The sequence below is a fragment of the Ruegeria sp. BB5 genome, assembly GCF_056539405.1.
In genome coordinates, this window is sequence record NZ_JBQFUX010000003.1 from 229,870 (window position 1) to 287,540 (window position 57,671).

Here is a 57,671-nt window from a genome sequence, read left to right on the forward strand (position 1 = left end):
GTCTGATACACCGCTGGCCAAAGCGGCAATCACGTTCTGACTGGTCATGTGTACCAACGCATTGTCGTCCTTGCGCACGGCCACCCCGTTGTCGTGAGAGGCCAAATAGGGCAGCAGATCGGCCACATTGGTTGAGGCCGGAACCTCTTTGATTCCGCTCGGCGGGACGTTGTCCGAAGCCACATCGCCCGCCGTCAGGATCAGCTCCCACGGGACGTCATTGGTGAATTCACGCACATAATCGTCGACGGGGTTCAGGATCAGATCGACTGGGCGCCCGATCTGAACCACTGCGCCATCCTTCATGATTGCCATTCGATCGGCAATGCGCAGTGCTTCAAGAAAATCATGGGTTATGAAGACGATAGATTTGTGCAGCTCTTGCTGTAGCCGCAGGAACTCGTCCTGCATCTGGCGTCGGATCAATGGGTCCAGCGCGCTGAAGGGTTCGTCCAGAAACCAGACCTCTGGTTCTACAGCCAGCGACCGTGCAATGCCGACACGCTGTTGCTGCCCGCCCGACAATTGGCTGGGAAAGCTGCTTTCGCGCCCTTCTAGGCCGACCAATGAGATCACGCGCTCGGCGCGCTCCAGACGCTCTTTGTCGTCCAACCCTTGCAACTTCAGGGGAAAGGCCACGTTTTCCAGAACGTTCAGGTGCGGCATCAGGCCAAAGCTTTGGAACACCATCCCCATCTTGTGACGGCGAATGTCTATCAGTTCCTTCGCCGAGACCTTCAGCAGATCCTCACCATCCAGCAATATTTCCCCGGCGGTGGGTTCGACCAGACGGGACAGGCAGCGCACGATGGTGGACTTACCCGAACCTGAAAGCCCCATGATTACAAAAATCTCGCCCGGCATGACATCAAAGCTGACATCGGTCGAGGCGACAATGCCGCCGTCATCGCGAATGTGTTGAGCCAGGGCCTTGGCCTCGCTTGAGTCCTGACCTGCCACACCGATGTTGCGCAGATGTTGATCCGCCCCTTTACCGTAAAGTTTCCAAACATGTTTGCAGGACAGTTTCGGGGTGCTGGTTGGGGAAGATGCAGTCATTTTAGCAGCCTTACAAAGGGTGGAGCGCATATGTCGCGCTCCACCATGGTCAGAGACGGGTTACTGTTTTGCCGCTGCAACCCAAGGCTGCCACACGTCTTCGTTTGCGCCCATCCACTCGGCCACGACTTCTTTGACTTCGCGCCCGTTCTGATCCACTTCCAGGATCAGTACGTTCTGTACGTCGTTGGTCAGGTTCATCTGCTCAACCATCTTCATCGCATCCGGATAGGTCGACGCGAAATCTTTCGAGACGATCTTATCGACAGTCGCCTGCTGGAAGCCGCACGCCTCGCCGCGTTTCTGGCTGGCCTCGTCGCAGGTGCCATGCGGCGTGTCCCATTCGACCCAGTTCACATCGGTCTCGGCAAAGACCCAGTGCGGCTGCCACATCATCATCAGGATAGGCTGCTCGGCGGCCACGGCGCTTTTCAGTTCGGCCAGCATCGCCCCTTCGGAGCCGCCCGGCACCGGCTTGAACGGCAGATCGATCAGCTCAACCAGATCGGCTGACCGGGTTCCCCAGTCTGCCGGGTAGGTGATCAGACGACCATCCGGGAAGGTATCCGCGGCGGCAAAAGCCTGCGCGCAGTCATACAGCGCCTCATAGGCCGGTAGCCCCGGGCACTTTTCGGCCATGTACGGCGGATAAATCCAGCCTTCCTGCGGCTCAAGCCCCAGGCCGCCGACAACAATGATATCCCCGGCCTCAACGGCCTTGGGGTAGATGTCGCCGACATTGTTGGTCCAAAGTTCCGGCTGATAATGCAGGCTGCCCTCGGCAATGGCGGCCAGCTGCGGCACGGCACCGGCGGTCACGTACTCGACCTCGTGGCCCAGCTGTTCGAACAGCGCCCCTGCAAAATGGGCCGAGATATGCTGACCGGTCCATTCGTTGACAGCAATCTTGATGGGATCGGCCAGAGCAGCGCCTTGGCTTAAAAGCAGTGCGGCTGAAGCCAGCAAAGCAGGCTTCAGAGAGTTTGAAATAGTCATAGTGTGACCTCCGTTGGTGGACTGGCCATTTTGGCCTTTATTGTTTGCTGTATCGAAAAACAGTACAGTTGCAGGTATTTGGCCCAACAGACTGCTTTCTATCAACAGTGTTTTTATTAGCTCTTTCGAATGCGATCTTCACTTGCACCAAGTTGAGCATGAACGCGATCCTAACATGAGAAAACAGACCATCAAGGATTTGCACCGTAAGTAATTGATGCGCAACACGGGTTCGGTTCTTTTGCGCATCACTACACGATAAAGATCTGTACTCTGCTGATGATTGACCAGCCCGACCCAGATACCAATAAGACACGTTTCGGTATTTGTTTTGACCACCAAACCCGATCCACAAGTAAAAATTCTTGAATTGTTAAGAAGTCGAAGGTTATTTGACTGCTGTACGTTCGTTTTTTGTTTTTTACGAGTTTTCCATGCCGACAACATTTACCGTCTTTTCCCTTGGCAACCAGCAAATCTGGGACACGGCTGAAGGCAACCAAACCCTTTCAACCGGCGCAGTAAATTCGTCCCTTGGCACCTATGGGTCTGCGGGAAATCCTCTGTTTGACAGCAGACAGACTTTCGCCGAGGCAGGGTCTGGTTTCAGCGGCGGGGATTCTACGGCCTATGATCTGGACAACAACGTCTCGAACGATCAGTTCAGCATCGACGGTGGGTCGCCGCAGTCGTTTGATGCAGCAATGCAATTCGATGCTGTCATTACATATACCGATGGCTCGACCGTAAGTATTACAGCTGTTGTTTTTCAAGATACCAACGGCAACACCTATTGGGCACCGGAATTTCAGGATAACGCGGATCAGGACGCGATCGACGCAAGCGCGATCGAGTCGATTCAATTGGTCTCGCCGATCTATGCGAACGGCTTCAATACCGGATACTCGCTGTTCGGGGAAAGGGCCGATTCCGATCCGTTGTGTTTTGTGCGGGGGGCGTTGATTGCCTGCCCGGACGGGCCCAGGCCCATCGAGTCCCTGAAAGCGGGAGATCAGGTGCTGACCATGGATAGCGGCGCACAACCAATTCGTTGGATCGGTCGACGCACGATGGCGGCTATTGGAAAATTCGCGCCCATCCGAATCCGCGCGGGTGTTTTGGGCGCTGAGGACACATTCGAGGTCAGCCCGCAACATCGCCTTCTGTTACAAGGCGCCGATATCGAGTTGCAGTTTGCCAGCCCACAGGTTTTGGCAGCAGCAAAGTATCTGGTTGACGGTGACGGAATATCTTTGCGCATCGGTGGCGAAGTCGAATATTTCCATCTGCTTTTTGATGATCACCAGATTGTCTGGGCCAATGGCGTCGCGTCAGAAAGCCTTCTTCTTGGCAAAGCGGGGACAGCCGCGCTGGATGAAGAGGATGTTTCGGAAATCCAGACGTTGTTTCCAGAACTTGATTTGCCATCAGGGCGGGGTCTTGAGGCTGCGCGCCCGGTTTTGAGAGCTTATGAGGCGTCGTTGATGGCCGCAGGACGTTCAACGGAAAATCCAGGTGCCCTTAGAAAGATTGCTTGAGGCGGCGGAATAATTTCCTGTTTTAGAATGGCACGGATCGGGGAATTTAAGCCTCTGCGTCTTGCGGTTCAGGATTAAAACCCCCGAAATATCTCTGAATTTCAGGCGTGTGGAGAAGTAGAAGCGCGAACGTGCGATATCTCGCAGATGCCTGGCTATGCGCAACAAGGTAATTCATCGCCTTTTTGGAAGTCGCGGTTTTGGTCGAGTGACCATTATTAGAGAGCTTTCCGCAAGAAACGGGTCGCGGTGTTGGGGGCGCGCGGATTAGTTTTTTGGGAGAAGCGTTAACGAGGAACCGGCAACAAATGACTCCGCAGCCCATGCCATCGATGGATTTGAAGGCCACTGCCATGCTGCTGTTGCTTGCGGCCGTTTGGGGCGGTTCGTTTTTCTTCGGCGAGGTTGCCCTGACCGAAGTGCCGCCACTGACAATTACGCTGCACAGGGTGATCTGGGCGGTTCCTATTCTTGCCCTGATCGTCATAATCAAAGGATTGAGCGTGCCACGCACGCCTCGGATATGGGGCGCTTATCTTGTTATGGGCGCGCTCAACAATGCCATCCCATTCTCGCTGATCTTCTGGGGGCAAACGCAGATCGACAGTGGACTTGCGTCAATTTTAAACGCAACGACGGCAATGTTCGCAGCAGTTGTGGCTGGTTTGCTTCTCAAGGATGAGCCGTTGACGCCAAAGAAGATAGCAGGTGCTGCGCTAGGTATATTGGGTGTGGCCTTTATCATGGGACCAAGTGCGTTGACTGAGTTCAATCCCAGCAACCTGGCACAGTTGGCTATCCTTGGGGCCACACTTTCCTATGCTTTTGCCGGCGTTTGGGGCAGAACTGCCCTTTCAGGCCAACCGCCGCTTGTGAATGCGCTCGGTATGCTGATTGGCAGCACCGTGCTTATGATCCCAATTGTTCTTTTGATGGATGGCGCCCCCAATTTTGATTTGTCTTTAGGCGTTTGGTCTGCGCTTCTTGGGATGGCCGCGTTGTCAACGGCATTGGCCTATGTTCTTTACTTTGCAATTCTTGCGCGTGCGGGTGCGGCCAATCTTCTTTTGGTGACGCTGCTGATCCCACCGTTTGCTATCGGTCTTGGCGTGACATTCCTTGGTGAGAGGATGGAGCCGAGTGCGTGGATTGGGTTCGCCATCATTGCTTTGGGCTTTGCCGTGACCGACGGTCGACTTTTTTCACGCATCGCTAAAGGCAAGCCCAGACAAGCGGAATGAGACGCATCTTTGAATTTCACGGCATAATGGCAGGCGCGAGAAACACGAAGTTCGAATATGGATAACTTTTACATGGAATGAGGGAAGTTTCAGTACAACAGGACACTAAGCAACATGGAAACCGCCCAGCGGCGCTTAGCCGGAATAGGCGTGATCGTGTTTGCGGAGTCGATTGTGCAACAATTTGGCCACCCCAATCACGATGAGAGCTGCCAGAATGAACAGCCAGCCAAACAGAATATAGGCCCCCAATGCCATCAGGATAGAAGAACCGGAATATAAGGCAAAACCGCCAGCACATAGGCCAACAAGGATGGCTATTCCGAAAATTCCCATCATTTCTTTCGGCCCTCCGGCTGTGACCTTGGTCGTGTCCCCTCCAAACTGGCAAGAGTGATGCCTTGGAGCGAGCGCCCACGATGATTCCGCGCCTAAATCATGGCAAAACTGTGAACCACCTTGGGTTAAAATTTGATTATTGTTACCTGACGGGGCAACGCCCCACTACTCGTTCGACACTGCGTATTTTTTGAGGCCTAAAGAAGCCTGACCCAAGTATTCCTTAAATTCCGACCTGCGGCAATGCTTTCTGAAAAAGACTTGGAAAAATGTGCGAAGGTTTGCTTGCCAACATGTAGATCTGTTGCGGGATTGGACCAGTCGCACTGCGCATGGTTAGCCCGGGCCTCAGGCTTGTTTCACCTGTGACAGGACAAAAACACCAGCGATGACCAGCCCGATGCCAACGATTTTTTGCAGGTTCAGCGTCTCGGAAAACAAGAAATAGCCGACGACAAGAATGCCGACCATCGCCAATCCGGTGACGGCCGGGTAGGCGATACTCAGCTCAAGGCCGCGGATGGCGACAATAAAGCTGCTCAGCAACAGCAAGCCACTGATCAAACCAGCCCAGGCCCAGGGCGAAACCACAAGGGCGCGAATATCGAAAGGTCCTGAAAGCTGTTGCACAGCCAGTTTGAACGAGACGTTTGTGCAAATGTTCGCGCAGACCGCAAATAGTAAGGCAGACCAGTATAACGACATAGTATTCTCCTTCGTTTTCGCGGCCATCATCAAAGGGTCAGGTATTTCGCAGCTAGGGTCACCAAAACAAACGCGCCGCCGACCATAAGACTGATCCTGTCGCGCAGGGCAAACAGGACCGGATCGTCCGCGACCCGCCCGCGCCGGGCACCGACCCAGATGCGGTTGCCCCAGTACAGCAGTAGCAGACACAGCAGCCACAGGATTTCGGGTGTCCGGTAAATTTCTTTTACCTCGGGGCTGTTGATATAAAGCGCCAGAATGACAACGGCTGCGGTGATATTGGCCACGCCCAGGCTGAACATGGTTTCGCTGTCGGCATAGGAATAATCCCGGCCATGGACATTGCCGTCATCTTCAGGTGCTGCGGCCACTTCGATGTAGCGTTTCAGATAGCCGAGGCTGACAAAGACGAACATCGAGAACGCCAGAAACCAGGACGACAGCACGATGCCGGTGGCCGCAGACCCGGCAATGACGCGCAGCGTGTAAAGCGATGCCAACACCATCACATCCGCCGTCGCGATCTGCTTGAGCCAGAAGGAATAAGCCATGGTGATGATCAGATAGGTGATCAGCACAACTGCAAAGACAGGCGGCAGGAAGGCCAATGTTAGGACAAAGGCGATTAAGGGCAGGGCGATTGCGCCGACCACGCCTGCATGCAAAGACAGATCACCGGATGGCAGCGGGCGGTGCCGTTTGCTTGTGTGCTGGCGATCAGCTGCCAGATCGACCAGATCGTTCAGGAAATACACCCCGGACGCACAAAGGCTGAAACAGATGAAGGCTAGAAGGGATGCAAGAACCGACGAAAAAGGCAGATGCTGCTGTGAGGTGAAGATAGGCGCAAAGATCAGGGCGTTTTTTGCATATTGATGGGGCCGCATGGATTTGAGAAAGGCCTGCCACAGCGGCGGGCGCGATGTGATGACTTTCTCGGCTGTGCCCGCCGACTGCGCTGTTGCCACGTCAGATTTCGGTGCATTGACAAATATGCCCGACGCAGAGGCGGCCCAGATCGGGCTGTCGGCTGTGCTGTCTCCGGCATATGCAAAGGTCTCGTCCCCGGCAGCATCGCGTATTGCGGCCAGCTTGTTGGCGCCTTTCAGATTGTGGTCGGTATCTGTTGCCAGAACCGAGTCGAATATTTCCAGATGCGCGGCCACCTTGTCGGCATAGATGCGGTGCGAGGCCGTGGCGAGAACCAACTGCCTGCCATCCGCTTTCTGCTGTTTCAGGTACTCAAGCAGCGAGGTTTCGTACGGAAGCGCCTCGGCCTTGAGGCCGACCTCGTGCGCGATCCGCTCTTTGGCGTAGGGAATACCTTTGAACAGCCATAGGATGACGGGAAAGATGTTAAGCGGGTTATTCTTCAGAAATTGAAGGATAGCCTCAACAAAAAGATCAGTTCTGATCAGGGTCCCGTCCAGATCAACAAAAATTTTCTTGGGCTTGTCACTCATTACCAGAATTCTACTTTTAATTTCTACCTCATTGAAAGAATGTAATTTAATTTACCTTTCTACTGTTCTGAAAATGCCGAATGCGATGTCGGCGATCGACAGTTTCAAAGCTTGACGAGTCTTCCCCCCGTGACCGCAATCCCTGCTTTTTCAAAAACGTTGCGTGTGTCGAAGACAAGAGCCGCCTTTTGGGCAACCAGATCGTAGTCCGGGGCGCTGTGGTCGGTGATAACGGCTGCTGCCGCATAGCGTTTCAGGTTTTCGGCTGTCAGCGGTTGGGATGTCCGACCTGCAAGCTGTGGGAATTCCCCGCCTTCGGGCAGGCAGGGGAAATAGGGATCATGATAATCCACCTCGGCCCCCAGCTTTTCCAGCTCGTCCAGCAGAACCAAAGCCGGGCTGCGGCGGGTATCTTCGACATCGCGCTTATAGGCGATACCCATCAGCAAAATCTTCTGTCCGGTCAGGGGTTGACCGGTTTCCGCCAGCGCAGAACCGTTGCGCGCCGTCAGTTCCGCGGCGATCCGCGCGGCCAATATCTGCGGGACGGCGTCATTGCTGCTGCGTGCCAGGTTGATGATCGGCGTATCCGATCCCGCATCTGCGGCGCGCCAGGCCAAATAGGCCGGGGACACTGGTATGCAGGCGCCTCCTATGCCGGGGCCGGGATAGAAGGGCATAAAACCAAAGGGCTTGGTGGCCGCAGCCTCGATCACTTCCCAGACGTCCACATCCATCGCTTCAAGTGCGGTTTTCAGTTCGTTGACCAGGGCGATGTTTACGGTGCGAAAGCTGTTCTCGACCAGTTTCACCGCCTCGGCAGTAGCGGCCGAACTGACCGGCACGGCGCTGGTGACGATGGCGCGATAGAAATCCTCGACCAGTTGCCGTGACAGCGGATCATCGGCCCCGACCACTTTGGGAATGCTGTGTGTGTCGAACTTATCATTGCCGGGGTCTTCACGCTCGGGCGAGAAAGCCAGAAAAAAATCACTGCCCGCGCGCAAACCGCCTGCTTCGAGGATGGGCTGGACCAGGGTTGTCGTGGCTCCGGGCCAGACGCTGCTTTCCAGCACCACCATCTGACCGGGGCGCAAGTGTTGCGCGATGGTTTGGGCTGCGGCAGCGACATAGCACATATCCGGGTTCTGCGCATCGGTCAGCGGGGTCGGCACGCAGATCAAAACGATATCTGCGTCGGCCAGTGCCGCAGGGTCCTGCGTGGCGCGGAAGCGCCCGCTGTCCACCGCTTGCGCGATCCGATCCGAAGCCAGGTACGATATGACCTGATCGCCCTGATTGATCCGCGCCACCCGGTCTGGGTTCAGGTCAACGCCGGTTGTGTCGAACCCCTCATCATAGGCGGTCAGCGCCAGTGGCAGGCCGACATAGCCCAATCCAACCACAGCAACCCGCGCGTCGCGCGTGGCGATAAGCTGCCCGAGGGACTGATGGTGCGAGGTTTCGTAGTTCATAATTTACCCTGATCTTACAAAGTCAGACTGAAATCAATTCACGGTATGGCTGTCGGAAATTCTAACCTCTTCCACGGATAGGAGGAAGGGGGTGCGAATCCAACAAATTTGTCAGCCTGGTTCCAGACTGCCGTACCGCGTTTCCAATAAAGGTTCAATTCTTGGGTGGACACAGAATTGTTGCTGGAATTTTGAAAAAGGCGCGCTTGGGAAAAATTTCTTTACTTCGGGCTTAACGCCCTCCGAAGCGATGCCTCGGCCAGTTCCGCACCTTTGTCCCAGCTAAAGTTTGAAGCTTGCGCCAGGGCTTTTTGCGACAGGCCATTTCGTAGTCCGGGTTCTGTCAGTAAGCGGATGGTTTGATCCGCAAGGGCCTGGCTGGATAGGGGGTCGAAATAAAGCCCGCCATCACCCACCACCTCGGGCAGACTGCCGCGATCCGAGGACAGAACGGGCGTGCCGCATGACATCGCCTCGAGCGCGGGCAGACCGAACCCCTCCCAAAGCGAGGGAAAGACCAGCGCATTGGCCGAATTGAGCAAAGCGGCAAGTTCGGGGTCATCAATCTCACCGGTGAAAATGATGCGCTCGGAGCGGGTGGCATCAGCGGCAGCACTGGCCTTGAGGTCCTCGACATTGTCCCAGAACCGCGCCCCTGTAGTGCGCCCGACAATAGCTAGGCGTGTGTCCGGTGCTTTCTGAAGAATCTGAGGCATGGCTTCAATTAGGCGCAGCACGTTTTTATGTCGGTTGAACCCGCCCAGATAGACCAAAAGCGGTGCATCAGGGGGGATGCCATAGGCCTCTCGGGCTTTCACCAAAACCCGATTGTCTTGAATAGGCTGAAAGACGTCCTCGGCCCCTTCGGTGATCGTGTCAATTCGCGCGCGGGGAATGCGCAGAATACGTGTCAGGTCGTTTGCCGAGGCGTCCGAGATCGTCATCACCCGTGTCGCTTGCATTTTGGCCAACCAGCATTTGGCCTGCCAAAGTCGGAAATTCAGACGCTTTGGAAAGATCAGTTCGGGAAAGCGTTCAGGGATCGTGTCGTGATAGCAGACTACTGTGGGGCGCCGGGCCGGCAGCGGAAAATAGGAATAAACCGCCGGGTAAAAGAACACGTCGCAGTCGATGCGTCGGGCCGCCTTGGCCATTGTCAGCAAATCGGCCCCGCCCCGGGCTTTGGCTCCCGATGAGGCCTCGGACATCGAAAATTCAGAGCCTGCAATGCGGGTTTCGACACCTTCCGGCACGGGTCGTGTCGGTTCCTGATCAAACAGGAGCGTATATCGAAAGCCGGTATCGCGGGCGGCCAGAGCAGCGACCAGATTCCGGGTGAACCGGCCAAAGCCTCGTTCGTTATCCCAGGGTGTTGCGTCAATGGCGATGTGGGTCAAAGGTCTTGGTCCCTGATAACATGCAGTAACTGGTTGCAATTAAACTATTTTCCATACCTGTTGCGCAGATAATCCTGCGTGGCCTCCAACCCAGAGTCGAGGTCGTATTCCGGTGCATAACCTAGTCTGGCCCGCGCATGGTCGATCTGGCAATGCCCCTTGGTCGAGAACAGTTCCAACATATAACGGTCCGGGTAAACCTCGCCCTGTTGCGGCAACCGTTGTTTCACCATTTGCACTATCCCCTCAAACCTCTCGCGACCGATCCAGCCTCGGGCAGCGGCGCTGATCCGGGCAGCCAGCGGCGGTGTGTCCGGGATTGTGCCGGGTTCCTCGGGTGGCAACCGTTCTGCGAGATCGGCCAGCGGAACATAATGAATGCTGCCCCGACCGATGATGTTGGCATAGCCGGTCAGCAGAGAGGACCATGAAAAAGGACGCGCGCCTGAAATGATGAACCGTTCTTGCCCAAGCCCCACCAGCACTGCGGCGCGCAGCATGGCCTGAACCAGATCGTCGACGAACACTGCGTTGCACAGCCCCTCGGGTTCGGGCAGCACCACACTGCCTGCGGCCATCCAGTCGGCCAACCGGTCCGTCCAGAGCATGCTGCCCGGGCCATAAACCAACGTGGGTTGCAGGATCGCAATCGGACAATTTCCCTGTATCAGAGCCTGTTCCATCGCCATTTTGGCCTGCCGGTACGGTGTGCCTCCGGCTTGGGATAACGGGCTATCCTCAGTCAGATCCTCCTGCGGCCAGCCGTCATAGACGACGATCGAGCTGATATGGATGATCCGCCCGACCCCGGCGGCGTCAGCGGCCTGTCTGAGGGTGTCGAAGGTATCAAGGTTTTCGGCTGCAGGTGCGCGCATGTCATAGGCCAGATGAAACAGTACGTCCTGATCGCGTAGCGCGTTTTCCATGGCGGCCCTGTCGCCAAGCGCACCGGTTACGACATGTGCCCCCATCGCCTCAAGCGCGCGCACGCCATGGCGGCTGCGCAGCAGAACGGTGACCTTGGCACCGGTGTCCAGGAGGGCCGGCACAAGCCGTTTGCCGACAAAACCGGTCGCCCCGGTCACGAAGACCGATTTGCCATTCAGGCGGTCCAATCCGGTAATGCTCACACTTCAAATCCTCTGTGATCTCGTTTTGTCGGCAAATGTCATCCTTCAGAAACCTAGCGTGGAGGCAGCGTCTGTGCTACTCCGCTCATAGGTGAATTGTTGTTAAAGATGCCGGGTGTAGCGCTGTTGCGCACCCGTGGTTGTTAATGAGGAATTGAATGAAGATCGGTGTGATCGGTGCGGCCGGAAAGATCGGCCAAATGCGGGTTCAGAACATTCTTGAGTCTCCTGACGCTGAATTGGCGGCGGTTCTGGATCTTGAATTTCATCGCGCTGTGGCTGTGGCGGATGGCGCGCCTGCCTTTACCGATCTTGACCGGTTTTTTGCCACACAGATGGATGCGGTGGTGATCTCGACCCCGGCGCATATACGTGAACCGCTCTGCCTGCGGGCCTTTGCCGAAGGCCTGAATGTGCTGACCGAAAAGCCGCTGTCTCCGACCGTGGAAGGGGCAAGGCGGATCGTCGATGCGGCGAAAAAGGCGGGCAAGGCTTTGGGGGCCGGGTTCAACATGCGCTATTACCCGTCCTTCGCTCATGTGAAAGAGGTCGCATCCTCGGGCGAGATCGGAGAGATCGACCATGTCCGCGTATATGGCGGCCATGACGGGCTGGGCCATTTCACTCATGATTGGGAATATCAGGCTGAATTTTCCGGCGGCGGTGCGTTGTGGGATGTGGGTATTCACATGACCGACATGGCGCGTTTCATTCTGGGCGAGATTACCAGCGTTTATGGAGTGGCCACCAACACGGTCTGGAACGTGCCGGGGTCCGAGGACAACGCTGTGGCAATCTTCAAGAACCCCGATGGTATTCCGGCGATCTATCAGGCCTGCTGGAACGATTGGAAAGGCTATCAAAGCGTGATCGAGGTTTATGGCTCGCGCGGTATGGTGCGCGGGGCCTATGCGCCGATGCAGAACCTTGTCATCACCATGGACAAGCCCGGCGGTGCGCCCAAACGGGTGCGTAAGTTTTATCCGGAAATCATGGTGCGCGAGAAACTGAAATCCTGGAAAACGACCGCGATCCTGTCCTTTGGCGACGAACTGGCCGACTTCATTCGCCTGACCCGTGGTGAAACCGGTCTGAACTGCGCCGACGGTCATGCGGGCCTGCGTGCGGTCGAAATCGCCGCCGCCGTGCCGGAAAGCACACGCAGCGGTCAGCCGGTTGAACTGGACAATCTGGGGGACATGACAATCCAATGAGCAGTGATCCGACCCTTTCCATCGTTCTGACCATCGTGCAAGGCGGCAGCTATGTGCGGGATTTCCTTGAAGCAGTACGCAGTTTCGATGATCCGCCACCGCTGGATGTGATTATTCCCTATGACGCCAGTGTCGCGGATGTGGCGCAATATGCCGATGACTATCCAGAAGTGCGGTTTCTGGACCTTGGCGTGATCGACCCGATCCGCCCGATCACCTCCGAGGCGGGCAAGCACGAGCTTTATGATCGCCGTCGTTCGGCCGGGCTGGCCGCGGCCACAGGAGATATTATTGGCATTCTCGAAGACCGAGGTCTGCCGCAATCCGACTGGGCGCGCACCATTGTGCGGTTGTACGAGGAAACCGGAAAGAACGTGATTGGTGGCGCAATCGAGTGCATGGAGCCGGTCAGCCCGCTGAACTGGGCCTTTTACGTCACCGATTTTGGCCGCTACGGGCGACCGTTTGAAACCGGTCCGGCGGATTGGGTGTCAGACGTGAACTTGACTTATAGCCGCAAAGCCTTGGATGAGACCCAGCACCTGTGGAAAGATCGCTATCACGAGCCAATCGTGCATTGGCACCTGATCGAACAGGGTGAGGAGCTGTGGCTCTCGAACGAGGTGGTCGTGCATCACCACCGGCCCAGGGCGACATTTCGGGAATTGCTGCCCGAGCGGTTCGATTGGGGTCGCCTGTTCGGTGAAATCCGGGTGCGCAATCAAAGTAACGCAAAGCGCCTGATGCTGATCCTGGCGGGGCCACTGATTCCGCCACTGCTTTGGGTGCGTCACTATAAGCTGCAGGCCAGCAAGGGGCGGGGGATGCGGTACCTCAAGACGCTGCCGTATGTCATGCTGCTGTCTACCGCTTGGACGCTGGGCGAAGTCTGGGGCTACATCACCAAACGTCCCTGATCTGCGGTCCTTTTTAGCGACCTGCCAGAGTGTAATAGGTCTTTTCGAATTGCTGGTGCACCCAATCCGGATTGAACCGGTCTTCGAGGCTGCGTTTCAAAGCATTTTCCGCAAGGGTTCGGCGGCGGTCTTCGTCTGACAAGACATCGGCCACGGCAGCGCAGATCGCATCGATATCGGCGATGGGCACGACCGCGCCAACACTGTCATCAATCAGTTCGACCACGCCGGAACAGGCGGTGGCCACCGCCGGGGTTCCGGTCTGGAACGCCTCGGCAATGGTGAAGGGCAGCGCCTCCCACCGCGAGGTCAACAGGAACAGATCCGCCGCGCGCAGGTGTCGGATTGGCTTGTCCGTGCGACCAACAAAACGCAAGTGCTTGCCGAGGCCCTTTTCCTGCGCCAGCGCGTGCAGCTGTGCCTCATCCGGCCCGTCACCTGCAACGATGAAACGATAGCCAGGATGGGTTTCTTTCATCCGCGCGACGCAGTCGATCAGAATGTCGATCCCCTTTTGCGGCAGCAGACGGGCCAGTGTGACGATCACCCGGTCACCATCCCCAAGCAACTCAGCGCGCAGGTTGGCAATGTCCTCTGCACTGTCCTGAGGCGGGGGTGTGACGCCCAGACCGATGACTTTCAGCTTGTCCTGCGGCACATTGCCGATGGTGGCCAGATCCTCGGCGGACCGATGACTGGGCGTGATCACCAGATCGCATTTCGCGGCAATCCGGCCGAATGCGGCGATCCGCTCGGGCTCGGACCCGTGATAGGTAACGGCGACGGGGATGCGCCGCCCGGTGCGGGCCAGAATTGCAACCAGCGCAGGGGCGGATTCATGGCAGTGGATCAGATCGACCGGATTGTTCGCCAGCCAGCGCCGCAACCGCCAAGCCGCGACTGCCGTATGGTGCAACCGGTTGGCGATGTTGCCGCCATCGCCAGCGACATAGCGGGTGGGCAGGTCGAGGAAATCCGGCTGCTGATCAGGCCCGCCCCAGATATCGGCGGTGCCAGCCAGCGTGACGCGATGATCGTGTGTCTGCAGCCACTCACTCAGCCCTAGGATATGCCGGGTGATGCCGCCCATACCGAACTGGGTGCCCATTTCGACAACATGAAGGGGGTCTGAAGAGGAATAGGTCTGCATCTGAAGCGGGATCGAGCCAATTTTCTGAACTATTCCCCGATCATAGCATGCGCACAGCATTTGCACATGCTGTGGTCATAGCCCGTGACAGCCTGCGTATGTTTGCAGCATGTCCGCAACACCGGTGGCTATCTGAGTGTCCAAATGGCTTGTTCCTTTCGATTGTCGCAGGGATCGTGTTTCATACCTGAAAGTTATTGGTTGTTTGGTACAATTCACATGCAGTCGCTGCGCATTCTGATGTTCACCACATTTTACCCGCCCTATTCCTTTGGCGGTGACGCCATAGGGATTCAGCGCATGGCCCGGGCGCTTGTGGCGCGCGGTCACGATGTGACGGTGGTGCATGACGAAGACAGCTATTTGATCCTGGGCGGAAAGCCGCAGGCCGAGGGCGACCCCGATGGGGTGCGGCGGATCGGGCTGCGCAGCCGCAATGGCATGATGTCGAACCTGCTGACCCAGCAGCTGGGTCGACCTGTTGTACACGCAGCCCGCATCCTCGAGATACTGACCGAACGGAAACCGGATATCATCTGGCACAACAATACATCCCTGATCGGAGGACCCGGTCTGTTGCCGATGGGTGAGGGGCTAAAGGTTTATGAGGCGCACGAGCATTGGCTGGTCTGCCCCACCCATGTTCTGTGGCGGTACGGGCGGGAGCTGTGCGACGCGCGCCAATGCCTACGCTGCGTGCTGAATCACAAACGTCCGCCGCAGCTGTGGCGCTATACCGGCGCGCTGGACCGGGCGCTGGATCATATGGATCTGATCATTGCAAAAAGCGAATTCAGCCGCGCCAAACATCGCGAATTCGGTCTGCGGCAAGACATGCAGGTGCTGCCCTATTTCCTGCCCGATCTCGATCAGAGCGCCCTGCCAGAACCAGCGGCCCATGAGCGCCCCTATTTCCTGTTCGTCGGACGTCTGGAAAAGATTAAAGGGTTGCAAGATGTGTTTCCGGCCATTGACCGCTATTCGGATGCCGATCTGCTGATCTTGGGCGACGGTGACTATGCGGATGAGTTAAAGAGCCAAGCCGCAGGCAATGACCGGATTAAATTCCTGGGCCGCAAAACCCTTGAGGAGCTTAACGCCTATTACCGCGGTGCGATCGGGTTAATCGTTCCGTCGGTTTGCTATGAGACGTTCGGCATCATCCTGATTGAAAGCTTCCGTCTGGGCACGCCGGTTATTGCCCGTCGGTTGGGCCCATTCCCCGAGATCGTGGAGCGGGCCGGAGGTGGGTCGCTGTTTGAAACCGAGGATGATTTGATCGCGGCGATGCGTGAATTGCAGCACCAGCCGGACCAGCGCGGGGTGCAGGGAACTGCGGCGCGCAAGGCCTTTCTGGACATTTGGCATGAGACCTCTGTGCTTGAAGCCTATGGTGCGGCGCTGGCGCGTGCGGCGCATGGAAAAGGTGATCGGGCGCTTTCTGCGGCTCTGGAAGCCGGTGCGTTAGAGAACGGAGCGCGTGCAGCATCACTTGCATGAATTGAGCGCTAGGGGGTCAGCGTGCCAATTCGATGGGCATTAGCCATGACCGAGAAGGTGATGGTTGTGGCCGGGATGCTGGGCAGGCTTGAGGCGTCAACAAGATGTACCCGTGACAACCCTTTAGGTCGCCCGAAGATGTCGGATTGCCCCGCACTGGGCGCTTTGGCCATGGGAACCGAGCCACCGACGTGAAAGCTTGACCCAACATCACCTGAACGTCGGGCAAAAGTCAGCGGTATAAGCCCCGCCAGCTTCATGACCTGTGCCAGTCGAGAAGTAGCCCGCGCCATAACCGTTTCGGTTTCGTCATTGGGGTTCACAGTCGAGACAAGTCGTCCGTCGGTGGCCAGCGTCAGGTTGATCCTGGAAGAATAGGCCGAATGCAGGAACGCTTGCGCTACGATCAACCGCCGCGCGAGTATCCGCCATATAGGGGCAGACCCGGGCAGTTTTGAACCATAACTGTTGATCAGGTCATGGGCGTAGAACTCGTTCCATGTGTAGACCTGAGTGTGGACCAGATGGGGCGAGACCTCGGGGGCGTTCAGCTCTATGAAAACCTGCGGCAGGGTGTGATAGGGCCTTTGGTCCGGACGGTGCGGAGTACGCCAGCGATGCAGGCTGGGCAGAAAGAAATGCTGGCTGTCCTGTAACTGCAAACTGGTGGTTGGCTTTGGCGATGACGCCAGAAGCAGACGCGCCGTCTCCAAAACCCCGGCGGCGATAAAGACGCGGGTCGCCTTCAGGCTTTCGCCATTATCAAGCGTCACCGTGACGTGGTCGGCATGTTCTTCGAACCGATGGACCAGACCGGTGCGGTATTGAAACGCAGAGTGTTGGCACAAGTCATCGAGTGTTTTTTGGGCGGCATAAATGTAACCCCAAGGGCATCCATGCAGACACTGGCCGCAATACTGGCAGCCGGGATCAACGGCCAATCGGGACATCCCGATATGGGCCCCCAATTCTGACAGGCCGCTTTCCTTTTGCTCCAGCAGCTGCAACATCTGCTGCGCCTGTGGGGACGGGTTCAGCGGCACCCGATCCCGCATCGCAAACACGGGAAACAGAGCCTGCAAATCGTCCTGTCGACCGCTTATTGGAAGGAATTGAGCAACAGCCCGGTAATGCGGAGCCAGATCGTCAATTCCAATCGGCCAGTCCGCGATGTCCTCGGCGCGGTTGGGCAGAACCGCCGAACCCCAGAGATTGGACAGCCCGCCCACCGCATGTGAGGCCCGCAACCCGATCCGTTCGGGCGACACCAGCGTGTCGGCCCCCGGCACCATGGCGAAATCCGACCCGAACCGGCGCACCTGCCCGGGCGGTGTGTCGAATTGCGGGGCCTGCCATTTTTTTTGGTCATCAACAGACCAGGTGTCGGGATCCAAAGCCGCAAGCTTGTCACGGCGGTCTTGCGCCGGGGCCTCCAGCCTGCCGCCCGTGTCCAGCATCAGAACCTGCCGCCCCCGGTTCAGCAAAGCCATGGCCACAGACACGCCGGACGGCCCGGAGCCGATCACCAGATCAGTCACAGATGGGAACCTGACGGCTCATGCGGAAACCGGGGACTGCATTTCGGTTATGATATCTTCGATAGTCTGCTGCAGCGTGCGCATCGGGCGGAATCCAGTGACGCGCTCCAGCTTTGACACATCGGGCAGCCGGCGCTGCATATCCTCGAACCCTTCGGGATATACCGCGTCATAGGGAACATAGCGGATTTCCGAGTTGGACCCGGTGAGTTCAATGACCTTTTCAGCCAAAGCGCGGATTGTGACTTCTTCGTTCGAGCCGATATTGAACACCTCGCCTTTTGCCTGTGGTGCGTTCATCAGCAACCCCAATGCCTTGACGACATCGGCCACATGACCGAAGCAACGCGACTGCTCGCCGCTGCCATGCACCATCAGGGGCGCACCCTCCAGCGCGGCTTTCACGAAATTCGGCAACACCATGCCATAGCGGCCCGTCTGTCGCGGCCCGGTGGTGTTAAAAAACCGCAGAACCGTGACCGGCAGACCGGATTCGCGCGCATGGGCCAGCGCCAGAAACTCATCCAGCGTTTTGGCACAGGCGTAGGACCAGCGCAGGTTGCGCGTGGCCCCAATGGTCAGATCGTCGTCTTCCTGAAACGGAAACTTCGCGCTTTTGCCGTAAACCTCGGATGTAGAGGCGACAAATGTATAGGTCTTGTTTGGCAGCGCCGCATCCAGAACATTCTCGGTACCCGCTACATTGGTTAGGATCGATCGGCTGGGCTCATCCATGATCAGTTTGACGCCAACGGCGGCGGCCAGATGAAAAACGACGTCAGCCGGACGAACCAGATCGGTGACCATCTGGCGATCCAGAATTGAGCCTTCGGTGAATGTGAAATTCGGGTGGTCTGCAACTGAGGTCAGATTTGCCAGCCGTCCGGTCGAAAGATCATCAAAGACCGTGACCGTGTGGCCATCCCGGATCAGCCGTTCCGTCAGATGAGAGCCAATAAACCCGGCGCCACCGGTAACCAGAATATGCATTTGTTCGTACCTGTTACTTGTTGAAAACCAATTTACCGGATCGTACAACCCGCGCTGCGTATCCGGCTATAGCCGCAGGCGGAAAATATCTGTTCACCACGGTTGCCCGCGTATTGCCGCGCGCACCCCCCGCATTGTCTTGCGCGCCGTCAGATAGGCTTTGCCGCGCCCTTCCAAATGCGCTTTCCAACGGGCGATGTCGGTAAAGTAAAACATCTCGAGCCGGGGCAGATCGTGGATATCGTCCCCCGCCTTGGCCACGCCCAACCTGGTGCCGACCGAAGTGTCGTAATGCTGAGCGATCTGTCTGAGTACGCTGCTATTCGACGCGCCGTAAGGCGGTGCGAAATGCCGGACAGGCTGGCCCAGCCGCGCGGCAATGTCCTGACCGGAGCCACTTACTTCCTCTTCCAGCATGAGCGTATCCAGCGTGGTGAGATCGGGATGATTGACACTATGCGCGCCAAAACAGACCCCTTCCCCTGCCAGGGCTTCGATCCTGTCCCAACCCATCAGGGGGCGGGGCGGGATGTTGCCTCCGACCCAGTGGTCCATCCCGCCCATCAGGCCCGAGGGCAGATAGACGATGGGGCAGAAGCCATGATCGCGCAGAATGGGCCAGGCGGTATCGGCGAAATCTTCGAACCCGTCATCGAAACTGATGATGACCACGCGGGGGCCGGGCGGGTTGGCCAGCGCATCGGGCGTGACAACCGGCAGGCCGGATGCCGCCAGCGCCTGCATCTGGGCCTTGAACACCTCGGGCGCGATTGAGGTCGGTCCAGGCGCATCCGAGATCGAATGATACATCAGGATATCGGCCTGCCAGGCGGTCATGGGTCAGTCTTCCACCACATGAGTAGCAAAGACCTCGCGATATTTATTCCATTTCGCGCGGTCGACCTGACCTGTGCCGTTGATGCAATCCGCCGCGCCATAGGCCATGGCAAAGGCGTGGTGGGTGTTGTCATGGGCGAACAATCCCTGACGTCCAAATACGAGCAATCCGTCCAGATTTGAGAGCCACTGATCAACCGTATCAAACCGCGCCTCATACCCCACGTCGTAAACCGGATAGGCGTGGCTCAGCCGTCGGGATTCACAGCGGCGCACCGGCACGGTGACCGGCAGGCCCAGCTGGTCCAACCATTTGGTGAACTCCTGCCCCAGTTCTTCGTCGGACATGGACCACCACTTTTCATCCGGGTCGCAGGGCAGTTCGGCGCACAGCACGGTCACGCCCTTCGGCGCGCCACTGGCGTTATAGTTCTTGGGTTCTGACATCCGGCTGATCGGGATCGACAATTCCGGAAAGTAATGCGCGTCGAACTCGGTGAACTGGTCTGTCTCGAGTACCAGATACAGCAGGATCATGCCCCTAAACCGGATGGCGCGGGCGGCATCGACCACTTCCGGCGGAGGGGCGTCGATCAGGCGCGTCAACCCGGTCAGAGGAATGGTCGACAGGATCAGATCGCCGGTCACATGCCGCTCGCTGTCGCCGTCGCGGATCGTCAACCCGGTGATACGGTCGCCGTCGCGGTCAATCCCAGTGATTTCGGTGTTGAACATGAAGGTGGCGCCATTTGTGCGCGCGCTTTCAAGCATTGCGTCCGAGATTTGTCCGAACCCTTTGCGCGGATAGAAAAATCGCCCGGCGGTTTCGCTGCGCAGCCCAGGCACCAGCCGCAGCATCTTCATCAGGATCTTGCCGACCGAACCGCTGCCGACCCGGCGCTCGGCCAGCTTGACGGCCAGCTTTTCCGGATCCAGCCCCCAGAGTTTGCGCACGTAGGGGAAATAGAAATTGTCCGAAATCGTTGGCCCCAACCCGTCATAAAGCACGGTCGAGAATGTCTCGGGGCCCGTGCTTTTCTTGCGAAAGGGTTTCAGCACCATGTCCCCGATCAGTGACGCGGCAAAGGGCTTGGGCAGGCGCATAAGCGCGTCGGTCAGTTTCAGCGGGAAGTGAATCCATTTGCCGCCCAGCCGGATACGCCCATGGCGCGGGCGCAGCAGCAGATCGTCACCCAACAGCGTTTTCACATCCTGCAGCACCTCAGGCTCTGCCGCAGGGTGAAACCGGTGCGAGCCATAATCGCAAATCACGCCTTCGACCGGGAACGAGGCCGAATTGCCGCCTGCAATGGGTGCGCGTTCGATCACGGTCACCTTTGCCTGCCCGGTCAGGGCGTATGCTGCGGCCAGACCAGCGGGTCCGGCACCGAGTATGATGATTTCAGGCTTATCCTCGCCTGTTGGCCGGGAAACATCCGTCACTTGCACTCTTCCTTTTGGGAATTCGCCGGAGCGCTAAACCGCATCCCGGACATTGTCAGAACCAGCGCGCCAAACCCGCCCGCTGTAAACAGAACGACCTGCCAGACCAGCCCGGCTGCCACGACGGCAGGCGCGCTGGCACCAAAGGGGGCCAGAAAGCCCGCCAGCGTGGCCTCGCGCAGGCCCAGCCCGTTCAACGACACCGGCAGAACTGCGATAATCTTGGCCAGCGGCCAGGCAAATATCCACGGTCCGGCTGCCACATCGACACCCGCCGCGATGGCCAGCCACCAGGCCAGCATGACCAACAACAACTGGATCAAAACCGACGCGATAAAGGCCGCCGCCAGTGTGCCGGGTTTACGCCCCATCCCGGCCAGCGCATCGGCCAGGCGATGCGCAAAGCCTTTGCCGGGCAGCGACGGGATATAGCGCCAGGGCAGGGGCAGCAGGCGCGGCAGCGCAACCATACCCGCCAGCGCTGCAAGCAAGACCAGCGCCACTGGCACGATCATATGCCCGCCCTCGGCCCGCTCCCATGTCAGGACAAACCCCAGGCAGGACAAGGTCAACAAGGCCACCATGTCGATCAGTCGATCCACGGTTGCGCCTGCGACGACCCGCGCCCCGTCTTTCATTGCCGCTTGTGCCATCCCGGCGCGCACCGTATCGCCCCCAATCGCGCCCGGCAGGCACAGATTGGCAGCCAGACCGGCAAAATGCGCCCGGACAGCCAGCAGGGGCGAAAGCCCGCGGCCCAGCAGCAGCCACCATTTCAGCGCTGCACCCACATGGGCCAACAGGAACAGGACCAGTACGCTCAGGAACACCCAGATCGGGATTGCCTTGAATGCCGCCACGATGGCCTCGGCCGGAAGGATCCAGAACAGGATCGCCAGCACCAAAGCCGACCCGGCCACCCGGATCAGCCAGCGCCGTTGATTTGGATCGGAAAGCATGCCGCCGCTCATGTCAGGGTCTGAGGTGTAGCCGCGAGATCATGTCGGCGATCAGTCCCAGCGACCAGATCATGATGGCCGCCAGGAAGGAAAACACCGCCGTTTCGCTGAGGTTCCAGTAGAACATGTCGATAATGAACTTCACCGTGCCCAAAGTGAAAAACGCCAGCCCCAGCGGGATGAACACCCGCAATGGGTTGAACAGGGTACTGATGCGCAGGATCAGGATGATGAAGTTCAGAAAATCGATCGGTCGGATTTTCGATTTACCCACCCGCTTACCGTATTCGATCGGCGTATAGATCATCCGCTTGCCATTCGAGGTCATGCACAGTGTGATCGTGGTGGTGAACGAGAAATTCTGTGGCAGCAGTGGCAGGAACGGGATCAGCTCGGATTTGCGGAACACACGCAGCCCGGAATTGAGGTCGTTGATCTTGCGCTCGGCCAGGAATGAGGCAAAGGCGAACAGGAACTTCTTAGCCGGCCGCCGCAGCAGCGGCACGTTCTTCATTGCGGCGCCCCGATCGCCCACCACCATGTCCTGATCGCGGCACATGGCCAGCATGCCCGGCAGGTAACGCGCCGGATAGGTGCTGTCGGCATCAAGGATGGCCAAGTATTCGTATTGCGCCATCCGCACCCCGCGCTTGAGGCTGGCGCCGTATCCGGAATTGACGTCGTTGAAGGTGACGGTGGCACCGCTGGCCTCGGCTTCGGCGCGGGTGTTGTCCTGGCTGGCATCGTCGACCACGATGATCTCGTACGGAATACCCAGCGGTTCGAGATGGGCCCGCACATCTTCAACAGTGCCACGGACGGCGTTTTCTTCGTTATAGGCAGGGATGACCACGCTCAGACTCATGCCAGAAGTGTCCGGCGTGCCGGTTGGGATGTTGTCCGGGGTGATCTGCTCGGCAACCTTGTTCATGAAAATGAAATCCCTTTGCGTACTTAATATATATTCTGCCCCGCTTGGCATGCATGCCGTTCAGAGCGCGACGGGCTCAATTCCCATCGCTGCTTATTGTATTCAAACACAGACAGGCTGGATATAGACAATAATTTTGACAAATTTCGGTCTTTCCGGGGTCTGGTTGCCAGAATTCACCTATGCATGCGCTTACCCAGTAACGTAAAAAAGCCAGTGATGGTTTCAATTATACCCCGATGAGCCCTTAGGCCTCGGTGTAAGTTTGCTCTGATATTCGGTCATTTTTGATGAGGAGCATAATGTCTAGAGTGTTTCCAAATAGGAACCTATGCAAAGCTATGCAGCACTTTGATCTCATAATGCTTGGAAACTCATGCAATCCAACACATGCGTCCTTGGCGGAATGTTGAGACGTTGGCAGGATATGCCCATTGTCCACGACTATTGTCCGAGGGGTTTTGAGAATGGAAGCAGGCTGGCCGCAGCACCAAGAAGCGACGGGTGATCTCGACAGCAGTGTTTCCAAACCGTTACGCTTTGATTCAGAATGCCCGCGGTTTCGCGTGGCAATAAGTCAGTGGGAAGGGTTTTGATGTCGCGGGGGCGACGTTTCACCAGCGGCGTTGCCTGGATGTCCTTCGGCGTCTGGGCAGAACAGGCATTCAATTTCATTATAATAGCCATTCTGGCGCGGTTGCTTGGGGCCGAGGCCTTCGGCCTGTTGGCAATGGCTGCTGCCTTTGTTTTGTTTTCCGAGTTTCTGGTGCGCGAAACCATATCCGAGATTTTGCTGACTCAGGACACGCTGACACCTGAACGGCTGAATTCGGTCTTTTGGCTTTTGGGGCTTCTGGGCGCTTGCCTGACCGCGTTGATTGTTCTGGGCGCGGGGCCAGTATCAACCTTTTATGACGAAGCGATCGCGGGTCAATTGCTGATCGGTTTGTCGCCAACGGTGCTGATGATATCGCTCACGGCGGTGCCAGTGGCGCTATTGCGGAGAGAGATGCGGTTTCGGGTTCTCGCCGTGCGCGCGGTGCTTGGCGCAATAGTTGGCGGGGTTATCGGCATCGGTATGGCCCTTGCGGGATACGGAGTCTGGAGCCTGGTTGGTCAGCGGGTGGCGATGACCGCCACGAATATCCTTATGGCTTGGGGTGCGGTATCGTGGAGACCCACCTTTCACGTGTCGGGTCACCAGATGCGGCAGGTTCTTCATTTCAGTCACCGGGTCATCGGGCTGCGCGCGGCTGAACTGGCGGCGGTACAGTCACCTGCGGTTTTGATCGGCGCGATGCTGGGCCCGGTTGCAGCCGGGTACTATGCGATTGCCTGGCGGGTCGTGGAGACGGCCTCATTTCTGACCATCACGCCACTGCGCATGGTCTCGCAGCCCGCTTTTGCGGCGGTAACGCGCGGCGGAGGGCGCGCGTCTGAGATGCTATTGGACGTCATGCGCCTGACCGGGTTTGTGACTTTTCCGACCTTTGCCGGATTGGCGGTCCTGTCTGAGCCGGTACTGGTGCTTTTGTTTGGTGAGAAATGGAGCCCTGCAGCCCCGGTTCTAAGTCTGATGTCCGTGTTCGGAATGTATCTCTGCACTGAAAGGGTACAGCAAACATTTTGCCTGGCGTCCGGCCAACCCGGTAGGTTGGCCGTGCTGTCGTGGATCGAGGTGGTTCTTGCGGCCATTGCGATCACAGTTGCCGCCCCGTATGGCGTGCCGGTCGTCACCGCTGCCTTTACCACTGTCTTTCTGATCATGTGGCCGTTCAAATTCGCCAATCTGGCCGCGATTTCAGACCAGTCTGTTTCCAGGTTGGTCTCACTGCATGTCCGGCCTTTAATCTCGGCGGGGATCATGGCGGCGGGGGTCGCGGGATGTCAGGCGGTTTTGGGGGATCAGGCAAACATCTTGCGTCTGATTGTGGGTGTCGTGACAGGTGTGGCGATCTACTCCTGCCTTGCATTTGTAACGATGCGTGACCGGTTTGCGGTTCTGAAGGATCTGGCTGCTCAGGTCTGAGATCACCAGATAGGGCTGCCCATTCGGAAGGTGACTTTCTGCTCCGTACCATCGGGTTTCTTCAGGTAGGCAATGACCTCGTTTCCGGACTCGAGGGGTTGAAACCTGAAACGGCCTAGGGCCTTGTCCCCATCCCGGGCCAGATCAACAGATTGTGCTGTGGTCCCGTTGACCTCAACCATGGCCGCACTGACATCCGGTGCGCCGATACGCAATTCAATCTCGATCAGGGTATCGCGCCGCAGCGGTTCATGCAGGACCAGCTGTGCCACCGCACCGTTGGCATCAACCGGATGCACGCGGGACGGGACATAGGCGTCCGGGTTCACGCGCCAATATACAACCGCAAGAATACCCATCAGCAACAGCAGATAGATCCAGCGTACAAACCCCATCCCGCGCCAGATGCGCTTAAAAGACCCCTCTGTCTGGGAAGGCCGGGCCAGACGGGCCGCATAGATCAACGAACCGGTAAAGGCGAGGCCAGTGGCCACTAACCCCAGAACTATCCACAGCGCCATGGAAAATGGTCCACCCCAAGTTCCGTAGTGCAGCATCTCCATCAACAAGTTCACACGAGCAAGCCCCCGGAAGTCAGCTGGCGTGTAGATGTCAAGAACCTCCAGAGTCAGCGGATCAACGGCTACGGTGGTCTCGCCGCGAAAATGTGAGAAGTCCTCATGTTGCCCGATGAACTTTAGACTGCCGGCCTTGCCACCGGGAAGCGTCAGGGTGACCGGATGAAAGCCTGGAAGCGCGGCCCGAGCATTTGCTTCGGCCGCATTGATGACGGTTCCGTCAAACCCATCCGGCAGGGCAGCTTCGCGTTGGGCGGAAGGTTGGAATTTCAGTTTTTTCCCTTCAATCCCCAGGCCACCCAGCAGAAAAAAGAAGCTTGTTATGGCAATCAAAAGGACCAGTGGTGCCGCCCAGAGAGCCGTCAGCCGATGGGCGCCGCCGGCCCAGATTCTAAAGCCGCCCGCGTTGCTGGGCCATCTGAAAAATCCTTTCCAGAAGCGCCGGTAGGTGATTAGCCCACTGACCATCTGAAAAAGCAATGGGATGGACATCGCGCTAATGAGAATGAACACCATTCTGTTGTCGACCAGGAACGTATCGTGCAGCCCCGCAAGAATGGTGCTGAATCCTGGATCGCCTGTCTCATAAACGACGGCGCCTGTGGTGGGGTCTGTCCAGTAACTGACGCGCTCACCCCATCCTGTGTGCCCAAATGTGCGATCCACCAGCCAAGACTTTGGATGCTTGAGGATCACAAACGCCTTGCCTTCGGGATGTGCGGATTTGATCCCATCATAGATTTGGCCAAAACTTGCTGTACGCTCGTCTTCTTGCAGGGTCGTCCAGATCGCCGGCCGACCTATGGATTCGATTTCGAACCCTGCCACAAGCAACGTGCCTGTCAGAAACATGAAGGTGAAAAAGGCGGAAAGAAATAGTCCAATCCAAGTGTGAACACTGAACAACTGGTTACGAAATTTACGAGTCATATGAAGTCAAGCTCCGATGAGACCCAAATATGATAACTCAATTGGCTTATCTTGAATAGCATTCAAGCTGCTGAAATTGTGCTATAATGCGCCGATTTTGGCAGTATTGAACAGTAAGGGTTGATAGGATTTCATTGAGAACCCTGCAATTTCGGATGATCCCTGGAAACATTGAAACCACGTCGATCACGAATACGGTGCAACTAAGATCAGGCCCTGATTTCCGGTCAGTTGCGGCTTGACGTTGAAGGCGCTTCTGCGGCGAAATTGAACTCCAATTCGGTCTCGTGAACTGTCTGTCTCGGTGCCAGTTCAAGAACACCACTGATGGCATGGTCTTCGCAGTCTTCTAGGGGCGCGGAGGCATCGTCCGTCAGTACGCTTACACCAAAGAGCGGTTTTGGCGGCGATTATCACTTAGTCGAGCGCCAGTGTGACAGCGCACATCACCCGAAATTCAGACACGCAGAACCTCTGAGTGTATAGTTCGCATGTGACCATTAGTTGGAACAAAATTGATGCAGGTTTCCTGGATAAGTCCGCACTCGGGTCCAGGGAAATGGATTTAGGTCTGTGGCGCTAAACACACTGCATTTTAAAACATTTCTGCGGATTGCCTGTTGCGCGAATCTGCAAGGGCGCGGGATGATATAAGTGTGACCGAACCGGCGGTGGGTAACCGGAGATTGTAGTTGTTAAGCAAAGATATGATATGAAAACTATTTCAATTGTCTCGCCGTGCTTTAACGAAGAAAGCAACGTTGCGGATTGCTACAAAACCGTCAAAGAGATTTTCGACAAGGATTTGCCTGGTTACAGGCGAGAACACATCTTCATCGACAATGCTTCAAGCGACAGAACCGTGGAAATTCTGCGGGAAATTGCTGAAAAAGATCAGGATGTGAAGGTCGTGGTGAATGCCCGCAATTTCGGGGTGTTCCGGTCGACGTTCAACGGGCTGCGTTACGCCAGCGGCGACGGTATCGTTGTCATGCTGCCGGTTGATTTGCAGGATCCGCCCGAAATGATCCCCGAATTTGTCGAGCTTTGGGAAAGCGGTTATGACGTGGTGGCCGGCGCGCGCAGCACCCGAGAGGAAGGGTTCCTCATGCGTAGCGCGCGTGGTATTTTTTACTCTATTGTCAACGGGTTGTCAGATGTATGGTTGGAACCTTCGGTGGGCGAGTTTCAACTGATTGACCGCAAGGTTTTGAAGGCGGTGCTGTCTCATAACGATCACTACCCTTATATCCGCGGCATCATCGCCAGCTGCGGCTTTCGCAGGATCATCCTTCCCTATGTCTGGAAGGCTCGGAAAAAAGGTTTGTCCAAACACAGCCTTATGGCCCTGACCGATCAGGCGTTGAATGCAATCTTCTCATTCACGCGGGCACCGATGCGGTTCTGTACGCTCAGCGGGCTGGTGATTGCGATCAGCTGTATCCTGTTTTCGATATTTTCCACGTTGCTCTATTTCGTCGACCCTGATCAGGCGCCGCGCGGGACCACGACCATTATCGTGGCGCTGTTTTTCCTTTCGGGCGTTCAGATGCTGTTTATCGGTATGCTCGGAGAATACATCACCTCAATACACAATCAGGTCAGAGGCGGACCTATTGTTACCGAGCAGGAACGTATCAACATCGAAGGCCCAGCCCGCGATCCAGCAATGCTCAAAGATGAGCATACGGCATGAGGGCTTGTCTGGTGCCGCTGCGATGGTGCGGTGTTGCTTTTGCCCTGTGGGCCTGCGCAGGGCCAGTCTGGGCCGAGGAGCCGACAGTTACGAATGCCACGCTGACCGAGATGCGTATCTGGTTTGCGGCGATGACTGCGGTAGCGGTGCTTGTGCTGGCTGTGTTTTGGTCTCGTGGGCAATTGCATTTTGGTCTTTTGGGGGGCGCGGTGCTATTGGGAAGCGCGGCCAGGCTGTGGCTGACGCAGCCGCTCTGGTTTCCAAGGCTTGAGATTTCGGCAGATCCGCCAGAAAATCTGATCATGCTGACGATACTGGCCGCACAGGCAGGCCTGACGTTTTTCGTCCTGATGCGTCCTGCCGGTCGGTCGGCAATACGCGGTCTTTTTGCACAGGCAGGGGGATTGCGCCTGGCCTTGCTAGTGGTTCTGATCGCGGCCTTCAGCATTTCCGCAACACCCTACATCAACTATGGCTACTATACCGCCTTTGGGCTGCAGATCGGCGTCGGAGGTGTATTATCTCTCGTCCAGATCGCCACGTTGGTTGCGATTTTTACCGTCTCTGGTCCTGATCATACCCCGCGCCTTCCTGTATCTGGTCTTGCCATCTTTGCAACTTTGGCCAGTGCTACCCTCGCCTGGACGGCCTTTGATCGCGTGCCGCATGTGGAAGATGAGCTGTGCTATCTTTTCCAGGCCCGTATCTTTGCCAGCGGCGCTTTATGGAGCCCGGCACCACCCGAGGCCGCCCAACCAGCACTGGACTACTTTCTGCTCGATATTCGTGACGATCGGTGGCTTTCTGTCTTTGCGCCGGGCTGGTCGGCAGTCCTGTCCCTCGGGGTGCTTATTGGGGCGCCCTGGCTGGTCAACCCGCTGCTGACCGGGGCTTCGGTTTGGCTGACCCATGACATCCTGCGGCGTACGGTCAGCCAAGAACGTGCTGATCTGGTTGCCCTGCTGATGGCAACGTCTCCGTGGGTTCTGGCGGTTGGTGCTTCATTGATGGCGCATTCGGCAACGGTCTTCATGGTGCTTGTTGGCCTGTGGTGTCTGCTTCGGGCAGGTTCGGGATCGACATTGCGGGACATTGCACTGGCGTTTTTCGCCGGGTTGGCCCTGGGTTGGGTGTTTGTGATCCGGCCGCTGGATGGAGTTATCGTGGGTGGATTGGCGGGCTTGTGGTTACTTCGTCGTCTTCCCACCGGGGGTGGGCAGGTTGCAACCTATACGGCGGGCGGGGTTCTGTCTGGGTCGGCCTTTTTGTTGTTCAACTACGCCTTTACAGAACAGTTTTTGCTGACGCCGCAAGCCGACTATTTTGTCCGCATCTGGGGTGACACCGGCAACGCCTTTGGGTTCGGCCCAACCGTCGGCCCACCCGAGAAAAACTTTGGTGCGCTTGATATGTGGCCCGGTCACAGCCCGCTGGAGGGGCTGGTGAACATGTTGCACGGGTTTTCGGCGCTCAACATGGAACTTCTTGGCTGGGTTTTTGGCTCACTCATCCCGGTTTGGGTTGCCTTGCTCTGGCGCAACAGCTTGACAAAGTTCGATTGGGCGATTCTTTTGGCTTTCTTGACCATTATCGGCGCGCTGTTCTTTTACTGGTTTATCGGTGGGTTCTATATCGGCCCGCGTTACTGGTACACTGCGGCGCTGCCCGCGCTGGTTCTGGCCGCCGCCGGAATTGAAGAGATCAACCGCCGCCTGCCCGAAAGGCACCGAGGCCGCCTGGGCAACGTTGTCTTGTTGTTGTGTGTGGTTTCAGTTGTCAGTTTTATGTCATGGCGCGGGGTTTCGAAATATCAGAACTATGGCAACTATTCCGGCGACATAAGGCGGATGGCACAGGCCGAAGATATTGGAAATGCGCTGGTATTTGTGTCCGCACACCATAATATCGGGTCTGCGCTTTACCTCAACGATCCATTCCTGCCATTGGATAAACCGATATTCCTACGCGATCTGGGGGCCGAGCAGAACGCGGCTGTGATCGAAGCCTTCCCCGGGCGCGAAGTTGTCTATCTCGGGGGTACCAACTAGGCTCAGGTGCATTCGCCGAGCGCTGCGAAATTTGACACAAGGCCGACGTGTCAGATTTTCTGTTGCCAGGGAAAGCGATCGGTCAGCGCCCGGGAAATGGCGATGAATGCCAGGATGGCCGCAGGCAGCACGATCAGTCCCTGAGCAATGATCGGTTGCAACCCAAGTGACAACAGGCCTTCCAACGAAAATGCATTGAAAGCGTAAACCATCACATAGGACAGAATATAGTGAGGCAATCGATTCAGGCCCTTAGAGTCGAATACAAGCCGAGCATGGGTAATGAAGTTCCATAGAACCCCAACAGAAAATGAGATTACCAGCGCGATCTGCGGCGGCAGGCCGGACAGGCTGAGGATGGCAAAAAGTATATAGCCGAACGCGGTGTTCAATATTCCGACCAACACAAAGCGCATGAAGGAATTTCGTCGGGGGGCAAGCAATTTTTTCACAATGCACTCCCTTCGGCGCGCAGAATATCTGCCACCCCCGAATTCAAGTTATGCTGCGGTATAAAACCGACCTTGTTGCGCAACCGGGTCACGTCCGCCTCCAACAGGTCCGGATCGTCCGGGGCTCGCGCAATTGCGCCCAATTGGACCAGATCGGTGTGATGCATCTGGGTTGCGACCTCTGCAATCAGGTCCCGCACCGCGATTGCGGTGCCGCTGGCAACATTGACCGCACCGACCTCATCGGTGTCTAACAGGCGCGACAACGCGCGGGCCAGATCGTCGACATGCAGAAAGTCACGCTTTTGCAGCCCATCGGTACACTTCACTGGCTGACCCGCACGAAGGTTTGAAATCAGATCCCCAAGCAGCCGCCCTGGCGGCTCGCCCGGCCCGTAAACGAAAAAGATGCGGGCCCAGGCCAGCGAAAGGCCAAGCGCGTCTTGCCCTTTGCACAACGCCAGACTGGTCCCGGCCTTGGCCGCCCCGTAAAGCGTGCGGGGTCGCAAGGGGCTTGTTTCTGTCAGGGTCGCCTCAGACCAGTCATATTCGGCACAGCTTCCTGCGCAGACCGCGCGTTGGCCGCCTATGCGTGCAAATTCCTGCACCAGATGCAACGTGGCCGCCATCCAATTCAGATTGGCCGAAGAAACCCAGCGATCGCGCGGCCCGTCATGCCATGCCAGATGAACCAGATGGCTGGCTCGGGCTGTTTCAAGGGCTGTTGTTGTGGCGATGGGGTTAAGCAGATTGCAGATGATGTCGCTGCCCGGGTTCCGGCCCAGTGTCACGACTTCATGGCCTGCCCCTACCAAAGCCGATGCTGTCGCACGGCCGATCAAACCGGTTGCTCCGGTCAGCAGAACCCGTGCCATCAGCTGATCCTGACCTCTGGCACGGCCGTTGCGAACCGGGTGCCGCAGGCCTTGAGATCGGCCAACTGATCGATGACTTCGTCCCGGATGTTCCAGGGCAGGATCAAAACATAATTGGGTGGTGTCTCGCGCAGCGCCTCGACCCCGTGTACAGGAATGTGGCTGCCGGGCAAAAGCGTGTTCTGCTTGGCCGGGTTGCGATCCACACAATATGAAATCAGGTCGGGCCCGATTTCGGCATAGTTCAGCAATGTATTGCCTTTGGCAGCCGCCCCATACGCGGCGATGGTATCACCGCGGGCCGCGACCTCGCGCAGGAAGGCAAGCAGCCCGTCGCGCACCGCCTCAACCTGGCCGGTAAAGTTCATATAGCCTTCGGGGCGGTCGAACTGCGCCGCCGCCTCATCGGCGCGGACCTTGGCAAGGCCAGGTCCTTCAGGGTGGTTGGCCCCTTCAAGACAGGCAAATACCCGCAACGAGCCGCCATGGGTGGGCAGTTCCTCGACATCGAACACGCGCAGACCGGCTTTGGCGAAAATCTTCTCGACCGCCAACAGCGACAAATAGGAATAATGTTCGTGATAGATCGTGTCGAACTGCACTTCGTTGATCAGGTTTAGAAGATGCGGAAATTCGACCGTATAAACCGCCTCACCGGTTAGCAAAGTGGCAATTCCGGCGACGAAATCATTGATATCGGGCACATGGGCCAGAACATTGGCCGAGGCGATCAGCGACGGCGGTTTCTCGGCTGCAGCGACCTTCTGGGCCAGTGTTTCGCCGAAATAATCGACCAATGTGCGCACGCCTTTCTGTTCGGCGGCGGCTGCCACGCTGCCCGAAGGTTCGATGCCCAGCACCGGAATGCCCTTTTCGACAAAATACTGCAGCAGGTACCCGTCATTCGAGGCGATTTCGATCACCAGATCATCCGCTCCAATGTGAAAGCGGTCGACCATTTTGTTGACATAAGATTTGGCATGGGCCAACCAACTGTCTGAATAGCTAGAGAAATACGCGTAATCACCATTGAATATCTCGTCAGCGGGCACCGCATCTTCAACCTGCACAAGATAGCAATCGTTGCAAACCCAGGCATGCAGCGGGTAACGCGGGCAGGCCGTGTTCGCGCGTTCGGGCGGAACATAGGAATTGGCCAGTGGCGACAGCCCGAGATCGACCAGTGTTTGGCTCAGCGGTGCGCCGCAGTGTCTGCAAGCAGGTTGTGTCATTGCGGCATCCTCCAGCGCAGATCCTCGCTCAGCACGCCATTGCGAATATGTTCTTCCAGCGCTTTCAGTCGCATCAGCGGTGAGGACCTGAAATCGGGGTCTTTGAAATGGATCTCATTCAGCAAATGCAGCAGATCAGCGATTGTATCCGCAAGCGTTTGGGCGGGCTGATGTTCAGGCGCCAGTTGCTTATACAGCGAAAAATCGACCTTATATGAACGGTTGTCAGGGGCAGCATCGGGATTGATCGAATAGCTGGCGCCCGGCACCGCTTCAGCCACGGCCTGCGCCAGATCGCGGATCTGATAATTCCACGCATCCGATCCCGCATTGACCGCCACCCATTGGCCCCCGGCATCTTCGGTCCGGGTGATTGCCCATTCGATGGCTCGAGCCATGTCGCGCACGTCGATGAGCGGCCGCCATGGGCTGCCATCACTCAGCACAGTGATCTTGCCAGCGGTGACAGCGCAGGCGGCAAAATCGTTCAATACCAAATCAAGCCGCAACCGGGGCGACGGCCCGCAAGCGGTGGCAAAGCGCAGCGCAGTGCGCAGCATTCCCGGCGTGTTCATGGCCTCTAGCGCCCGTTCGGTTCCGATTTTACTGCGGGCATAGGCGGTTAGTGGATTCAATGGCGCATCCTCTGACCGCGCATCCCCCTCGGCAAATCCATAAACGGAGCAGCTGGAGGCAAAGACAAACCGCGACACCCCGGCTTCGGCAGCCAGATGTGCGGCCTGTACAATAGCGTCCTGATTGATTTCCGTGGTGACGGTTTCAAACCGCGCACCCATCGGGTCATTTGAAACCGCCGCCAACGCAACAACTGCGTCGGCCCCTTGGAACAACGAGGAATCGATGTCGCGGATATCAGCAATGATCTGTTGGTTCAAAAACCGTTCGGGCCATGCATTATGTGTGGTCAACCGGTCCGAGAAAAACCCGGGATCGACCCCGATCAGGTTGGCGTTGGGCCAGGATTTCCGCAAAGTGGCAGCAACAATCGGACCGATATAGCCAAGATTGCCCAGCAGGATGATTTTCGGAGAAGACCTCAGATTCATTCCCAGACCTTCCATGGGGCGTTGTTTTCCTGCCAACGCTCTTCAAGCTGGCGGCGATCGCGGAGTGTATCCATCGGTTGCCAGAACCCTCTGTGGCGGAACGCCATCAGATCACCGTCTGCAGCCAAGGACTCAAGCGGGGCGCGCTCCCAAATCTCACTATCTCCATGCAGCAATTCACCGACCGATGGATTCAATACGAAGAACCCGCCGTTGATAAACCCGCCATCGCCCCCCGGCTTTTCGGCGAAACGGTCGATCCGATCGCCGTCCAGTTCCAATGCCCCAAAGCGTCCCGGTGGGACCACCGCAGTCAGCGTTGCGCGTCTGCCGTGGTTTTTGTGGAACGCGATCAGTGCGCTAATATCGACATTTCCGACCCCGTCCCCGTAGGTCATGCAAAAGGCCTCTTCATCCTTGAGCAGATGCATGACCCGGCGAAGCCGCCCGCCGGTCTGGCTGTCCTGACCGGTATTGACCAGCGTCACGCGCCAGGGTTCCGATTTGCTGTTCGCGATTTCAAGGCCGCCATTGGCCAGATCAATGGTGACGTCCGAACTGTGCAGAAAGAAATTCGCAAAGTATTCCTTGATCACATAACCCTTGTAGCCAAGACAGACGATGAAATCCGTGACCCCGTGGGCAGCGTAGATCTTCATGATATGCCAGATGATCGGTTTGTCTCCGATCTCGACCATGGGTTTTGGTATCCTGACGGTCTCTTCGCTGAGCCTTGTTCCGAAACCACCAGCCAGAATAACGCACTTCATAAAATTGCTCCCTCTCCAATAAGGGGTCAGCCATCAATCGTTAACTACGAAGGTCAGCCAGCGACGACCTTGTTCTCAATAAACACCTACATGCAGTAGGCGGGAGCACCTTGCCCGTGTCAAGATTCAGTGGATAGTCAGGTTCGGCACTTGGCCATCGCAGCACAACTGACCCTCAAAAGCACACAATGAAGGAAAATGGGGTGTATTGTTGATTCGGAATTTTGGACGGAAGCGAAGTTGCGACAACACCACTCTTGTCCTTTTCTTCGCTCGGGCTGTTCTTTTGATGCCGTAGGATGGCGCGCTTAGTTGCGACCAGACCTAAAGTTTTTCCCAGCACAGGCGAAAGAAATTCATGTGCCGATCAAGGCCTGACGAAATAGTTCATGTAACTCAACCTGTTGGATGGTGGCGTCGAAACTTTTTTGCGACGTCCATTCCGACATCGGGCAGCAATTTTCCAAGAGGTCTGCTGTTAATGCACGCGATCTGGCGCAGTGCCTGCCTGTGAGATCGGCAGCCCAAAGTCATGGCAGCACAGATTGCATTTTGCCGGATACGGATTGGGTCCGTGAAAAGCCTGGGCATATTATTTGGGCCGGTCATTAGGAATTTGTTATGAAATGGTGATAACCTCTAGTAGTTTGTAGTCAGTTTTTTTCGAGTATACGGGTGTTAGTCATTTGCAAAAAGATACCGTTCCTGTCGTAATTATCGGTGGCGGGCCTGCCGGGTTGACTGCAGCCCACGAGCTTCAGAAACTTAGTGACACGCATGTTCCACAGGTCTTTGAGGCCTCGGACATGGTTGGCGGCATTTCGCGCACTGAAACTTTCAATGGTTACCGTTTTGATATCGGAGGGCACCGGTTTTTTACCAAGGTGCGCGAGGTCGAAGATATGTGGCACGAGGTGATGGGAGATGATTTCATCACCGTGCAACGCCTGAGCCGCATTTTCTATCGCGGCAAGTTTTATGATTACCCGCTGCGTATCTTCAACGCCCTTGGCAATATAGGCCCCTATGAGACCTATAAAATCATCGGCAGCTTCGTGAAATGGAAAATCCGGCCTAAAAAACAAGAAGATACCTTTGAAGAATGGGTCATCAACCGCTTTGGCGGGCGGTTATATTTACATTTCTTCCACAGCTACACCAAAAAGGTCTGGGGAATTCCGCCGTCAGAAATTCGGGCGGACTGGGCTGCACAGCGGATCAAGAACCTGTCTTTGCCCAAGGCAGTCTGGAATGCGATTTCCGGTGCTAATGACACCGCCAGCTTGATTGAAGAGTTTCAGTATCCCCGCCTTGGCCCCGGTATGATGTGGGAAAAAACCCGCGATCTGATCCGGGAAAGGGGCGGCAGTGTTGAGACACATTCCGAAGTGGTGCAGGTCAATCGCGACGGCAACCGCGTGACTTCGATTGATGTGCGTCATTGGGACGAAAACGGCGACAAAACGACCGAACGGGTAGAGGGCAAAGAGTTTATCAACTCGATGGCCGTGCGCGATCTGATCCATGCATTTGATCCGCCGCCGCCGCCAGAGGTTGTCGAGGCCGCCGATCGCCTGAGATACCGCGATTTCCTGATTGTGACTTTGATGCTCGATCACGCCGATCCTTTCCCGGACAACTGGATCTACATCCATAGTCCCAAGGTAAAGGTCGGGCGCATCCAGAATTTCCGCGCCTGGTCCAAGGAAATGCTGCCCAACCAGGACACTTCGTCCATCGGAATGGAGTATTTCTGCCAGAAGGGTGACGGGCTGTGGTCGTCCTCAGACGCGGACCTCAAAGAATTGGCCGGTCAGGAACTGGAACAGTTGGGTTTGGCCAAGGCAAGCGATGTCGTCGATTTTACAGTGATCCGGCAACCCAAGGCCTATCCGGTTTATGATGGCGACTACAAAGAAGCGCTCGATATTGTCAGTGATTGGCTGAAGACGTTTGAGAATTTTCAGACCGTCGGCCGCAACGGCCTGCATCGTTACAACAATCAGGACCATTCGATGTTGTCCGCCATGTATGCCGCGCGCAATATTTTGGGCGAGGAAAACGACGTTTGGGATGTTAATGTCGAACGGTCCTACCACGAAGAATTCGAGGCAAAGCCTCGAAAAAAAAGGTCTGAAACCGCGTTTGAGAAAGGAAACCGTACTCGAATGAGCGGATAAGCTTTGAGCCCGCCTGATTGTACAGGAGCTTTTGGGCGAACAGCTTTTTGAGTTCGAATTGACAGGTTGACCAGAACCGTGAAGCAATTTCGATATTTAATCTTGCTGGCAATTCTGGTCAGTATTGTTCTGGCCGGGCAGGGTATCGCCCCTCAGATTGCGGCAAAAGCTGCGCTGGCGGAAGGAGCCTCCCCCTATTTCATCGCAGAAGATGCGCTGTTCCTGTATGTTTGGGTGCCGTTGGTGGCGCTGTCGGCGTCGGCCCTTCTGATTGCACCGGGCCTGCTTTTGGCTTTGGGTATTGCGGCGCCAGACGAACGTTTCGAGTTTTGGTTGTTAAAAGGATTTACGTTCTCTCTTTTCGGCGTGTCCACAATAGCGGCGGCGGTACAGGCCATCAGCGGTCTGTCAGTGATGGGGCCAACATTTATCCTGCTGATTTTGCTGCTGTGCTTGCCCGGGCTCGTTTTGATATCGCGCAGGCCGGAACCAAAAATCTTTAAAGGCAGGGACTGGGATATTGCCGGTATGATCCTGCTGCCTTTGCTGGTTCTGCTCGTGCTGGCACCAAAATTTTATTGGGAAGCGATGAATGATGACGGCGCGCACGGCTTTCTGAGCGCAGCTTTATTTATAACCCGTGGCGTGCCCTTCTGGCCTCCGGAAATCGGTCCGTTGGGTAGTTACCCAACGCCGAAGATGATGAACGAAGTGATCTTGCAAACCGGGTTCATGCGGCTACTTGGCCCGTCCGAAGCTATTATCCGATTTGCGTACCTGCCAGGCATCTCAATCGTATACGGGGTGATGTTGGCTTTTGTCCGTTCTTCCCACTACGGCACAGATGTGTGGTCTGTTTTCGGGTTGGGTGCAGCCCTGCTTTTGTTCTCTTTCGTGATGGCGTTCAATCCAACCTACAATCCGTATTTCGCCGATATTGCCATGCCAATGATGCGGGAACCTTTGATCCTTCTGGGGGTGTTGGGTTTCATACTGTTCTTCTTGGAAGCCAAATTTGGCTGGATGGCGGTTGTTTCGACACTCGCGTTATTCACGGCACCGAACGGTATTCTGCTGATTGGTTTCTTTCTTATTGCATACCTTATTGTTGAGCGATTTCAGCCGATCCGTCGGGTGTTTTTGGCTGGGCTGATTGCCGTTGGCGTTGTCGCGCTGAGTTCCCTGATGGGGTTTGCGCTGGAAAAGGCCGGATTAACCGGGTCCTCCGATGAATTTAGCTCGGGGGCTATTTTACGCCGGCTGCGATTTGTCACGATTTTTGATACGCAGCGCTTTTTGTTCTGGCTGCTACCTTGTGGGATTTTGCCGGGACTGGCGCTGTTGGCGTGGCGCTGGCAGGATACGCTGTCCAGAGCGCTGACATTGACAACCGTTGTGTATGTTTTGTTCTTTTATGTTCAAGCTTATCGCATTCTACCGCATCACTTTGCCCCCGCCACCTTGCTGCCATTGATCGTTTTTTGGCGATTGCGACCGGTTCAGGCCGCTCCGGCCCCTGCTTTCGCTATGGCGTTGGTCGGGCTGGCCTTCGGAGCCTGGAGCAGCTGGCCCGAGACAATGCGCCCATTCACTGTGACACGGGATCTGGGCCATCGCATCGCCATTGAAACCGAGGCGGATCCTTTTTTCGACCTGGAGGAAATCCGAATCGTGTCAGCTCTGATCAGAGACGCCTTTCCTCCAGCCTGGTCAGAGGAAAAATTGCAGGATCAATATGTGGCGGGCGTTATATCGGTCTACGTGCATGCGCGGATGTCTGCTCCGGCGGATGTCAGAGCTGACTATTTCGTCCGAATGGCCTCGGAACCTTTGGGTGCCAATGAAACTCAACTGGGCGAGGCCGTAGAGGGCAGGATTTTAGTGACGGACCGCCTGTCTGTTTATGAAAAGGATTTCCACAATACGGATGCCCCGATCAGTATTGCGCCTGCCTATCACGTGCCATTCGACCGAATCTTTGGGCGCGAAGCGCCAGGCGCGCCACGTCAAGTTTGGGACCTCGCAAAAATAGCTGGCCTCAGATAGCCACAAACCTTGGGTGATGGGCCCTCAAAAAGCCCGCCCGCCCGAGTTTGCGCTTATTTCCGATAAAATGTTTCTTGGTGTTCGTCGTAGTAAAGCACGGCGCGTCCCGGAAAGGCCTTGATCACGGCGTCATTCACTGTGTCCCCCAGGTCCTTTGCAAAAACTGGTTCGTCCAAAGGAAACCACGGATCATTGAAGAACTGAGCCGAAGCGGGCTGGCCTTTGGGAGTGATAAAGACAAGCGGTTGGGCAGTGCCTTCCGTTTCGGGCAGAACCAGATAGCGATAGTGGTCGTTATAAGCGCGGTGGTCGTGATACCTTGTGACACCCCGGTAAGACAGAAAGACCGTCACAGAAAACAGGCACAAAACAAGAAGAACGACGTTTAGTTTGCCCGGCGCGGATGCAAGGCCAACGGATTTCAGTCGGTTGCCGGATTCCAGAATCCCTCTGGCGCTAAAAAATGCCAAAGGAATGATCATCATGAACCAATATCGGGGGCCGACATAGAAAATGGAGACAAACCAATACAGGGTGTGCGCAGCAGCAACCACGAAAATGATCGCAAGCATCATCCGATCTGTTTCATTAGTGCGTCCATAGATCAGCAACACCCAGACAAATACAAGCGAACCGACACCCCAGCCCATGAAATCAGTATGAAGCGCGCTGATGGTGGTTAGCGTGTTAATGAGCCCCTCAAACAACGAATGCTCATGCGGTCGCAGTTCCATGTCGCCCCAACCTTCTGGGGAGCCGATATTTTGACCAAACCCAAAGGCGTTAGACCCGTCAATCCAGGTCCGATGATAATAGTCCGACAATGTTGTCAGCAGCGGGTCGCCGGTGAAGTAGTAGTTGTAGAAAAAGATCAGGCTTCCGGTTGCCACACATCCCGCGCTGTAGCTGAGTACAGTCAGGGGATGGCGCAAGACACCCCCGCGCCATAACAGAAACAAGCCCGTTAGAACTCCAAGCAACAGTCCATCGAGATTGCGGGTCAGGAACAACCATCCCAGCGCCAAGCCGGCAACGAAGACCGACAATATAGCCCCTTTCAATCCGCCTTCTTCGGCGCGCAGGATCAGAAGCCACGCCAGTAAAAGCAGAAACAGCGCGAATGTATGGGCCATCAAGGTCGCCGACATCGCGATGAACCAAGGGGAGGTCGCCAGGATCAGGGTGCTGATGCTGGCGGTGCGCATGTTTGTTAACCTTTGCATCACGCCTTGCGCCAGAAAGATGGAAGCGGTGCCCAGGATCGGATTCACCAGCCAGGGCGCCCCGAAAAGAACTCCCACTGCCAAAAACGCAGGCCAGCCAGGCGTGAAGACCGATATCCACCGCCCTTTATGGTGATCAAGCAGATAGTGTTCGAAGGCCTCTCGGGGGCCTTCCGGCATAGCGGGCACATACAGGGCGCCACTCGCATAGGTCTTGGCCTGAAACATATAGGCAAGCTCATCCTGAACATGCGGCACCCGTTCAAAGGCCAACCATTCCAGCACCAATGTCGCAATCAGAAAAACAGTGGCCATGCAGCCTGCCCATCGCCAGCCCGCGGGCAGAGTAACCCCTCTGGGCAAGGTGGCAGCCAATGCGATCACCGTCACCAGGTTGATGACCACAAGGATCAGCCCCGCCGCAAGCTGAATGAAATAGACGTCGATTTCGTTTTGGCGAAGATGGTCGAGGATCGGTATGGTGAACGCACCGCTGAGCAAAAGGAACAGAGCAGTGCGTTTTACGCCCAAATCGCTGATAACCTGAGAGAGTTTGCTGTCACTAGAATTTCTAAACAACACAAAAGCCGAAAGGGCGCCCTGTCCGAAAATTATGGCATACATCGCCATTTCGATGGTCGTTCTGGGCGGGAGGCGTAGCGCCGGGTACCAAAGCGGTTGGGTCACATAAAGCTGCGATGCCCCGCCCACAAACAAAAGCAGCAGCATCAAACCCGATAGCGTCAGATCCCACAAAACAAAAACGGAAAAGAGGGTCAGCGCCAGCGCGACCATCAGCATCCACCATTGCGCCAGATCGCGGATGCCGGGCAAGGCACTCTGTACTGAAAAAACAAGTATCAGCACTGCGACCAGCCCGGCAAACCCAGCAAGCGCAATGCGCCACGGACGAGACGGCGCAGGCGATGATTTTAGAAAAACAGTCATGCGCGCGAAGACTGGTTTGAAGCGCTGGCCTTCTGTCTGTTCAGCTGCAGAACTGTATCAACGACCGCTATTAAAAACAGCAGGGCGCCAATGGTTGCCAAACGCGAGCTTGGAAAGATCTCGACCCCGTCCACATGGAAGGCCCAGATATCGACAAGGTTTTCCGATCGCCAGATCAGCATTGCGCCAAGCCCGGCGAACAGAGTGCTGACGATCCGCCCCCTGAACAGCAGCGTCAGCGGGGCGGCCAACAGCACAAAATCGTAAATATGCAGCGGCGCCAGCGCGACGATAGCTGCGCAGGCCAATCCGAAGTTCTGCCAGCTATGTTTGTTGGCGTCGCAGGCGCGCGTCAGCCGGGTAGGGCCATGACACAGCACCACAATGATCACGAGCGTGATGATCGTGGCCACAGAGCTACCGATATCACGATCCGTAACCTCCCAAATGATCAGCCGCAGACCCGTCATGGATTGTGGAAGGTTGGCAATTGTAAAACCGTCATAAGCGGCCAGATTTCGAAAGAAATCCAAAATGGTACTTGGAGCGACCAAAAGCGATGGCACTGTCAGCAGGGCGGAAAGAAGCACGGCCATCAAAACCACTTTCCGAGAGTGCGCATCAAACAACAGGTACAGGACCACAAATGGCGCTCCGATCTGCGGTTTGAGCAGTACCAGCGTTAATCCGACGGCTTCGAAAAAGAGGCGTCCGCCGACGCGGCTCCACAGCATAACGGCAATGCCAAGCCCTGCGATCAGAGTCGTCTGACCAACGGAAAACAGGATCGCGGTAGCTTCGAGGATCGCCAATAGAAAGAACACCACACTGAAAAGCGGGAAAAAAACCTGACCTCCCGTGAACTCGTCGATCATCTGGGCGCGCCTCGGAAATGCGGTGGTAAAGGCGCTGGTCAACATGCCGCAAGTTGCGATGACGATCACCAGACCGAAGATATTCCAGACGACACTCGCAGTGTTCAGATCCAGCGCCCCCAAAGGCGCGGCAAAAATCCACCAAGTCGGTGGGTAAGGCCACAGAACCGGGACATGTCCGACCTCAATATTTGCTTCGCCATGCGCCAAAAACGTCGGGCCGTAGGGGTTTGTGCCACCGTGCCACATGTCACCCGCCACCCAGATGAACCGGAAATCATACCCTGCGGGAAGGGCAGACAGTTGCGTGATCTTCAGCAGCAGATAAGCCAACGCCAAGGCACACATAAGCAGCGAAAGACAAAGAGTAGCGCGCCGTGCAATAACGGGGCTGATGAACAATCGTCGCGCATTGCCGTTCGGTGTTATTCGCGACGAAGCTGTTGCTCTGTCAATGTCGTCCATAAAAAACTGTCACCATTAAATCACTGTCGCCCGATATTAATTGCGATCAACCAGACAACAGGCCCATAAAACACAGGGCTATTCTAAAGCATGCTGCTCAAAATCAAAGTATTGATGGTTGCACCTTGGCAGAAATGCAAAACGACAAGTACGGCATGCACATTCTGCTGGATTTGGGGGAATTGTTGCCAGAAGTGCGATCAGGCTCGCCAGGAGCTTAGATCGCGGTCCAACAGATGTTCCAAATCTTCGATTTCCGGCAGCAACCTTTCACGCAGGATCGCGCGTGCGCGGTCTGGCATTTCCACCTCGCGTTTGAGGTTGAATTGGGACAGGCGATCCCTGATTTTCCAGCGCAGTTCCTGTGACATGACACGGGCGATCATTCCGGTGATCGGGTTGGGTTTCATCAGGAAATCCTGAAACAGACGGCTGCGCGGCACGCCGCCGGCATTTACCCGCGATGACAGGTCAGATTGGAAGCTTGTATCGGCCCCGATGAATGCAGTGATGCTGTCGATGACGTCTTTCGGATCGTCCTGAAATTCTTCGTAGGTTCGGATCAGGAATTGGCTGCGGTCGAAAAGCTTGAAATAGCGCGATAATTGCTGTGCATAGAGCGGAAAGCGCGAATACCCAAACAGGGGTTGCCAACCTGCGGCAAGCCGTTCGTTTTCGGCGTCCAATGCAGCGGAAAAATCCTCGAGCGGTTCGATCCGTTGCTTTACCGCATAAAGGTAATGGGACAAGGCCTGATCTATTGGATTTCGCAGAATAACCACCATACGCACCCGGGGAATACGGCGATGAATGCGTTCAGGCGCCTTGGGTGCATAAAGATATAGCGGGGATGCTTCTCCGCAGACCGCCTCCACTGGCGCATCGGAAAACAGGGCATGATAGTCGGCGATCTGCGTGACCGAGTTGTTGACATAGTCCGCGCCCGGCCCAGAGAAATTCAAGGCTTCGCCCTCGAAAGCAAAGAAATTGGGCTCTTTGGCGGACGGCATGAAGATACTCGGGTTTTGCCGCAGATGGCTGTACAGCGCCGTTGTACCGGCCCGCGCGGCGCCAAGGATTAGGAAATCCGGCATCCGTGCCGCAGGGCCCGAAATTTCAGTTTCGGGTGACATGGAGTTTCTGCTTTTGCCCCAGAACGTGATACTCGAACAGGCACCAGACATAGATCGTGGCCGAATAGACGTAGTAGACTTGGTGATACAGCAGGCATTTAAAGGCAAACCACGCCCCACCATGCCCGGCCATCGTGCGCACCAAATCGAAATTTGCAACCAAAGCCGCCACTAGTAAAAGCAAAGGCAGGGGCCAAGTGCCCGGCCAGACGGGCAGGGCCAGAACCGACAGCAGCAGCAAACCCGCAGTCGCGGCTCGGGCCCGTTCGGCCATCGAGGTGTTCAGATCGTCTGTCAGCCCTTCCCGCGAGATCATCAGCCGGGCCCAGGGCAGGGCGCGGCAATAGATGTCCGTGCTGAGGCTGTTGCGCATGGTCCAGACCTTCAAATGCTTGCCCTGCAATTGCGGCTCAACAAGAATACGGTATCCGGCATTGGCAATCCGATACCCCAGCTCGATATCTTCAATCGAGGGGACTTCATAGGTTTTTACGTCGAACCCGCCGACCTCAAGGAAGACATCACGCCGGATGGCACCGCATCCAGCCCAGAAGGTCCGGGCCTCGCGTCGCGCGCGCTGATGGTGGTAGCGGTGCAATAGGTTTTTATAGCGCGAGAACCAGGACTGCCCGTCCGGCGCATCGTCATACGAGCCGAAGACAGCCGCGACATTGTCCTCGGACATGGCGCGGCGGATATGTTCCGGTCCGTCAGGCCAGGCGATGACGTCGGAATCGACGAACCATAGTATATCGCCCGTGGCGTGCTGCGCGGCTAGGTTGCGTGCCGCGCCCGGCCCACCATTGACCGGCGTTGTCAGGACCGTCGCGCCCATCTCGTGTGCAAGCGCGGCCGTTCCGTCTGGGGACTGGTCATCCACAACCAGAACCTGCTGCACCTGTCCGACATTCAGCAATTCAATCAGCGGGGTCAGAACGCGGGGCAACATATGCTCGGCATTGTAGGCGGGCATAACGACACTAATGGACAATGAATGATCCGACATCACAAATCCCTTTTGGTGGCGGCGCGCAGGGCAGGGGGCCACCTTATGATAAGAAGAAAGGCTGCAGTGAACGGAAGCAACCACATCACGCGAGCGCCATATCGGTCCGCTGGCTGTGACACCCCACCACAAACCAGCGCATTGACCGCAATTCCTATCAGGATGAATAGGGCAAATAGCTTGATATCGCGCGGCACGCTGCGCGGGGTCAGCAAAAAGACCACGATAACAGCAAACGAAACGGCATAGATAAAGCCGTGCAGCGCATTAACCGGCGTAAGCCAACCGCGATCCTTGGACAGCAGGCCGCCTTGAATCAGATGCAGTTGAGAGTCGTCTAACCGTGCAAGATGGCGAGCGTTGTCAAGCGCCTGCTCTGTCGGGATTGTCATCCAAACGCTGTCACGCAAAATTTGGCGATAACCATTCTTGGCCAGGGCCCAAGATGTGGCAATGGGACGGGAAAGAAACACAGCCTTGGCGAAGTCACGCTGGGAACGTGCAACCTTCTTCTGGTCTTCTGCTGACATAAGCCGGAATGATCCAAGCTTGGGCGAGCGCTCGAAAATGATATGCGACACAGTCAACCGATAGGGATCATCAGACCATGAAAGGGCCTCGTGCAGGGCGCATGTCGGTATGTTTGTGTCGGGGCAGGCGTCGTTCAGGTAGTCCATGCCCGGCCCATCTACAATCAGCCGCGCGGTGATGTGGGGTGTATAGACGACTTCTTTGTTTGTTTTGGTTTCCACCGCGATCTGAAAGGCTTTGCGCTCGGCCACTGCAATCGCAAGCACGATCACAAGCAATATCACTGCCCGCCATCGCCCCCGTGCTTTCATGAATAGGGCGGCCAGGATCACAAAAGGCACCATAAGCCCAGCGATTGCCAGATGTGACGGGTGTGAAATGACGGAAAACACAGCCAGACCTGACATCACAAAAAGTTCCCAGCCTCGCATTGTGCGACCGACCGCCGTCAGCGCAGCGATTACGATCAGCAAAACCGGCGCAAATATGTCCGGCATCATATAGGCGATGTAAAACGGCAATGAGGAAAGAGCCGCAACCAGAAGCGGCACTGTGGTCAGCAAAGATGTGCTGCGGGCCTCTTCCAGAGTGCGGTTTGTCGTCCGTGCCAGAAGCCAAACAACCAGAAATATGCCAGCCATATGAAAGATTGGAACGGCAATAAGGGCGCCCGCGCGAAAAAAGAGGGCCATGACAATGCCATAGATCAGTGACCGGGATCCGGTTGCGGTATTGTCCTGATCCGCAGCGCTACTTCCACCTGCGCTGCCGCTCTCGCTTATTGTTGGCAGCAAACTGTTCAGCGCCACGTTGCCCTGTCGAATATAACTGCCGGTGTCGAAGTAGTAGAGAGGCCCGCCATTTATCAAAAGCACGGACAAACAGGCAAGCACCGCCGCGGCAAGCAGCAGAAATCCTCCAATTCGCCAAGATGGCCTATCAGAGGAAACCGATACGTTCATATCCGTTCTACAGCGCTCTCCGCCGCCACAGCTATGCGCCGGAAATAGGCGATTGTTGCTTCCAGCCCTTCTTCCAGCGGTACGTGAGGTGACCACCCCAGCTGTTCCTGGGCTCGCGTGATATCCGGCTGGCGTTGGATTGGGTCGTCTGGCGGCAACGGGCGCTGCACCAGCTCAGAGTTCGAGCCGGTCTGGCGGATCACTGACTCGGCCAGCTCACGAATGCTCAATTCCACCGGATTGCCCAGGTTAATCGGCCCGGTCACATCATCAGAGGATTCCATCAGCTTAATCAGCCCGTCAATCAGATCGGATACATAGCAGAAGGACCGGGTCTGACTGCCGTCACCGTAAATGGTGATAGGCTCTCCGTTCAGGGCTTGCATGATAAAATTGGATACGACACGCCCATCATCGGGATGCATGTTCGGCCCGTAGGTGTTGAAGATCCGCGCCACTTTGATCGGCAGGTTGTGCTGGCGGTAATAGTCAAAGAACAACGTCTCGGCACAGCGTTTGCCCTCATCATAACATGAACGCGGTCCGATCGGATTGACGTGGCCGACGTAATCCTCGGTTTGCGGGTGAATTTGCGGATCGCCGTAAATCTCGGACGTCGAAGCCTGCAGAATTCGAGCACCGACCCGCTTGGCCAGTCCCAGCATATTGATCGCACCATGCACAGCCGTCTTGGTCGTCTGGACCGGATCGTGCTGGTAATGGAACGGAGAGGCCGGGCAGGCCAGATTGTAAATCTCATCCACTTCAACATACAGCGGAAAGGTCACGTCATGGCGCATGACCTCGAAGCGGGGGTTTTGTAGCAGGTGGTGCAGGTTTCCGCGCCGACCCGTGAAAAAATTGTCGACACACAAAACCTCGTGCCCTTGTTTCAGCAGGGCCTCGCACAGGTGCGAGCCGAGAAAGCCTGCGCCACCCGTAACCAGAATCCGCTTGGCGGTTAGATGCATGTCGTTGGGATCAAAATCAGACGCGTTCATCAGCGCTCTCTGCAGTTATAATCCGACCGGTATTGCTTCGCGTCGGTTTTCTAAAACGATCAGGCACTACAAACGAATAAAACAAATAATTCGGCTGCAAATTTGAGCGCCTGCACTCAGTATGTACATCGCGGTTGAGGCTACACGAAATTTAGAGGGGGACGAAGGATAAATATGCGCGCTCTGCGGTTTTTGTGGTTTCCGGTTGTATGAGCCATGTTTCAGAACCAGTTACCAAAGCTGGGCTAAACAATTGTGCGCTCAGACCGAGACTGTTCCGAGTACGTCAAAAAAATAACGTTAAGCCTTTTGGAGCCAAGCGGGGACCAAATGCGGGTGTAACGCATGTTTCAAGACGTGGAATCAATGTTATGGTAAATTTAAGCCGTGCTTACTTACCGGACCTCGTTCAGATGGAGCCACCCGCGGCCTGGCGCAGCATCCAGACCATTCGTGTACACCTGAGCCGGATAAGAGTGGCAATAGCTCGCAAGGTTTCACCGGTTGAATTCAGTCTGCTGCTGGCCAGAACCTTTGGCGTATGCACCATCGCACTGGCAGGCATTGCCAATCCCCGGATTGCCCATCTCAGGCGTGCTTTGCCTCCGGTTCCGTTCAACTGATACGCTTCCTGTGTCATGCGTCGCCATTTCGTTCTGAGAGCGGGCCAATCTTGCCGCGACGGATGTTTGACACGAAACCGATCCTCGTACACCAGACTATAACCTCGCGCGACAGCGCGCATGGTCCATTCCTGATCTTCCGAAATACCGTGTATAAACCCGCCGATCGCGTCGAACACGTCGCGGCGCGTCAGCAGATTGCCTGCGCCGGAAAACCCCTGAACCTCGATATATCTGCGGAAATTGAATGCAAAAACGGCCTCGAACGCCTCGGCCCCGCTGCGCGGTGGTGGAGTCTCGTCAAAGACGTCAACCCTGCCTCCGACAAGGTCAGCCCGGTCGGCGATTGCGCGACCGACCGTCAGCCAGTCAGGCGCTGGTACGCAATCGGCATCAATAAAAAACAACCGTGGCGCTGTGGTTTCGGCAATACCCTTGTTACGGGCATGCGCCGCGCCCTTCTGGGTTTCAGTGATGAACCGCACATCAGGAAAGGCCTGCTTCACCTCGTCCAACGAGACCGGAGACGCGTTGTCTACAACCACGATTTCTGTATCGGTGGTGTCGTTCTCCATCAACGCCCGCAGGCATCGATCCAGTCTATCAGGGTCGTTGTAATGGGGAATAATGACCGCATCCGCCGGAGCCGGATCAGTACGAGCCGTACTCATAGCCGAAAGCCTCGCTGATATAGCGACATTTGTTCAGCACGATGCCCATGACCTTTGTCAGCTCTGCCAGTTGCTGTTCGGCCACATCGATATGGTCCACGCTGGTTTCCTCTGCGGCCCCCAATAGCAGGGCACAGTCAACGTTCTTAAGGAACCCATGGCTGTCGTCACTGGCCATCAACGGCGGAGTATCGAACAGCATGATGTCTGGCTGGTACTCTGCTTCGATTTGTTCCAGTGTTTCGATCATGGCCCGGCTTTGCAGAATCTCGGCTGGATTGCGTGTTGACGAATAGTTCAATCCAAAGATTACATTTTCACCATGGCGCAGCGCATGCTGTTCAAACGAAATGTTTCCGTTAATGACATCGGACATGCTGTGATTGCCGGTCTGCCGCAAGATTTCGGCCAACCCCATACGCCGCATATCAAAATCAATGACGATTGTACGCAGGTCTTTCTGACGGCTCAGACTAAAGGCAAGATTAGCGGCCGCCGTGCTTTTACCACATCCGCTGTACGGGGATGTCAGGGCGATGCGCCGCCAACCGTTGGACTGAAGTTGCTGAATCATCTTTGTCCGCAACATATCGTAAGGGGCGGCTTCAGGCCCGCCGTGATAGGCAATCAGACGATTACGAGCGATCAAGTTCTGATCAATCTGCAACTCGGGCAGAGAACTCCAGGCATCTTGACTGTCATCAGCTGGAACAGGCTGCGGAGCCTCGGGTTGCAGAATAGGTTCTGCTTGGCGACTTTCGCGTTCATTGCGAGCTTTGCGAATTGCCTCTTGAAGACGATCCATCACACCCCGTCCAATCTTGTAGATACAAAAGTCACCAATAGACCTCCAACTTTTCGATCACTTGTTCTGCAATCAAATCCAGCGGCAAATAATACGTATGAAAAGCCCAAACTGCTGCGGGCACACCAATCAGAATAGCCAGGACAACCATGCTCCAGCCAATCCGGCGCCTGATCATCTCTCCACGTGAGGGCAAATAGGGAATGGTTGCGATCGGCCACACTTCGAGCTTGTTGATCAGATCCTCTGGACGACGCACGGTTCGGTTCAGGAGTTCCAGCAGAATAACCAAAGCCAAGCCCAGCGAAATGCCAAAGGCAGTTCCCCCAGCGGCAACCATCATGCGGTCGGGTTTTGTTGGCCTAGCTGGTGCGACGGGATATTCGATCACAGAAATGCGTTGACCCTGTGCTGTTACTTCAATCCGTTCACCGGTCGATGCCGCGGCCAATCGATCGACCACACTATTATATTGGGCCTGGATGTGGTCATGATCCCGCTGCAGCTCTGCAAGGGCAATAGCGTTGGCTGGGGTTTGGTCGATCGTCAGCGTCAGCTTGGCCAAGCGATCCACAATTGAGATCCTCTGATCCTCAAGGGCCGAAATCTGAGAATCAAACTGAGCCAGTTGCAGGTCCAGCGTCGAGTTGCCCGTCTGAGGGTTGGTCGCCGCAGTATTGGCTGCCTGTTCGGCAACGACAGTTTCTTCCAGCTTGGCAATTCTGGCGCGCAGAAGCCTTATCTGCGGATTGGCTTCCGAATAGATCGCCAGCTTTGTGTCCAGTTCATTTCGCAACTGATCCAGCTGTGCCTGCGCAGGCGTTCTGTTTTGCGGCGTCACGCCAACAATCTGGCCGGTCGAACCATAAATCTCCAAAAGTTTCTCGCGTTGGCTTTTAAGCGAGAAAATTTGCTGATCCGTTTGTTCCAAATTGGTCTGCAATGCCGCTTGCTGCGCGGTCCGGAATTGCAGGTTACTTGGCAAGGCCTCGGAATTTTCTCTCTCGAATTCCAGTATCCGAGAACTGCGTATGTCTAATTCCTTTCCCAGACGCTCGACTTCTAATTCAAAAAAGCTAAGCGTATCAGACGCGCGGTCCTTGCGATAGGACACGTCAAGTTTCTGAATCTCGGTCAGATATTCATTCAATACCCCGGCAGCGATCTGACCCGACCGCGCATTGAAGAAAATTGTCATAAGGCTAGCTTGGCCCTGACCAGCATTAATTGAAATTGTCGTGTTGTTGCGCATGATGCCAACAATCTGGTCGGGACTTGCATTGTCTATGTTTTCCAGAACCAATTGCTTTCGCGCGATGTCCAAAAGTACCGGCCGCGTGAGCAGGCGCTGCTCAACGATCTGCAACTGTTCGAAGGCAGTGGTATTGACTGTACTGGATGCCATGTGCGACGGAATCTGAGGAGATTCAACGATCAGCCGCATTTGGGCCTCGTATGACGGTGGCAAGGTTATGGCTATGATGACAGAAGCCACCGAAACAACCAAAGATACAGCAAGGAAATACGGCAGCCGTCTCAGAAAAATGGAAGAATAGTAACGAACCGGGCCCATTTCAGACTATTGCCTCCTTTTCTAGTGAATTCCCCCCGAAGAATACACCATCTTCGACCACTTGATTGACAACATCTTCATCAACTTTGTCAGCTTCGTTGGTCCAAGCGTACATCAGAGCGAAATCGCAAAACTGATTCACCAGGCGCGGAACGCCGCGGGTCTGCTGAAAAATCAGTGCGCAGGCGTCATCCGTGAACTCTTCGCCTGAGCCACCCGCCGTCTTCATCCGGTGCCGGATGTAGGCTTCGACCGAAGCTTCATCCATCCGCTCCAGATGGAAACTTGCAGCCACCCTTTGCGTCAACTGGCGCATTTTCGGGTCCAGAACCAAATCACGTAGTTCGGGCTGTCCGACCAAAACAAGCTGGATCAACTCATCCGTGTTGGCATTGATGTTGGTCAGCATGCGGATTTCTTCAAGCCCTTCGACTGTCAGGTTCTGCGCTTCATCGAAAATCAGAGCCACCCGCCGCCCAGCGGCATATTCCGAGACCAGAAAATCCTGCAGCGCCCGGAACAGCTGCACGTAGGTGGCGTCTTTATTTATCGGCAAACCCAGCGCATGCAGCACCCATTGCAGCAGCTCTCCTCGCCCGCCCTGTGCGTTGGAGATCAGCCCGACGGTGATTTGCTGTTCCATTTCGCTCAGGAGTTGCTGAACCAGGGTCGTTTTGCCGGCCCCGATCTCACCAGTCAGTAGCGTAATCGGTGCGCAGCTCATGATCCCAAATTGCAGCACCGAATAACCGCGTTTGTGCAGCGGTGACCAATACATGAACCCAGGGTCCGGAAGCAGCGTAAAGGGGCGCCGGTCCAGCCCGAAGAATTCTAAATAAAACCCGTCACTGGACGCCATTGCACCACGGTTGCCTTCCGCCTTGTCAAACCTCGTACTGGCCCCCCGGAGATTACCCACACTCATACCCTGAACCACCAGAAACCTCTTACACGATACACATATTACATAAATCAAATGCAGCTGGGGACTACTCTGCCACAAAACCACACTAGCAATCAGCACTAAATTTCACACTTGGTGATTTGGCGCTCGCCCACCTCAATCCCTGGTGGTATCCGTCGTAATGCCCATCAAACACTTGAGAAGACTGTGCAGAAAAGCGGCAAAGAGACCAAAGACTAGCCTCACAAAGAAAATTCCCGCCCCGCCGCACAATGCAGTATTAAGCACCAAAAACTAAGTTTTATGCAAATTGTTGCAGTATTGGATACAGAACCTCACAAGACCCTCAATCAGGTCTGGCGCATCCCAGCTCCAAACAACCCTGAAATACCCACTCTTTTCAGGTTCTGCGCACAAAGCTGTCATGATTAATGTTTTGCAAGATGACCAGAATTTGTTAATCTTTGCGAGTGGAGCAGGCTGGTATCGTGTGTGTAAACGGCAATGCTCTGAAATATAATAAAACAATATTTCTTAAATATGTGACGAGGTTGAGCGTAGTCAGTTTCTGAGTTGGGTAAGTGGTTCTTGGTTTTTTGTTTGTGCTGGGGGTTTAAATAGTGACAAGTCATTCGAAGGACGTAGCCGATACTGGCTACTCTAATATTTCTGTTGCACCTGCCCTGGCGACCTACCCAGGGATTTACAGAAGTGTAGGAAAACGCATCTTTGATATCGTCTTTGTGCTGCTTGCAGCGCCGTTTGTTGTGCCCATGGTTTTATTCTTGGCCGTATTTCTGGCCTGCCAGGGTGTGACGCCTTTTTATCGGCAGGAACGGGTCGGCAAAGACGGCAAGATTTTCAAAATGCTCAAGCTGCGCACCATGGTGCATGACGCCGAGACAGTTCTCAAAAAGCATCTGGCAAACAACCCGGGCGCACGGAAAGAGTGGGATCGCAATCAAAAGCTCCTCAATGATCCGCGCATCATCAAGTTCGGGTCGTTTCTGCGCAAATCCTCGATGGATGAGCTACCGCAGTTCTGGAACGTTTTCACAGGCGAGATGTCCATGGTCGGCCCCCGCCCTATGATGGTGAACCAGCAAAAAATGTATCCTGGCGATTTCTACAATTCCATGCGGCCGGGCATCTCTGGGCCGTGGCAGGTTTCCAAACGCAACCAGTCTACTTTTGCCGAGCGTGCATTTCATGATACTGAGTATTGGAAGAGTATGTCGTTCGGCACTGATCTTTCCATCCTGATCAGGACGGTTTCCGTTGTTTTGCGCGGCACCGGCTGCTGAGGCAGGGCATGCCACAAGGTGGGTACCTTTCGTAGATTCTGCGGGAGTACAGCGTTGCGTGTAACCTTTTTATCCTTTGGCAACAGATTGGCGGCTGTATTTTTGGCGGCAGTTCTGGTGCTGAGCGCATGTGACACAGCCGAAGAACGGGCCGAGGCACATTTTCAGGCTGGTCTAGCCCTCCTTGAAAAGGATGATGTCGAGAGCGCGCTGAACGAATTCAAAAACGTCTTCAAACTGAATAGCAAACACAAAGAAGCTCGCCTGATCTATGCCCGGCTGGAACGTGAACGCGGCAATACCTCGATCGCTTACAGCCAGTTTCTGTTACTGGTCGAGCAATACCCAGACAACCTCGAGGGACATCGCGCGTTGGCAGAGATGGCTTTGGAAACCGAGAACTGGGAAGATCTGCGCCGCTATGCCGGTGTTGCAAACGAACTTGCCCCCGATGACATCGAGATCAAATCCCTCAACAACTCGCTGACCTATACCGAGGCCGTCAAAACCAAGAAAACAGCCGAGGCAGAACTCACCGTCGCCATCGCCCATGACATCCTAAAGGACCGCCCCGACCTGTTGTCCGCACGACAGATCGTCATCGACGATCTGGTCCGCTCTCAGGATTGGGAAACTGTGTTAAGCGAAACCGATATTGCCCTGAGCTTTGCGCCACAGCAGGCCAAGTTGCATGCCATACGGCTCGGCGCGTTGCAGGAACTGCAAAAGCCCGAAGAAATCGAAAAACAGCTGATGCAGATGCAGCAGGTCTTCCCCGAGGACACAAGCATTCAGCAAAGTCTTTTTGAACATTATATCAGCCATAAGAAACTGGATGCGGCCGAAGGCCTTCTGCGGGAACAAACAGAGCAGGAGGCGCAGGACCCCCTTTCGACGCAAAAACTCATCGCGTTTCTGGCAGAGTACCGTGGCCCTGACCTGGCAATTGCCGAGCTGGATCAGATCATTGCTTTGGACGCAATCGATACGCCGCGATTCAAAACCATGCGGGCAGTGCTGAAATTCCAGATCGGGGACACGCAAACCGCACTTGGCGAGATGCGGGAGTTGCTTGCGAACGCAAAGCGGACCACGCAAACCCGCGACAGCGAAGTGGAATTCGCCCGGATGCTATTGGATGTCGGCGAGACCAAGGAAGGCCGAGCTTTGATTGAGCGCGTCCTTGTCGAAGACCCAACACACACTGAAGCTGTAAAATTGAAGGCAGCGTGGTTGATAGAAGAAAATAAAATCAACGACACAATCGTGCTGTTGCGCAAAACGCTGGATGTCACGCCTCGGGATTCGCAACTTATGACCTTGATGGCCCGCGCGCATGAGCGCAACGATGATCGGGGACTGATGGGTAAAATGCTGGCACTTGCGACGGAAGTGTCCCGGAACGCACCGGAAGAAACGCTGAACTATGCATGGCACTTGATTGAGGAGGAAAACCTAAAAGTTGCCGAACGCGTATTGATCGACGCTCTTTACCATACCCCCGAGAACTCAGAATTATTGCTGGCTCTGGGCAGTGTGTATTTAAAACTTCAAAACTGGGAACGGCTCGAAGTAGTGGTGAACACACTTCGCAATCTGGACGACCCCGCCGTACGTCAACAGTTAGACGACCTCAGAGCGCAAATGCTGTCGACTCAGCATCGCATGGATGAGCTGGCGGCTTTTCTAAACGAATTGGCAAATGATCCTGAATTTGGCTTTTCAGCCGACATTGCACTCATTCGCACGATGTTAATACAGGGCGACGTGATCGGCGCCACCAACCGCCTTGATGAATTGCTGGCAGAAGACCCCGGATCGCTGTACCTGCGCTTTATGAAAGCTCGCGTTCTGGCCGGAGAAGGTAAGCTGGACGAAGCCCGGCAACTCCACCGCGCGATTCTCAAAGATCACCCGGATGCAGCCAGTGTCTGGGTTAGCCTGATTTCACTGCAAACTCAGCCTGAACAGGCCCAAGCCATATTGAATGAAGCGTTGGCAACTGTGCCACAGAACCCGGATCTGTTGCTGCTGCGGGCGAAAGAACATGAACGGGCTGGGGAACTAGACCTGGCGATTGCGGTCTACGAAAAGCTGTACCCTCTCAGCAACCAGTCTCAGATCGTGGCCAACAAATTGGCAAGCCTTCTGACGAGTCACCGCAACGACGACGAAAGCCTGCAACAAGCAGCGCATCTAGCGCGACGGTTGCGTGGGACAAGAATACCTGAATTTCAGGATACCTATGGCTGGGTTGCCTATCAACTGGGCCGCTATCAAGAGGCGCTCATTTACCTTGAACCAGCAGCCAGAGCTTTGCCGGACCAGCCCTTGGTGCTTTACCATCTGGGCAAAGCCTATGCTGCAATCGACCGGCCACAAGAGGCGTTGCTCGCCTTTAGAGCGGCCCAAGAAACCGGGGTTCCATTAGATATATTTCCAACGTTAGAGGATGTAATAATGCAATTAAACGCAGCAAATATCGCGGGGCAATAACGCATGGACGGAAGCGCTGCATTTCTGCCGCACCATGCCTCTGTCAAATTCCCGACAGATTGTTTTGCAAATAACATAAAGGTAAAAAGGGAGGGAAAAGTGAAAGATTTATATATGCGTACAGTTATAAGAGCATTGATTACTCTTGTCTTCGCCATGGTCGCGGCATCAGGATCGTGGGCGCAAGGCTCGTATCAAATCCAACCGGGTGATGCGCTTCAGGTTGAAGTTCTGGAAGATCCCACGTTGAACCGAACCATTTTGGTTCTGCCAGACGGCTCCATTAACTTCCCGCTTGTTGGCTCACTTCGCGCAGCCGGGCAATCCACCAATGGGCTAAGCTCGTCTCTCTCGTCGGCGCTGTCTTCCAACTTTAATGCACCCCCGACTGTATTTATCTCGGTGGCATCGCTGGCACCGCCCCCATTGCAGGGCGCGCTGGCCCCAACCGGCCCGACGATCGAGGTTTTCATAATGGGTGAGGTCAACGCACCCGGAAAACATATAGCGACAGAGGGCACAACCATTCTTCAGATTTTGGCTCAGGCCGGTGGCTTGACCAATTTCGCGGCCAGAAAACGCATCGAATTGCGGCGGCCCGACACTAAAACAGGCGTGATGAACAGGTATACATACAACTACAAAGGCTCGGGCGGTGGCATCCAGGGGAATACATTGCTCAAACCCGGAGACGTTGTTGTTGTTCCAGCACGCCGCTTGTTCGAATAGGGGCTGATACAGGTGGGAAAATTTAGGAACAGGCTGACCGCTACGCTGGGGTGCGGGGTAGCTTTTGCTGCATCATTGACGCCAGCGGTTGGTCAACAAAACCCACTTCCACAACCGCCGATACAACAAACGACGGTACAGACAACTGCTGCAGCGCAGACAGCGCCGCAGCAGACGACCATCCAATCAACAGTTGTTCAACAAACGCCCAGCCAACAGCTGATTACACAGCAGGCCCTGCAGAACCCAGCCCGACAGGTAGGTACACCTACGATTACCCAAACGGGCGCTACTGGGACCGACTTGAGTATTACGTTGGATTATCTTTCATCGCTGCGGCATGATAACAATCTACGTCTTACGGACCCGTCGCTTGGTTCAACGACCTGGTGGGAAAACACACTTGCCCTGAACATCCTTAAGCAGGCAAACGACTCCACTTTGGCTATCGATTTGTCGGGTCTATACCGGATTGCCAACGAACCGATCATTGGGACTGAATCGTCGTTTTCCGATCCAACCGCAAGGTTGGTGTATGACCGCAGTCGCTTGAACAGCAACCTTAACGTGCTTCTAGACTATGCCGAACGGGATTTGGCCTTTAACCGGTCTCTGACAGACACCAACTTGGACGGTATCATCGATTCTGCCGACGTGATCGGCACCGCCGGAGATCAGATCAGCACCCGTGCGAATCTGAACTGGGCTGTGGGTTTGAACGCCCCTGTGGGATTCCAGTTCGACTACAGCCACCGAGAACGCCGTTATAAGGATACGTTCGACCCTGGCCTGATCGAGAACAGCTCAGATATTTTCGGTGCAGCCCTGCTGTTCAGGATTTCTCCGGTTTTAGATGGAAATCTGAGCGTCAACTACGAAGATTTTAAGGCGGAAGACAACGCGCGAACAGAAACGCAGACCACGACCGTTTCAGCGGGTGGAGCATATACTCTCTCTTCCACCACATCCGTATCGTTAGATGTTGGTTACAGTCAGGTCGACGATACGCAACGCGCGACAAATACGAACAACGTCACCGAAGACTTCGTCTGGAATTTTACTTGGAACAAAGCTCTGTCAGACGGAAACGCCGATGTACGGATCAATCAAATATTCGGAGTAAACGGTTCCAGGCTAAACGCAACTGCCGGACGCTTCTTCCAGCGGACCAACGGGACACTGAGTGTAGATGTCGGTTTTACCCGGGGCCCATTTGACGAGATAACTCCGATCGGTCAGATCAACTATTCGTACCGGTTGCCCAGTTCACGGATCGGAGCGACAATTCAACGCCGTGTTGGCACCAGTACCGACAGCCAGGAAACACGCCAGACATTGGCCTTTCTGACTTATGACTATTTCATCAATCCTATCTCGGCACTGTCGTTCAGCGTTGACGTCGTTGATCAGGAAACAGAAGGCTCAACCTCCTCGAATCCACGTACCCGGGGGACGTTTAGCGCCTCTTATAGCCGTGCAATCACAAGGGATTGGGCGATGAACATTGGGTATCAATACGAACGGGATGAGCGGAGCGGCTTCACCGGAAGTTCAAGCTCGGCCTTTTTGACCCTTGGGCGGCGCTTTACCCTTAAACCTTGATCCGCATTCAACTCGAACGCTTCTTACATAGTCGGATCACAGCGCAAGACCGACCGGCCCGTCAGCTGTTGGTTACCTCTGTTCAGGGTCTT

At 55.7% G+C, this 57,671-nt stretch carries 45 protein-coding genes (1 of these 45 running past the window's edge); 14 read left to right on the forward strand and 31 right to left on the reverse strand.

All coding sequences use genetic code 11. From position 1 onward, the window contains the following. On the reverse strand, nt 1-1,059 hold the 5' portion of the coding sequence (locus tag ACR0DL_RS10845) for a quaternary amine ABC transporter ATP-binding protein (protein WP_480689073.1). It extends 21 nt beyond the left edge of the window; the window shows 1,059 of its 1,080 coding nt (coding positions 1-1,059); the start codon lies at nt 1,057-1,059; its stop codon lies off the left edge, out of view. 60 nt (nt 1,060-1,119) lie between these two features. Further along, nucleotides 1,120-2,055, reverse strand: a complete 936-nt coding sequence (locus ACR0DL_RS10850; RefSeq protein WP_170361707.1) for an ABC transporter substrate-binding protein — start codon at nt 2,053-2,055, stop codon at nt 1,120-1,122. Between the two features lie 434 nt (nt 2,056-2,489). On the opposite strand from ACR0DL_RS10850, the gene ACR0DL_RS10855 reads away from it, so the two are divergent. Together ACR0DL_RS10855 and ACR0DL_RS10860 are read left to right on the forward strand one after the other, a co-directional pair. Further along, nucleotides 2,490-3,593 (forward strand): Hint domain-containing protein, encoded by a 1,104-nt coding sequence (locus tag ACR0DL_RS10855; RefSeq protein WP_480689074.1) that lies wholly within the window; start codon nt 2,490-2,492, stop codon nt 3,591-3,593. Nucleotides 3,594-3,901: 308 nt separating this feature from the next. Continuing rightward, on the forward strand, nt 3,902-4,834 hold the full coding sequence (locus ACR0DL_RS10860; protein WP_480689076.1) for a DMT family transporter: 933 nt from the start codon (nt 3,902-3,904) through the stop codon (nt 4,832-4,834). 135 nt (nt 4,835-4,969) lie between these two features. On the opposite strand, the gene ACR0DL_RS10865 is transcribed toward ACR0DL_RS10860, so the two are convergent. From ACR0DL_RS10865 to ACR0DL_RS10890, 6 genes are all read right to left on the reverse strand, one after another. After that, nucleotides 4,970-5,173: a hypothetical protein gene (locus ACR0DL_RS10865; protein WP_170350076.1), complete on the reverse strand. Its 204-nt coding sequence runs from the start codon at nt 5,171-5,173 to the stop codon at nt 4,970-4,972. 348 nt (nt 5,174-5,521) lie between these two features. Beyond that, complete coding sequence (locus tag ACR0DL_RS10870; RefSeq protein ID WP_170350077.1) at nt 5,522-5,878, reverse strand: DMT family transporter; 357 nt, start codon at nt 5,876-5,878, stop codon at nt 5,522-5,524. A 29-nt stretch (nt 5,879-5,907) separates the two neighbouring features. Beyond that, entirely contained in the window at nt 5,908-7,344 is a 1,437-nt protein-coding gene (locus ACR0DL_RS10875; RefSeq protein ID WP_480689078.1) for a UbiA family prenyltransferase, read from the reverse strand. 104 nt (nt 7,345-7,448) lie between these two features. Then, on the reverse strand, nt 7,449-8,819 hold the full coding sequence (locus tag ACR0DL_RS10880; RefSeq protein WP_480689080.1) for a nucleotide sugar dehydrogenase: 1,371 nt from the start codon (nt 8,817-8,819) through the stop codon (nt 7,449-7,451). Between the two features lie 221 nt (nt 8,820-9,040). Further along, entirely contained in the window at nt 9,041-10,216 is a 1,176-nt protein-coding gene (locus ACR0DL_RS10885) for a glycosyltransferase family 4 protein (RefSeq protein WP_480689082.1), read from the reverse strand. Between the two features lie 44 nt (nt 10,217-10,260). Further along, nucleotides 10,261-11,346: an NAD-dependent epimerase/dehydratase family protein gene (locus ACR0DL_RS10890; protein ID WP_170376810.1), complete on the reverse strand. Its 1,086-nt coding sequence runs from the start codon at nt 11,344-11,346 to the stop codon at nt 10,261-10,263. 158 nt (nt 11,347-11,504) lie between these two features. On the opposite strand from ACR0DL_RS10890, the gene ACR0DL_RS10895 reads away from it, so the two are divergent. Further along, nucleotides 11,505-12,560 carry a Gfo/Idh/MocA family protein gene (locus ACR0DL_RS10895; protein WP_480689084.1) on the forward strand — a complete coding sequence of 352 codons (1,056 nt, stop codon included), beginning with the start codon at nt 11,505-11,507 and terminating at the stop codon, nt 12,558-12,560. After that, nucleotides 12,557-13,477, forward strand: coding sequence for a glycosyltransferase family 2 protein (locus ACR0DL_RS10900; RefSeq protein ID WP_480647448.1), 921 nt, complete (start codon nt 12,557-12,559; stop codon nt 13,475-13,477). Before ACR0DL_RS10895 ends, ACR0DL_RS10900 begins: the two co-directional genes overlap by 4 nt. 13 nt (nt 13,478-13,490) lie before the next feature. Here ACR0DL_RS10900 and ACR0DL_RS10905 read toward each other — a convergent pair whose 3' ends face one another. Beyond that, nucleotides 13,491-14,687, reverse strand: a complete 1,197-nt coding sequence (locus tag ACR0DL_RS10905) for a glycosyltransferase family 4 protein (protein WP_480689086.1) — start codon at nt 14,685-14,687, stop codon at nt 13,491-13,493. Between the two features lie 159 nt (nt 14,688-14,846). Here ACR0DL_RS10905 and ACR0DL_RS10910 point away from each other — a divergent pair, with 159 nt between their 5' ends. Next, the gene (locus ACR0DL_RS10910; RefSeq protein WP_480689088.1) at nt 14,847-16,127 is read left to right on the forward strand and encodes a glycosyltransferase family 4 protein; all 1,281 of its coding nucleotides are present in this window, start codon (nt 14,847-14,849) and stop codon (nt 16,125-16,127) included. Between the two features lie 8 nt (nt 16,128-16,135). Here the strand turns inward: ACR0DL_RS10910 and ACR0DL_RS10915 are convergent, their stop codons facing one another. From ACR0DL_RS10915 to ACR0DL_RS10940, 6 genes are all read right to left on the reverse strand, one after another. Continuing rightward, the gene (locus tag ACR0DL_RS10915) at nt 16,136-17,665 is read right to left on the reverse strand and encodes a GMC oxidoreductase (RefSeq protein ID WP_480689090.1); all 1,530 of its coding nucleotides are present in this window, start codon (nt 17,663-17,665) and stop codon (nt 16,136-16,138) included. An 18-nt stretch (nt 17,666-17,683) separates the two neighbouring features. Next, on the reverse strand, nt 17,684-18,655 hold the full coding sequence (locus ACR0DL_RS10920) for an NAD-dependent epimerase/dehydratase family protein (protein WP_480689092.1): 972 nt from the start codon (nt 18,653-18,655) through the stop codon (nt 17,684-17,686). A gap of 93 nt (nt 18,656-18,748) precedes the next feature. Then, a complete protein-coding gene (locus tag ACR0DL_RS10925; protein WP_170411983.1) occupies nt 18,749-19,492 on the reverse strand; it encodes a polysaccharide deacetylase family protein in 744 nt (247 codons plus the stop codon). Between the two features lie 3 nt (nt 19,493-19,495). Further along, entirely contained in the window at nt 19,496-20,935 is a 1,440-nt protein-coding gene (locus ACR0DL_RS10930) for a protoporphyrinogen/coproporphyrinogen oxidase (protein WP_480689094.1), read from the reverse strand. Then, nucleotides 20,932-21,906, reverse strand: coding sequence for a lysylphosphatidylglycerol synthase transmembrane domain-containing protein (locus ACR0DL_RS10935; RefSeq protein ID WP_480647458.1), 975 nt, complete (start codon nt 21,904-21,906; stop codon nt 20,932-20,934). The genes ACR0DL_RS10930 and ACR0DL_RS10935 overlap by 4 nt, the downstream gene beginning before the upstream one ends. 1 nt (nt 21,907) lies before the next feature. Continuing rightward, nucleotides 21,908-22,825: a glycosyltransferase family 2 protein gene (locus ACR0DL_RS10940; protein ID WP_480647460.1), complete on the reverse strand. Its 918-nt coding sequence runs from the start codon at nt 22,823-22,825 to the stop codon at nt 21,908-21,910. Nucleotides 22,826-23,420: 595 nt separating this feature from the next. Between ACR0DL_RS10940 and ACR0DL_RS10945 the strand changes: the two genes are divergently transcribed. Further along, nucleotides 23,421-24,854, forward strand: a complete 1,434-nt coding sequence (locus tag ACR0DL_RS10945; protein ID WP_480689096.1) for a lipopolysaccharide biosynthesis protein — start codon at nt 23,421-23,423, stop codon at nt 24,852-24,854. 2 nt (nt 24,855-24,856) lie between these two features. On the opposite strand, the gene ACR0DL_RS10950 is transcribed toward ACR0DL_RS10945, so the two are convergent. Beyond that, on the reverse strand, nt 24,857-26,362 hold the full coding sequence (locus tag ACR0DL_RS10950; RefSeq protein WP_480689098.1) for a PepSY-associated TM helix domain-containing protein: 1,506 nt from the start codon (nt 26,360-26,362) through the stop codon (nt 24,857-24,859). A 712-nt stretch (nt 26,363-27,074) separates the two neighbouring features. Here ACR0DL_RS10950 and ACR0DL_RS10955 point away from each other — a divergent pair. Together ACR0DL_RS10955 and ACR0DL_RS10960 are read left to right on the forward strand one after the other, a co-directional pair. Further along, nucleotides 27,075-28,058, forward strand: a complete 984-nt coding sequence (locus ACR0DL_RS10955) for a glycosyltransferase family 2 protein (protein ID WP_480689100.1) — start codon at nt 27,075-27,077, stop codon at nt 28,056-28,058. Further along, the gene (locus ACR0DL_RS10960) at nt 28,055-30,106 is read left to right on the forward strand and encodes a hypothetical protein (protein WP_480689102.1); all 2,052 of its coding nucleotides are present in this window, start codon (nt 28,055-28,057) and stop codon (nt 30,104-30,106) included. Before ACR0DL_RS10955 ends, ACR0DL_RS10960 begins: the two co-directional genes overlap by 4 nt. Nucleotides 30,107-30,156: 50 nt before the next feature. On the opposite strand, the gene ACR0DL_RS10965 is transcribed toward ACR0DL_RS10960, so the two are convergent. Genes ACR0DL_RS10965 through rfbF form a run of 5 tightly spaced genes read right to left on the reverse strand, consistent with a single transcriptional unit; the run spans nt 30,157 to nt 34,502 of the window. Beyond that, entirely contained in the window at nt 30,157-30,558 is a 402-nt protein-coding gene (locus tag ACR0DL_RS10965) for a GtrA family protein (protein WP_480689104.1), read from the reverse strand. After that, nucleotides 30,555-31,433: an NAD-dependent epimerase/dehydratase family protein gene (locus ACR0DL_RS10970; protein WP_480689106.1), complete on the reverse strand. Its 879-nt coding sequence runs from the start codon at nt 31,431-31,433 to the stop codon at nt 30,555-30,557. Before ACR0DL_RS10970 ends, ACR0DL_RS10965 begins: the two co-directional genes overlap by 4 nt. Beyond that, nucleotides 31,433-32,665 (reverse strand): methyltransferase domain-containing protein, encoded by a 1,233-nt coding sequence (locus ACR0DL_RS10975; protein WP_480689108.1) that lies wholly within the window; start codon nt 32,663-32,665, stop codon nt 31,433-31,435. The genes ACR0DL_RS10970 and ACR0DL_RS10975 overlap by 1 nt, the downstream gene beginning before the upstream one ends. Beyond that, nucleotides 32,662-33,732: an NAD-dependent epimerase/dehydratase family protein gene (locus ACR0DL_RS10980; RefSeq protein WP_480689110.1), complete on the reverse strand. Its 1,071-nt coding sequence runs from the start codon at nt 33,730-33,732 to the stop codon at nt 32,662-32,664. Before ACR0DL_RS10980 ends, ACR0DL_RS10975 begins: the two co-directional genes overlap by 4 nt. Continuing rightward, a complete protein-coding gene (rfbF, locus tag ACR0DL_RS10985) occupies nt 33,729-34,502 on the reverse strand; it encodes a glucose-1-phosphate cytidylyltransferase (RefSeq protein WP_480689112.1) in 774 nt (257 codons plus the stop codon). The genes ACR0DL_RS10980 and rfbF overlap by 4 nt, the downstream gene beginning before the upstream one ends. Nucleotides 34,503-35,188: 686 nt before the next feature. Between rfbF and ACR0DL_RS10990 the strand changes: the two genes are divergently transcribed. Both ACR0DL_RS10990 and ACR0DL_RS10995 read left to right on the forward strand, forming a co-directional pair. After that, nucleotides 35,189-36,682 (forward strand): NAD(P)/FAD-dependent oxidoreductase, encoded by a 1,494-nt coding sequence (locus tag ACR0DL_RS10990; protein WP_480689114.1) that lies wholly within the window; start codon nt 35,189-35,191, stop codon nt 36,680-36,682. A gap of 102 nt (nt 36,683-36,784) precedes the next feature. Next, nucleotides 36,785-38,728 (forward strand): hypothetical protein, encoded by a 1,944-nt coding sequence (locus ACR0DL_RS10995; protein WP_480689116.1) that lies wholly within the window; start codon nt 36,785-36,787, stop codon nt 38,726-38,728. A 53-nt stretch (nt 38,729-38,781) separates the two neighbouring features. Here ACR0DL_RS10995 and ACR0DL_RS11000 read toward each other — a convergent pair whose 3' ends face one another. The 10 genes from ACR0DL_RS11000 to ACR0DL_RS11045 form a co-directional block, all read right to left on the reverse strand. After that, the gene (locus ACR0DL_RS11000) at nt 38,782-40,899 is read right to left on the reverse strand and encodes a hypothetical protein (protein WP_480689118.1); all 2,118 of its coding nucleotides are present in this window, start codon (nt 40,897-40,899) and stop codon (nt 38,782-38,784) included. Then, nucleotides 40,896-42,239, reverse strand: a complete 1,344-nt coding sequence (locus tag ACR0DL_RS11005; protein ID WP_480689120.1) for a glycosyltransferase family 87 protein — start codon at nt 42,237-42,239, stop codon at nt 40,896-40,898. Before ACR0DL_RS11005 ends, ACR0DL_RS11000 begins: the two co-directional genes overlap by 4 nt. A gap of 200 nt (nt 42,240-42,439) precedes the next feature. Then, entirely contained in the window at nt 42,440-43,372 is a 933-nt protein-coding gene (locus tag ACR0DL_RS11010; protein ID WP_170350105.1) for a sulfotransferase domain-containing protein, read from the reverse strand. Beyond that, nucleotides 43,356-44,378 (reverse strand): glycosyltransferase family 2 protein, encoded by a 1,023-nt coding sequence (locus tag ACR0DL_RS11015; RefSeq protein WP_480689122.1) that lies wholly within the window; start codon nt 44,376-44,378, stop codon nt 43,356-43,358. Before ACR0DL_RS11015 ends, ACR0DL_RS11010 begins: the two co-directional genes overlap by 17 nt. After that, nucleotides 44,378-45,790 (reverse strand): hypothetical protein, encoded by a 1,413-nt coding sequence (locus tag ACR0DL_RS11020; RefSeq protein ID WP_480647477.1) that lies wholly within the window; start codon nt 45,788-45,790, stop codon nt 44,378-44,380. Before ACR0DL_RS11020 ends, ACR0DL_RS11015 begins: the two co-directional genes overlap by 1 nt. A 77-nt stretch (nt 45,791-45,867) precedes the next feature. Beyond that, nucleotides 45,868-46,872, reverse strand: a complete 1,005-nt coding sequence (locus ACR0DL_RS11025; protein ID WP_437440774.1) for a UDP-glucuronic acid decarboxylase family protein — start codon at nt 46,870-46,872, stop codon at nt 45,868-45,870. Between the two features lie 409 nt (nt 46,873-47,281). Beyond that, nucleotides 47,282-48,166 carry a glycosyltransferase family 2 protein gene (locus tag ACR0DL_RS11030; RefSeq protein WP_480689124.1) on the reverse strand — a complete coding sequence of 295 codons (885 nt, stop codon included), beginning with the start codon at nt 48,164-48,166 and terminating at the stop codon, nt 47,282-47,284. Further along, complete coding sequence (locus ACR0DL_RS11035) at nt 48,147-48,971, reverse strand: CpsD/CapB family tyrosine-protein kinase (protein ID WP_480689126.1); 825 nt, start codon at nt 48,969-48,971, stop codon at nt 48,147-48,149. Before ACR0DL_RS11035 ends, ACR0DL_RS11030 begins: the two co-directional genes overlap by 20 nt. A gap of 31 nt (nt 48,972-49,002) precedes the next feature. Then, on the reverse strand, nt 49,003-50,415 hold the full coding sequence (locus ACR0DL_RS11040) for a GumC family protein (protein ID WP_480689128.1): 1,413 nt from the start codon (nt 50,413-50,415) through the stop codon (nt 49,003-49,005). 130 nt (nt 50,416-50,545) lie between these two features. Continuing rightward, entirely contained in the window at nt 50,546-51,322 is a 777-nt protein-coding gene (locus ACR0DL_RS11045; RefSeq protein ID WP_254438758.1) for an ExeA family protein, read from the reverse strand. A 746-nt stretch (nt 51,323-52,068) separates the two neighbouring features. Between ACR0DL_RS11045 and ACR0DL_RS11050 the strand changes: the two genes are divergently transcribed. The 4 genes from ACR0DL_RS11050 to ACR0DL_RS11065 all read left to right on the forward strand — a co-directional run bounded on the left by ACR0DL_RS11050 (nt 52,069) and on the right by ACR0DL_RS11065 (nt 57,579). Beyond that, nucleotides 52,069-52,752 carry a sugar transferase gene (locus ACR0DL_RS11050; RefSeq protein WP_480689130.1) on the forward strand — a complete coding sequence of 228 codons (684 nt, stop codon included), beginning with the start codon at nt 52,069-52,071 and terminating at the stop codon, nt 52,750-52,752. 87 nt (nt 52,753-52,839) lie between these two features. Then, nucleotides 52,840-55,248 (forward strand): tetratricopeptide repeat protein, encoded by a 2,409-nt coding sequence (locus ACR0DL_RS11055; protein WP_480689132.1) that lies wholly within the window; start codon nt 52,840-52,842, stop codon nt 55,246-55,248. Nucleotides 55,249-55,251: 3 nt separating this feature from the next. Then, nucleotides 55,252-55,977, forward strand: a complete 726-nt coding sequence (locus ACR0DL_RS11060; protein ID WP_170411922.1) for a polysaccharide biosynthesis/export family protein — start codon at nt 55,252-55,254, stop codon at nt 55,975-55,977. Nucleotides 55,978-55,989: 12 nt separating this feature from the next. Continuing rightward, the gene (locus tag ACR0DL_RS11065; protein ID WP_480689134.1) at nt 55,990-57,579 is read left to right on the forward strand and encodes a hypothetical protein; all 1,590 of its coding nucleotides are present in this window, start codon (nt 55,990-55,992) and stop codon (nt 57,577-57,579) included. Nucleotides 57,580-57,671 lie beyond the last annotated feature (92 nt).

What these genes read in the sequence shown, in the direction of transcription:
- ACR0DL_RS10850 (WP_170361707.1), bottom strand. Translation starts at nt 2,055, where the DNA reads ATGACTATTTCAAACTCTCTGAAGCCTGCTTTGCTGGCTTCAGCCGCA.
- ACR0DL_RS10855 (WP_480689074.1), top strand. Translation starts at nt 2,490, where the DNA reads ATGCCGACAACATTTACCGTCTTTTCCCTTGGCAACCAGCAAATCTGG.
- ACR0DL_RS10860 (WP_480689076.1), top strand. Translation starts at nt 3,902, where the DNA reads ATGACTCCGCAGCCCATGCCATCGATGGATTTGAAGGCCACTGCCATG.
- ACR0DL_RS10865 (WP_170350076.1), bottom strand. Translation starts at nt 5,173, where the DNA reads ATGATGGGAATTTTCGGAATAGCCATCCTTGTTGGCCTATGTGCTGGC.
- ACR0DL_RS10870 (WP_170350077.1), bottom strand. Translation starts at nt 5,878, where the DNA reads ATGTCGTTATACTGGTCTGCCTTACTATTTGCGGTCTGCGCGAACATT.
- ACR0DL_RS10875 (WP_480689078.1), bottom strand. Translation starts at nt 7,344, where the DNA reads ATGAGTGACAAGCCCAAGAAAATTTTTGTTGATCTGGACGGGACCCTG.
- ACR0DL_RS10880 (WP_480689080.1), bottom strand. Translation starts at nt 8,819, where the DNA reads ATGAACTACGAAACCTCGCACCATCAGTCCCTCGGGCAGCTTATCGCC.
- ACR0DL_RS10895 (WP_480689084.1), top strand. Translation starts at nt 11,505, where the DNA reads ATGAAGATCGGTGTGATCGGTGCGGCCGGAAAGATCGGCCAAATGCGG.
- ACR0DL_RS10900 (WP_480647448.1), top strand. Translation starts at nt 12,557, where the DNA reads ATGAGCAGTGATCCGACCCTTTCCATCGTTCTGACCATCGTGCAAGGC.
- ACR0DL_RS10905 (WP_480689086.1), bottom strand. Translation starts at nt 14,687, where the DNA reads ATGCTGTGCGCATGCTATGATCGGGGAATAGTTCAGAAAATTGGCTCG.
- ACR0DL_RS10910 (WP_480689088.1), top strand. Translation starts at nt 14,847, where the DNA reads ATGCAGTCGCTGCGCATTCTGATGTTCACCACATTTTACCCGCCCTAT.
- ACR0DL_RS10920 (WP_480689092.1), bottom strand. Translation starts at nt 18,655, where the DNA reads ATGCATATTCTGGTTACCGGTGGCGCCGGGTTTATTGGCTCTCATCTG.
- ACR0DL_RS10925 (WP_170411983.1), bottom strand. Translation starts at nt 19,492, where the DNA reads ATGACCGCCTGGCAGGCCGATATCCTGATGTATCATTCGATCTCGGAT.
- ACR0DL_RS10935 (WP_480647458.1), bottom strand. Translation starts at nt 21,906, where the DNA reads ATGAGCGGCGGCATGCTTTCCGATCCAAATCAACGGCGCTGGCTGATC.
- ACR0DL_RS10940 (WP_480647460.1), bottom strand. Translation starts at nt 22,825, where the DNA reads ATGAACAAGGTTGCCGAGCAGATCACCCCGGACAACATCCCAACCGGC.
- ACR0DL_RS10945 (WP_480689096.1), top strand. Translation starts at nt 23,421, where the DNA reads ATGTCGCGGGGGCGACGTTTCACCAGCGGCGTTGCCTGGATGTCCTTC.
- ACR0DL_RS10950 (WP_480689098.1), bottom strand. Translation starts at nt 26,362, where the DNA reads ATGACTCGTAAATTTCGTAACCAGTTGTTCAGTGTTCACACTTGGATT.
- ACR0DL_RS10955 (WP_480689100.1), top strand. Translation starts at nt 27,075, where the DNA reads ATGAAAACTATTTCAATTGTCTCGCCGTGCTTTAACGAAGAAAGCAAC.
- ACR0DL_RS10960 (WP_480689102.1), top strand. Translation starts at nt 28,055, where the DNA reads ATGAGGGCTTGTCTGGTGCCGCTGCGATGGTGCGGTGTTGCTTTTGCC.
- ACR0DL_RS10970 (WP_480689106.1), bottom strand. Translation starts at nt 31,433, where the DNA reads ATGGCACGGGTTCTGCTGACCGGAGCAACCGGTTTGATCGGCCGTGCG.
- ACR0DL_RS10975 (WP_480689108.1), bottom strand. Translation starts at nt 32,665, where the DNA reads ATGACACAACCTGCTTGCAGACACTGCGGCGCACCGCTGAGCCAAACA.
- ACR0DL_RS10980 (WP_480689110.1), bottom strand. Translation starts at nt 33,732, where the DNA reads ATGAATCTGAGGTCTTCTCCGAAAATCATCCTGCTGGGCAATCTTGGC.
- rfbF (WP_480689112.1), bottom strand. Translation starts at nt 34,502, where the DNA reads ATGAAGTGCGTTATTCTGGCTGGTGGTTTCGGAACAAGGCTCAGCGAA.
- ACR0DL_RS11000 (WP_480689118.1), bottom strand. Translation starts at nt 40,899, where the DNA reads ATGACTGTTTTTCTAAAATCATCGCCTGCGCCGTCTCGTCCGTGGCGC.
- ACR0DL_RS11005 (WP_480689120.1), bottom strand. Translation starts at nt 42,239, where the DNA reads ATGGACGACATTGACAGAGCAACAGCTTCGTCGCGAATAACACCGAAC.
- ACR0DL_RS11010 (WP_170350105.1), bottom strand. Translation starts at nt 43,372, where the DNA reads ATGTCACCCGAAACTGAAATTTCGGGCCCTGCGGCACGGATGCCGGAT.
- ACR0DL_RS11015 (WP_480689122.1), bottom strand. Translation starts at nt 44,378, where the DNA reads ATGTCGGATCATTCATTGTCCATTAGTGTCGTTATGCCCGCCTACAAT.
- ACR0DL_RS11025 (WP_437440774.1), bottom strand. Translation starts at nt 46,872, where the DNA reads ATGAACGCGTCTGATTTTGATCCCAACGACATGCATCTAACCGCCAAG.
- ACR0DL_RS11030 (WP_480689124.1), bottom strand. Translation starts at nt 48,166, where the DNA reads ATGAGTACGGCTCGTACTGATCCGGCTCCGGCGGATGCGGTCATTATT.
- ACR0DL_RS11035 (WP_480689126.1), bottom strand. Translation starts at nt 48,971, where the DNA reads ATGGATCGTCTTCAAGAGGCAATTCGCAAAGCTCGCAATGAACGCGAA.
- ACR0DL_RS11040 (WP_480689128.1), bottom strand. Translation starts at nt 50,415, where the DNA reads ATGCGGCTGATCGTTGAATCTCCTCAGATTCCGTCGCACATGGCATCC.
- ACR0DL_RS11045 (WP_254438758.1), bottom strand. Translation starts at nt 51,322, where the DNA reads ATGTATTGGTCACCGCTGCACAAACGCGGTTATTCGGTGCTGCAATTT.
- ACR0DL_RS11060 (WP_170411922.1), top strand. Translation starts at nt 55,252, where the DNA reads ATGGACGGAAGCGCTGCATTTCTGCCGCACCATGCCTCTGTCAAATTC.